Source organism: Nocardia flavorosea, assembly GCF_015477805.1.
Taxonomy (GTDB): Bacteria; Actinomycetota; Actinomycetes; order Mycobacteriales; family Mycobacteriaceae; genus Nocardia; species Nocardia flavorosea_A.
Window position 1 is genome coordinate 1 of the sequence record NZ_JADLQL010000007.1, and the last position, 56,766, is coordinate 56,766.

At 67.8% G+C, this 56,766-nt stretch carries 54 protein-coding genes, 1 pseudogene and 1 riboswitch (1 of these 56 only partly in view); of the genes and pseudogenes, 32 read left to right on the plus strand and 23 right to left on the minus strand.

Going from position 1 to position 56,766, the window contains the following annotated elements; translation table 11 throughout:
* Window positions 1-297: 297 nt before the first annotated feature.
* The 6 genes from IU448_RS25980 (at window position 298) to IU448_RS26005 (ending at window position 5,221) form a co-directional block, all read left to right on the plus strand.
* A complete protein-coding gene (locus IU448_RS25980) occupies window positions 298-1,101 on the plus strand; it encodes a DUF5666 domain-containing protein (protein ID WP_195058348.1) in 804 nt (267 codons plus the stop codon).
* Between the two features lie 65 nt (window positions 1,102-1,166).
* A complete protein-coding gene (locus tag IU448_RS25985; protein ID WP_195058349.1) occupies window positions 1,167-2,234 on the plus strand; it encodes a hypothetical protein in 1,068 nt (355 codons plus the stop codon).
* A 125-nt stretch (window positions 2,235-2,359) separates the two neighbouring features.
* Window positions 2,360-2,908 carry an orotate phosphoribosyltransferase gene (gene pyrE / locus IU448_RS25990; RefSeq protein WP_195058350.1) on the plus strand — a complete coding sequence of 183 codons (549 nt, stop codon included), beginning with the start codon at window positions 2,360-2,362 and terminating at the stop codon, window positions 2,906-2,908.
* Between the two features lie 81 nt (window positions 2,909-2,989).
* A complete protein-coding gene (locus tag IU448_RS25995) occupies window positions 2,990-4,048 on the plus strand; it encodes a beta-ketoacyl-ACP synthase 3 (RefSeq protein ID WP_195058629.1) in 1,059 nt (352 codons plus the stop codon).
* Window positions 4,049-4,050: 2 nt separating this feature from the next.
* Window positions 4,051-4,740 (plus strand): lysoplasmalogenase, encoded by a 690-nt coding sequence (locus tag IU448_RS26000; protein WP_195058630.1) that lies wholly within the window; start codon window positions 4,051-4,053, stop codon window positions 4,738-4,740.
* Window positions 4,741-4,906: 166 nt separating this feature from the next.
* The gene (locus tag IU448_RS26005) at window positions 4,907-5,221 is read left to right on the plus strand and encodes a DUF4190 domain-containing protein (RefSeq protein WP_195058351.1); all 315 of its coding nucleotides are present in this window, start codon (window positions 4,907-4,909) and stop codon (window positions 5,219-5,221) included.
* 42 nt (window positions 5,222-5,263) lie between these two features.
* Here IU448_RS26005 and IU448_RS26010 read toward each other — a convergent pair whose 3' ends face one another.
* Window positions 5,264-5,938, minus strand: coding sequence for a TrmH family RNA methyltransferase (locus IU448_RS26010; RefSeq protein ID WP_195058631.1), 675 nt, complete (start codon window positions 5,936-5,938; stop codon window positions 5,264-5,266).
* 497 nt (window positions 5,939-6,435) lie between these two features.
* Here IU448_RS26010 and IU448_RS26015 point away from each other — a divergent pair, with 497 nt between their 5' ends.
* Window positions 6,436-7,527 (plus strand): glycoside hydrolase family 76 protein, encoded by a 1,092-nt coding sequence (locus tag IU448_RS26015; RefSeq protein ID WP_195058632.1) that lies wholly within the window; start codon window positions 6,436-6,438, stop codon window positions 7,525-7,527.
* Window positions 7,528-7,623: 96 nt separating this feature from the next.
* Here the strand turns inward: IU448_RS26015 and IU448_RS26020 are convergent.
* Window positions 7,624-8,259: pseudogene (locus IU448_RS26020) on the minus strand (DedA family protein); the annotation flags it as partial.
* A 30-nt stretch (window positions 8,260-8,289) separates the two neighbouring features.
* The gene (locus IU448_RS26025; RefSeq protein WP_416383052.1) at window positions 8,290-9,024 is read right to left on the minus strand and encodes a DedA family protein; all 735 of its coding nucleotides are present in this window, start codon (window positions 9,022-9,024) and stop codon (window positions 8,290-8,292) included.
* Between the two features lie 208 nt (window positions 9,025-9,232).
* Here IU448_RS26025 and fbaA point away from each other — a divergent pair, with 208 nt between their 5' ends.
* Both fbaA and IU448_RS26035 read left to right on the plus strand, forming a co-directional pair.
* Window positions 9,233-10,267 (plus strand): class II fructose-bisphosphate aldolase, encoded by a 1,035-nt coding sequence (gene fbaA / locus IU448_RS26030; protein WP_195058352.1) that lies wholly within the window; start codon window positions 9,233-9,235, stop codon window positions 10,265-10,267.
* Window positions 10,268-10,291: 24 nt separating this feature from the next.
* A complete protein-coding gene (locus IU448_RS26035) occupies window positions 10,292-11,407 on the plus strand; it encodes a BTAD domain-containing putative transcriptional regulator (protein WP_195058353.1) in 1,116 nt (371 codons plus the stop codon).
* A 372-nt stretch (window positions 11,408-11,779) separates the two neighbouring features.
* Here IU448_RS26035 and IU448_RS26040 read toward each other — a convergent pair whose 3' ends face one another.
* Entirely contained in the window at window positions 11,780-13,069 is a 1,290-nt protein-coding gene (locus IU448_RS26040) for an adenylosuccinate synthase (RefSeq protein ID WP_195058354.1), read from the minus strand.
* Between the two features lie 238 nt (window positions 13,070-13,307).
* On the opposite strand from IU448_RS26040, the gene IU448_RS26045 reads away from it, so the two are divergent.
* Entirely contained in the window at window positions 13,308-13,931 is a 624-nt protein-coding gene (locus tag IU448_RS26045) for a hypothetical protein (protein WP_324188722.1), read from the plus strand.
* 109 nt (window positions 13,932-14,040) lie between these two features.
* Window positions 14,041-14,823, plus strand: coding sequence for a site-2 protease family protein (locus tag IU448_RS26050; RefSeq protein WP_195058634.1), 783 nt, complete (start codon window positions 14,041-14,043; stop codon window positions 14,821-14,823).
* A 384-nt stretch (window positions 14,824-15,207) separates the two neighbouring features.
* Here the strand turns inward: IU448_RS26050 and IU448_RS26055 are convergent, their stop codons facing one another.
* Both IU448_RS26055 and IU448_RS26060 read right to left on the minus strand, forming a co-directional pair.
* Complete coding sequence (locus IU448_RS26055; protein WP_195058356.1) at window positions 15,208-16,356, minus strand: FUSC family protein; 1,149 nt, start codon at window positions 16,354-16,356, stop codon at window positions 15,208-15,210.
* Between the two features lie 14 nt (window positions 16,357-16,370).
* Window positions 16,371-16,814, minus strand: coding sequence for a DUF3151 domain-containing protein (locus IU448_RS26060; protein WP_195058357.1), 444 nt, complete (start codon window positions 16,812-16,814; stop codon window positions 16,371-16,373).
* 87 nt (window positions 16,815-16,901) lie between these two features.
* Here IU448_RS26060 and IU448_RS26065 point away from each other — a divergent pair, with 87 nt between their 5' ends.
* Together IU448_RS26065 and IU448_RS26070 are read left to right on the plus strand one after the other, a co-directional pair.
* On the plus strand, window positions 16,902-19,616 hold the full coding sequence (locus IU448_RS26065) for a hypothetical protein (RefSeq protein WP_195058358.1): 2,715 nt from the start codon (window positions 16,902-16,904) through the stop codon (window positions 19,614-19,616).
* A 223-nt stretch (window positions 19,617-19,839) separates the two neighbouring features.
* Window positions 19,840-22,440, plus strand: a complete 2,601-nt coding sequence (locus IU448_RS26070) for a LuxR C-terminal-related transcriptional regulator (RefSeq protein ID WP_195058359.1) — start codon at window positions 19,840-19,842, stop codon at window positions 22,438-22,440.
* A 142-nt stretch (window positions 22,441-22,582) separates the two neighbouring features.
* Here IU448_RS26070 and IU448_RS26075 read toward each other — a convergent pair whose 3' ends face one another.
* On the minus strand, window positions 22,583-22,921 hold the full coding sequence (locus IU448_RS26075) for a hypothetical protein (protein ID WP_195058360.1): 339 nt from the start codon (window positions 22,919-22,921) through the stop codon (window positions 22,583-22,585).
* A gap of 315 nt (window positions 22,922-23,236) precedes the next feature.
* On the opposite strand from IU448_RS26075, the gene IU448_RS26080 reads away from it, so the two are divergent.
* Window positions 23,237-23,524, plus strand: a complete 288-nt coding sequence (locus IU448_RS26080; RefSeq protein WP_195058361.1) for a hypothetical protein — start codon at window positions 23,237-23,239, stop codon at window positions 23,522-23,524.
* A 188-nt stretch (window positions 23,525-23,712) separates the two neighbouring features.
* Here IU448_RS26080 and IU448_RS26085 read toward each other — a convergent pair whose 3' ends face one another.
* Window positions 23,713-23,937 (minus strand): hypothetical protein, encoded by a 225-nt coding sequence (locus IU448_RS26085; RefSeq protein WP_195058362.1) that lies wholly within the window; start codon window positions 23,935-23,937, stop codon window positions 23,713-23,715.
* Between the two features lie 60 nt (window positions 23,938-23,997).
* Between IU448_RS26085 and IU448_RS26090 the strand changes: the two genes are divergently transcribed.
* A complete protein-coding gene (locus IU448_RS26090) occupies window positions 23,998-25,503 on the plus strand; it encodes a PLP-dependent aminotransferase family protein (RefSeq protein ID WP_195058363.1) in 1,506 nt (501 codons plus the stop codon).
* Between the two features lie 250 nt (window positions 25,504-25,753).
* On the opposite strand, the gene IU448_RS26095 is transcribed toward IU448_RS26090, so the two are convergent.
* Complete coding sequence (locus IU448_RS26095) at window positions 25,754-26,953, minus strand: acetate kinase (protein ID WP_195058635.1); 1,200 nt, start codon at window positions 26,951-26,953, stop codon at window positions 25,754-25,756.
* 26 nt (window positions 26,954-26,979) lie between these two features.
* Window positions 26,980-29,052: a phosphate acetyltransferase gene (gene pta, locus IU448_RS26100; RefSeq protein ID WP_195058364.1), complete on the minus strand. Its 2,073-nt coding sequence runs from the start codon at window positions 29,050-29,052 to the stop codon at window positions 26,980-26,982.
* Between the two features lie 165 nt (window positions 29,053-29,217).
* On the opposite strand from pta, the gene IU448_RS26105 reads away from it, so the two are divergent.
* Complete coding sequence (locus tag IU448_RS26105) at window positions 29,218-30,045, plus strand: alpha/beta fold hydrolase (protein WP_195058365.1); 828 nt, start codon at window positions 29,218-29,220, stop codon at window positions 30,043-30,045.
* Between the two features lie 173 nt (window positions 30,046-30,218).
* On the plus strand, window positions 30,219-31,178 hold the full coding sequence (locus IU448_RS26110; protein WP_195058366.1) for an AraC family transcriptional regulator: 960 nt from the start codon (window positions 30,219-30,221) through the stop codon (window positions 31,176-31,178).
* A 138-nt stretch (window positions 31,179-31,316) separates the two neighbouring features.
* On the opposite strand, the gene fgd is transcribed toward IU448_RS26110, so the two are convergent.
* The gene (gene fgd, locus IU448_RS26115) at window positions 31,317-32,327 is read right to left on the minus strand and encodes a glucose-6-phosphate dehydrogenase (coenzyme-F420) (RefSeq protein ID WP_195058367.1); all 1,011 of its coding nucleotides are present in this window, start codon (window positions 32,325-32,327) and stop codon (window positions 31,317-31,319) included.
* Between the two features lie 204 nt (window positions 32,328-32,531).
* Between fgd and IU448_RS26120 the strand changes: the two genes are divergently transcribed.
* Window positions 32,532-33,308 carry an HAD-IIA family hydrolase gene (locus IU448_RS26120; protein ID WP_195058636.1) on the plus strand — a complete coding sequence of 259 codons (777 nt, stop codon included), beginning with the start codon at window positions 32,532-32,534 and terminating at the stop codon, window positions 33,306-33,308.
* Between the two features lie 279 nt (window positions 33,309-33,587).
* Here IU448_RS26120 and IU448_RS26125 read toward each other — a convergent pair whose 3' ends face one another.
* The 3 genes from IU448_RS26125 to IU448_RS26135 all read right to left on the minus strand — a co-directional run bounded on the left by IU448_RS26125 (window position 33,588) and on the right by IU448_RS26135 (window position 35,879).
* On the minus strand, window positions 33,588-34,802 hold the full coding sequence (locus IU448_RS26125; RefSeq protein WP_195058368.1) for an O-succinylhomoserine sulfhydrylase: 1,215 nt from the start codon (window positions 34,800-34,802) through the stop codon (window positions 33,588-33,590).
* Window positions 34,799-35,215 (minus strand): rhodanese-like domain-containing protein, encoded by a 417-nt coding sequence (locus IU448_RS26130; RefSeq protein WP_195058369.1) that lies wholly within the window; start codon window positions 35,213-35,215, stop codon window positions 34,799-34,801. The genes IU448_RS26125 and IU448_RS26130 overlap by 4 nt, the downstream gene beginning before the upstream one ends.
* A 16-nt stretch (window positions 35,216-35,231) precedes the next feature.
* Window positions 35,232-35,344, minus strand: a riboswitch (SAM riboswitch).
* Between the two features lie 64 nt (window positions 35,345-35,408).
* Window positions 35,409-35,879, minus strand: coding sequence for a hypothetical protein (locus tag IU448_RS26135; RefSeq protein WP_195058370.1), 471 nt, complete (start codon window positions 35,877-35,879; stop codon window positions 35,409-35,411).
* Window positions 35,880-36,103: 224 nt separating this feature from the next.
* Between IU448_RS26135 and IU448_RS26140 the strand changes: the two genes are divergently transcribed.
* Together IU448_RS26140 and IU448_RS26145 are read left to right on the plus strand one after the other, a co-directional pair.
* Window positions 36,104-37,492 carry an FAD-dependent oxidoreductase gene (locus IU448_RS26140; protein ID WP_195058371.1) on the plus strand — a complete coding sequence of 463 codons (1,389 nt, stop codon included), beginning with the start codon at window positions 36,104-36,106 and terminating at the stop codon, window positions 37,490-37,492.
* A 68-nt stretch (window positions 37,493-37,560) separates the two neighbouring features.
* Entirely contained in the window at window positions 37,561-38,445 is an 885-nt protein-coding gene (locus tag IU448_RS26145) for an amidohydrolase family protein (RefSeq protein WP_195058372.1), read from the plus strand.
* 7 nt (window positions 38,446-38,452) lie between these two features.
* Here the strand turns inward: IU448_RS26145 and IU448_RS26150 are convergent, their stop codons facing one another.
* Window positions 38,453-38,935: a DUF456 domain-containing protein gene (locus IU448_RS26150; RefSeq protein WP_195058373.1), complete on the minus strand. Its 483-nt coding sequence runs from the start codon at window positions 38,933-38,935 to the stop codon at window positions 38,453-38,455.
* Window positions 38,936-39,081: 146 nt separating this feature from the next.
* Between IU448_RS26150 and IU448_RS26155 the strand changes: the two genes are divergently transcribed.
* Window positions 39,082-39,888, plus strand: coding sequence for an MOSC domain-containing protein (locus IU448_RS26155; protein ID WP_195058374.1), 807 nt, complete (start codon window positions 39,082-39,084; stop codon window positions 39,886-39,888).
* 113 nt (window positions 39,889-40,001) lie between these two features.
* On the opposite strand, the gene IU448_RS26160 is transcribed toward IU448_RS26155, so the two are convergent.
* Entirely contained in the window at window positions 40,002-40,505 is a 504-nt protein-coding gene (locus IU448_RS26160) for a cupin domain-containing protein (RefSeq protein WP_195058375.1), read from the minus strand.
* A 101-nt stretch (window positions 40,506-40,606) separates the two neighbouring features.
* Window positions 40,607-41,152, minus strand: coding sequence for a PadR family transcriptional regulator (locus IU448_RS26165; RefSeq protein WP_195058376.1), 546 nt, complete (start codon window positions 41,150-41,152; stop codon window positions 40,607-40,609).
* Window positions 41,153-41,199: 47 nt separating this feature from the next.
* On the opposite strand from IU448_RS26165, the gene IU448_RS26170 reads away from it, so the two are divergent.
* From IU448_RS26170 to IU448_RS26185, 4 genes are all read left to right on the plus strand, one after another.
* Window positions 41,200-41,766: a peptide deformylase gene (locus IU448_RS26170; protein WP_195058377.1), complete on the plus strand. Its 567-nt coding sequence runs from the start codon at window positions 41,200-41,202 to the stop codon at window positions 41,764-41,766.
* 213 nt (window positions 41,767-41,979) lie between these two features.
* On the plus strand, window positions 41,980-42,909 hold the full coding sequence (locus IU448_RS26175) for an ABC transporter ATP-binding protein (RefSeq protein WP_195058378.1): 930 nt from the start codon (window positions 41,980-41,982) through the stop codon (window positions 42,907-42,909).
* Window positions 42,906-43,757, plus strand: coding sequence for an ABC transporter permease (locus IU448_RS26180; RefSeq protein ID WP_195058379.1), 852 nt, complete (start codon window positions 42,906-42,908; stop codon window positions 43,755-43,757). Before IU448_RS26175 ends, IU448_RS26180 begins: the two co-directional genes overlap by 4 nt.
* Entirely contained in the window at window positions 43,747-43,989 is a 243-nt protein-coding gene (locus IU448_RS26185; RefSeq protein ID WP_195058380.1) for a helix-turn-helix transcriptional regulator, read from the plus strand. The genes IU448_RS26180 and IU448_RS26185 overlap by 11 nt, the downstream gene beginning before the upstream one ends.
* Window positions 43,990-44,016: 27 nt before the next feature.
* Here IU448_RS26185 and IU448_RS26190 read toward each other — a convergent pair whose 3' ends face one another.
* On the minus strand, window positions 44,017-44,394 hold the full coding sequence (locus tag IU448_RS26190) for a MerR family transcriptional regulator (RefSeq protein ID WP_195058381.1): 378 nt from the start codon (window positions 44,392-44,394) through the stop codon (window positions 44,017-44,019).
* A 52-nt stretch (window positions 44,395-44,446) separates the two neighbouring features.
* On the opposite strand from IU448_RS26190, the gene IU448_RS26195 reads away from it, so the two are divergent.
* A complete protein-coding gene (locus IU448_RS26195; protein ID WP_195058382.1) occupies window positions 44,447-45,103 on the plus strand; it encodes an NAD(P)H-dependent oxidoreductase in 657 nt (218 codons plus the stop codon).
* Between the two features lie 29 nt (window positions 45,104-45,132).
* Here IU448_RS26195 and IU448_RS26200 read toward each other — a convergent pair whose 3' ends face one another.
* Complete coding sequence (locus IU448_RS26200; protein ID WP_195058383.1) at window positions 45,133-45,933, minus strand: alpha/beta fold hydrolase; 801 nt, start codon at window positions 45,931-45,933, stop codon at window positions 45,133-45,135.
* Between the two features lie 313 nt (window positions 45,934-46,246).
* Complete coding sequence (locus IU448_RS26205) at window positions 46,247-46,786, minus strand: methylated-DNA--[protein]-cysteine S-methyltransferase (protein WP_195058384.1); 540 nt, start codon at window positions 46,784-46,786, stop codon at window positions 46,247-46,249.
* A 148-nt stretch (window positions 46,787-46,934) separates the two neighbouring features.
* Between IU448_RS26205 and IU448_RS26210 the strand changes: the two genes are divergently transcribed.
* Window positions 46,935-48,032 carry a CaiB/BaiF CoA transferase family protein gene (locus tag IU448_RS26210; protein WP_195058385.1) on the plus strand — a complete coding sequence of 366 codons (1,098 nt, stop codon included), beginning with the start codon at window positions 46,935-46,937 and terminating at the stop codon, window positions 48,030-48,032.
* 90 nt (window positions 48,033-48,122) lie between these two features.
* On the opposite strand, the gene IU448_RS26215 is transcribed toward IU448_RS26210, so the two are convergent.
* The 3 genes from IU448_RS26215 to IU448_RS26225 form a co-directional block, all read right to left on the minus strand.
* A complete protein-coding gene (locus IU448_RS26215; RefSeq protein ID WP_195058386.1) occupies window positions 48,123-50,360 on the minus strand; it encodes a serine/threonine-protein kinase in 2,238 nt (745 codons plus the stop codon).
* A gap of 323 nt (window positions 50,361-50,683) precedes the next feature.
* Window positions 50,684-51,736, minus strand: a complete 1,053-nt coding sequence (locus IU448_RS26220) for a glutamate ABC transporter substrate-binding protein (RefSeq protein WP_195058387.1) — start codon at window positions 51,734-51,736, stop codon at window positions 50,684-50,686.
* On the minus strand, window positions 51,733-53,100 hold the full coding sequence (locus IU448_RS26225) for a hypothetical protein (RefSeq protein WP_195058388.1): 1,368 nt from the start codon (window positions 53,098-53,100) through the stop codon (window positions 51,733-51,735). Before IU448_RS26225 ends, IU448_RS26220 begins: the two co-directional genes overlap by 4 nt.
* 185 nt (window positions 53,101-53,285) lie before the next feature.
* Between IU448_RS26225 and IU448_RS26230 the strand changes: the two genes are divergently transcribed.
* From IU448_RS26230 to IU448_RS26250, 5 genes are all read left to right on the plus strand, one after another.
* A complete protein-coding gene (locus tag IU448_RS26230) occupies window positions 53,286-54,050 on the plus strand; it encodes an NUDIX hydrolase (protein WP_195058389.1) in 765 nt (254 codons plus the stop codon).
* Between the two features lie 27 nt (window positions 54,051-54,077).
* Window positions 54,078-54,371 (plus strand): hypothetical protein, encoded by a 294-nt coding sequence (locus IU448_RS26235; RefSeq protein ID WP_195058390.1) that lies wholly within the window; start codon window positions 54,078-54,080, stop codon window positions 54,369-54,371.
* A gap of 8 nt (window positions 54,372-54,379) precedes the next feature.
* Window positions 54,380-55,318 carry a RibD family protein gene (locus IU448_RS26240; RefSeq protein WP_195058391.1) on the plus strand — a complete coding sequence of 313 codons (939 nt, stop codon included), beginning with the start codon at window positions 54,380-54,382 and terminating at the stop codon, window positions 55,316-55,318.
* Entirely contained in the window at window positions 55,288-55,743 is a 456-nt protein-coding gene (locus IU448_RS26245) for a deaminase (protein WP_195058392.1), read from the plus strand. Before IU448_RS26240 ends, IU448_RS26245 begins: the two co-directional genes overlap by 31 nt.
* Window positions 55,744-56,120: 377 nt before the next feature.
* Window positions 56,121-56,766, plus strand: the 5' portion of a protein-coding gene (locus IU448_RS26250; RefSeq protein WP_195058393.1) for a CHAP domain-containing protein. The gene runs 464 nt beyond the window's last position; 646 of the gene's 1,110 nt are visible here — the first part of the coding sequence; its start codon is at window positions 56,121-56,123; the stop codon falls past the right edge of the window.

Genomic DNA, 56,766 nt, shown 5'->3' on the forward strand with positions numbered 1-56,766 from the left:
CGCGTGCTGTGCCGCGTGCTGTGCCGCGTGCTGTGCCGCGTGCTGTGCCGCGTGCTGTGCCGCGTGCTGTGCCGCGTGCTGTGCCGCGTGCTGTGCCGCGTGCTGTGCCGCGTGCTGTGCCGCGTGCAGTCTGCAAGGGCTGTATCGAGTGAGTCCGGCCGGGCTGTGATGAGGGCGGAACACCGGCCTGTGCACGAGTTCGCCGAGGTACACGGCGGCCCGCGGTGCGGGTGGAGTGTCGGCATGTTTACGCGCGGGGCCCGAACCGTCGGGGAGATACCGCTTAGTCTGGGTGATATGACCAACCCGAACGATCCCTGGGCACGGCGGCCGGACGACGATCCGACCCAGCGCCTGGGTCAGCCGGGAGAATCGGCGACCGAGAAGCTGCCCACGGCCGATGGGCCGGGCTTCGTGGAGCCGACCACGGCCTACCCGGGTACCGATCCCTACGGCGGCTGGGGGCCGGGGCCCAACCCGACCCGGGAGATGCCGACCTACGACAGTTACGCCTTCGGCAATCCGCAATGGGGGTCGGGCGGGCCGGCCCCGCAGGATCCGTACGGCCAGTCCGGCGGACCACTGCCCGGGCACCCGCAGGAACCGCCGCGGCCGCCGTCGAACAAAACCGGTATCTGGCTCGGGGTCGGCTTGGCCGCCATCGTGCTGATCGGTCTGGCCGGTGCGGGCGCCGGAATGCTGTTCGGTGGTGACGATTCACAGTCCTCCGCCGGTGATACGACGACCACCAGCCGGACGCTCGGCAGGCAGGCCCCGCCGCCGCCCGAGGAATCGTTCCCCGAGTTACCGCCTCTGCCGGGCGACCCGGGTATGCCCGATTCCGGTGATCCGAACGCGGGCGGCACCACCATGGGCACGATCAGTTCCAACAGCGGTGGCACACTGACGCTCAGCACTCTCACCGGTAGCGAGGTCACGGTGCATACGACCGAGGACACCCAGGTGATCTCGCTGGCGGGCGCCACGGTCGACGCGCTGCCCGCCGGGGATCTGGTGATCGTGCAGGGGCAGAAGAGCCCGGACGGGTCCATTCAGGCCGAGGTGATCATCAGCACCGCCCTCGACGGGGGCGGCCGATGAGAAAACCGCGGCGCGCAGTGTGGGTGCCCGGCATTACGCCGGGCGGGTGGATAGGCTAGGCGACGATGACGGCAATATGGTTCGGGCTGGCGGCAATCACCCTCGCGGGTGCGATCGTGCTGCTCTACTTCGACCGGCGCCAGCGGCAGCGGACCGGTCATGCGCGCCAGGTGTGGGCGAAAGCCCAGGGATACACCTATGTATCGGTGGAACCCGCGCTTGCTTCGACTTGGCGGCGCGGTGCGCTGGCCAAGCTCGGATACCTGACGGCGGTCGATGTGGTGACCGGTATCCGCAAGGGCGAGAAATTCGTGCTGCTGGATCTGGAGGATTCCGCGACGCTGGTCGCGGTACGCCGGCAGATCGGCTCGGATATCGACGTCGATATGCGGGTGAAGACGATGAATCCGCCCAAGGACGCCGATCTGGAACTGCTCGGCGCCATCGGTGACCGGGTGGTGTTCGCGACCAACCCGGAGATCGCCCGGCACGCGGTGGACCAGCGGATGGTCGCGTTCATCGAATCGCTGTCCGATACCGTGCAGATGCTGTGGAGCGAGGGCAACTGGACTCTCGGCATGCTCCCCGTCGGCACGGCCGCCAAGGACTGGGAAACCGGTATCGACGCCGTTCTGCGGTTGTCCGGTCTGCTGCACGTACTGCCGCCGGTGACCGAGAACCGCAATGAGGACCCCGAGCCCCGCCCGGCGCATCCCCGGGCCCGGATCCGTTCGGCGGAATACGACGACGACGCACCGGACGGCCCGGACGACGATTACGACGATTACGACGAGTACCCCGACGACGGCGACGGCGACTACGGTCACCCGGGGCCCGGCGTCCGTTATCGGCGTGATGTTCCGGAAGATGCCGCGGACTCCGGTGAGCGGAACACCGCCGGTGACGAGGAATCGCCCCGCCGGCCGAGTCTGGCCGTGGTGCCCGATGCCCGGCCCGCGAACCGCGCACCGCGTCCCGAACCGGCGGGTGCGCGGTCCGGCCGGACAGATGAACCGGATCGGCCCGCCCCGGACCGCCGCGATTCCGCCGCCGACGACGAGAACGCCCCCCGGTTGCCGGGTGGGCCCTTCCACCCCGGTTTCCGCCCCTACCAGGGGCCGGTGCCGCAGTAGCTCCGCGATGACTCGCGACCTGCGGTAACCGTCACGGCGGCGTCCCCGTATCCTGCTCGCAGGGCGCCGAGCATGCGCCGCGACCGAACTCGCCGCGACTCGCCTCCACGGGCGGAAGGACACCGATGATCGAGCAGGCAACGACCGACCGGGATGTCTTGGCCGGGCTGGTGCGCGATTTAGCCGTCGTGCACGGCAAGGTGACATTGTCCTCCGGAAAAGAGGCCGATTACTACGTCGATCTGCGACGGGCGACCCTGCACCATCGCGCCGGGCCGCTGATCGGGAAACTGCTGCGGGAACTGGTTGCCGATTGGGATTTCGACGCGGTCGGCGGGCTCACCATGGGCGCCGATCCGGTCGCGCTGGCCGTGATGCACGCCCCGGGCCGGCCCATCGACGCCTTCGTGGTGCGCAAGGCCGCGAAAACCCACGGAATGCAACGGCAGATCGAGGGACCGGACGTGGTGGGCAAACGGGTGCTGGTCGTGGAGGACACCACGACCACCGGTAATTCCCCGCTGACTGCCGTGCGTGCGTTGCGTGAGGTGGGCGCGACGGTGGTCGGAGTGGCCACTGTGGTCGACCGGGAAACCGGCGCGGATCGCGTGATCGCCGACGAAGGTCTGCCCTATCGCTCCATACTCGGTCTGAAGGATCTGGCACTGGGCTGAACCGACGGGCTGTTCGACGTCGCATCCGGCTCCGTTAGCCTGGGAATCCGTCAGAACTGTGAGTGAAGGGTCGTGAGCGTCGTGGTGAGCATTGCCGGCAAAAAGGGGCACGACAACGTCGCGATGCTCGGAATCGGTGCCTACCGGCCGCAGCGCGTGGTCAGCAACGATGAGGTGTGCCAGGTGCTGGACTCCTCGGACGAATGGATTTTCGAGCGCAGCGGTATCCGCAACCGGCGCTGGATCAGCGGTGACGAATCGCTGCGGTCGATCTCCGTGGCGGCCGGCGGGCGGGCGCTGCGCAACAGCGGCGTGGACCCCTCGCGGATCGGCGCGCTGATCCTGGCCACCTCCAGCTGGCCGATGCTGACCCCGCACGGTGCTCCGATCGTCGCCAGTGATCTGGGGATGAACGGTATTCCCGCCTTCGATCTCACCTCCGGCTGCGGTGGATTCGGCTACGGGCTCGGTGTGGCCGCGGATATGATCCGCGCCGGTTCCGCGGAATACGTACTGCTCATCGGCGCCGAAACGATGACCATCGGGATCGACCCCACCGACCGGGGCACGGCTTTCATCTTCGGTGACGGCGCGGGCGCGGTGGTGATCGGGCCGAGCGAGGAGAACGGGATCTCGCCGACGGTCTGGGGCAGCGACGGCGAGAACGCCGAGGCGATCAAACAGGACGTCAACTTCGTCGATTACATGCAGCGGGCGCAGGACCTGCAGGGCACCGATCCCGAAGTGGAGCCGGTCGGCCGGATGTCGCTGCGGATGGAGGGGCCCCGGGTTTTCCGCTGGGCGGCCGTCACGTTGCCGCGTGCGCTGTCCACCGCACTGGATATGGCCGGGGTATCCAAGGACGATATCGAGGTTTTCATCCCGCATCAGGCCAATGCCCGGATCAACGAGCTGATGAAGAAGAACCTGGGCCTGGCCGAGGACATCCCGATGGCGGGCGATATCGAGAACACCGGGAACACTTCCGCTGCCTCGATTCCGCTGGCTATGGAGGAGATGCTCGCCACCGGTAAGGCCAAGGGCGGTCAGCTGGCACTGCTGCTCGGTTTCGGTGCGGGGCTCAGCTATGCGGGCCAGGTCGTGACCCTGCCGCCGGCTCCCGCCGAGGCGAGCCTGTAGTGATGCGGCCTTTCCGCGCGGGCTATCTGGTCGCGACCGCCGTCACCGTGGCGGGTGCGCTGACCGGCCGGCAATCGTTGCAGTGGGCGGCGAAACCACTGATGATGCCGTTGCTGGCGGCCGATATCGCCACCAGCACAGCGGATATCGCACCACCGGAGCGGACCCTGCTGCTGGGTTCGCTCGGCGCTGCGACTGTCGGTGATGTGCTGCTCATCGAACCCGACGACGATCGCCGGCTGATCGCCGGTGCCTCGTCGTTCGCGGTCATGCAAACCGGATACGCGGCGCTGTGGTGGCGTCGCGGCGCACGGCCCCGAGCGAATACTGTCGTTCCACGCGTACTGGCCTGGGCCGGCGCCGCCGGGATGCTGCGAACCAAAGCCCCCGCACTCGCCGCACCGTTGAGCGCCTACGGCCTCACCCTGGGCAGCGCCGCGGTCCTGGCGTCCGATCCGGCGCTGGCGCCGGGCGCGAAAAACCTTGCCGGACTCACCGTTCCCGATACGGATCCGCGCAGCCGGCTCGGTCTGGGCGCACTGCTGTTCACGGTTTCCGACGGTCTCATCGTGGTCCGGCGGCTGTTCGCCCGCGGGCAGCGGTCACGCCGTATTCTCGAGGGAATCATTCTGGCGTCCTACGGTGGCGCCCAATTCCTGCTCACCGACCCGCGGGCGCATACGCGCCGCTGAGCCGTAGACGCGTGGTACGGCGGTTGGTGTTGGGCCGATGGTGGGTGGATGACCTTGGGCCGGAGGCGAATCGGTTATACCGAGCCGGGAAGCGACGGGCGGTACCGAGCCGTCGACTGCGAATTTCCGGTCGTGTGGGGTTGCCCGGTGCGGTTACTATCCACGCATGAGTTACCCCACCCCGCCGCCCGGGTACGGATATCCCGGATACGGTCCGCCGCCGCCGGATCATCCGCAGACGACCACCGTGCTCGTTCTCGGGATCGTCAGCCTGTTCTGTGCGATCTGCGGGCCGTTCGCGTGGGTGATGGGTAAGAAGGCGCTCAACGAGATCGACGCTTCCGGCGGCACCGTCGGTGGTCGTAGCAATGTGATGATCGGTTATGTGCTCGGCATCGTCACATCGGTCGTGCTGATCCTGTATCTGCTGGCCGTTGTCTTCTTCATCGTGGTGGCGGTCATCGGGGCGGCGTCGGCCTGATAGCCGTCCGCCCGGTCTGCAACGAGCCGGGGCTCGGTTGTCTCACCAGGCGGTGGTGAGGTCGGCGTGCTGCCGGATCCAGGTGTGCATGGCGATACCCGCCGCAACACCTGCATTGATGCTGCGGGTGGACCCGAATTGGGCGATGGAGACGGTGAGTACCGCGGCATCGCGGGCGCCGTCGCTCACCCCGGGGCCCTCTTGGCCGAACAGCAGCAGGCAGCGGCGCGGTAGGCGCACCGTTTCCAGCGGAACCGAGCCCGGCACGTTGTCCACCGCGACCACGCTCAGATCTTCGGCGGTGGTGAATTCCAGCAGTGCGTCGATATCGGGATGGTGCACGATGTGCTGGTAGCGGTCGGTGACCATGGCGCCGCGGCGGTTCCAGCGGCGGCGGCCGACGATATGTACCGCACCGGCCGCGAAGGCGTTGGCGGTGCGCACCACGGTGCCGATATTCGCGTCGTGCCCGAAATTCTCGATCGCGATATGGAAGGGGTGTCGGCGCCGGTCGATATCGGCGACGATCGCCTCCCGGGTCCAGTACCGGTACGCGTCGACCACATTGCGGCGATCGCCTTCCGCGAGCAGAACCGGATCGAGCCGGTCGTCCTCCGGCGGCGGCCCGGTGTGCTCGTCGTTCCACGGACCGACTCCGTGCGGGTGTTCGCCCCATTCCGTGGGTCCGGATTCGGTCTCGCTGGGTTCGGCTGCCATATCGTCGTCGTGCCCGGCGGCTTCGGGTGCCGGTGCGACCGCCGCGGTGGCCTCGGTCGGGCGATGGTCGGGGCCGGGGCCGGCCGATGGCGCTGCGTTCGTCACGGCACGATCGTAGTTCGGTGCACTGAGTCGGCCGCCGTTCGGCCTGGTCCGGTCGGAATTGCCTGTGCCGACGCGATTTACCGTGGGACGCTTTATCGGTGCGAGAAGCCGCGTTGTGGAAACCAGCGTGTGTCAACCCCTCTTTACATAGCAGAAATGCATTGCTCTGTGCTCTGTCCGGCGGTAATTCGCCTGGGAAACGACGTGAGGACGGGGGAATCGAACGGTTCCGCCTCGACTCGGTAACAATTGAGCGGCGGGAATTCCGTTTTTCCTGGCAATATGGGTGCATGACCTCGCCCAGCGACGATCTCGACGTTCCCCGGCGCGTGGCCGGGCAACAGCGCAGGCCGCAGGGCAACCCCGCGACACTCTGGGCCGACCGCGCCGATATGGCCGAGGCCGCCATCGTGTCGCGGCATATCCAGCCGGTGTGGCTGCTGCCCGGTACCGCACTCGGCGTGGTGGGCTGGCCCGCCACCCGGCGGGAACGTTTCTTTCTGACCTGGCATTACTGGTGGCAGGCCCACCTCATCGATTGCGCCGTCGACGCGGCCAATCGCGCACCGACGATCGAACGGCGTAAACGGATCAGGGCATTGGTCCGATCGCATCGATTGCGCAATATCACCGGCTGGACCAATCGCTACTTCGACGATATGGCCTGGTTGGCCATTGCCCTGGAACGGGCGGCGCGGATACAGGACAACGACGAGGCGCGCGGCGGCCTGGGGCCGCTCGAACAGAAACTGTTCGGTGCGTGGGACCCGGCAGTCGGCGGCGGTATTCCGTGGCGCGCCGGGGACGATTTCTACAATGCGCCGGCCAACGGCCCGGCCGGTATCGCGCTCTCGCGGCTGGGCCGCTACGAGCGGGCCGCCGAAATGGCCGACTGGATCGATACCACGCTGCGTGATCCGGAAACCGGTTTGATCTTCGACGGTATCCATCTCCCCTCCGGCACGCTCGAGAAAACCTTCTACACCTACTGCCAGGGAGTTGTGCTCGGACTGGAGACCGAACTCGCGGTGCACACCGGCGACCCGATCCATCTCGACCGGGTCCACCGCCTGCTCGACGCCGTGGAGCAGAACCTCACCAATCTCGATTGTGTGGTCCGCGGCGGTTCCGGCGGCGACGGCGGACTGTTCAACGGGATCCTCATCCGCTACCTCGCGCTCGTCGCGCTCATGCTCCCCGGCTCCGAACACGAGCAGCTGGCGGACCGCCGGATCGCGGCCCGGATCGTCAAGGAGTCGGCGGCCGCGGCCTGGGCCAACCGGCTCGACGTGGAGGGCGAGCCGCTGTTCGGGCACGATTGGACCCGCTCGGCCCAATTGCCCGGTGGTACCGCGGGCGCCGGTGGCCTCAATGCGAACGGCGCGGTGACCTCCTCCCGGGTCGCCGAACGCGACCTATCGGTGCAGCTCTCGGGTTGGATGCTCATGGAGGCTGCTCATATGGTCACCGCGGCGGGGCTGTAGCTCCCACCGTTGCGCGCCGGTGCCGTACGAGCGCGGCAGGGGCGCGCATTGTCCGCCGCCCAGCGCGGGCAGCGGCGTCGTGTCGGCGGTAGCGGAATCCACTTCGAAATCCTCGACGGGCTGAGCCATTTCGTGCCGGTACTGCCGGATTCCGATAACCGTGCCCACGATCAGGAAAACCACCAGCGATCCGGTCACGATGGGCATCAACCAAGAGAACTGCAGAATGAAATTACCGGCGTAATAGCCCATCAGCAGCAGGACCGGCGCCCAGATGATCGCGCCGATGGTGCTGGCGACGGTATAGCGGCGGTGATCCATTTCGGCGGCGCCCGCCACCATCGGGCACAACGTGCGCACCCACGGAATCCATCGGGCGATGAGCACCGCGAAGAAGCCGTGCCGTTGCAGCAGTTCCGCCACCCTGGTCAGATTCTGAGTGTTGATATAGCGCCCGTTCTTCCGGGCGACGAGTTGGTGCCCGGTTCTGCGCCCGACGACATAGCCGACCTGGTTGCCGGCGATCGCGGCGACCATCGCCCCCGCCGACAGCAGCCATACCTGGCTTTCCCCGCTCGAATGCGAGGCCATCACTATCCCGGCGGTGAGCAGCATGGAATCACCGGGCAGGAAGAGCCCGAGGATGAATGCGCATTCCAGGAAGACGAAGGTCAGGACCACGGTCCAGACCAGCGCCGGACCGGCGGAGATCAAAGGATCGAAACTGCCCATCGCGTAGGGCTCGGCCGAGGCGGACACCACTTACCGTACGGGGATCTCGTTCGTGCCGGCCGTCGCGTGGTTCGGCACAACCGGCAGGGGCATGGTGCTGGTGACCGGGTCCGGGTCCACGGCCGGCAGTTCGGCGGTGGAGACCAGGCCGGCGCCCGGCGTGATCTCGGCCTTGCGGTTGGTCAGCTTCTTGGCCACCGCGCTGATCCCCGGCAGGATCGAGACGAAAACGATGAGCAGGAAGATGCCCTCGACGTGGTCGCGGATGAAGGCCACATTTCCCAGGAAATACCCGAGTACGGTCACACCGCCGCCCCAGGCGACGGCGCCGACGATATCGAAGGCGACATAACGCCGGTAGCTCATCTTCGACACCCCGGCGAGTACCGGCATGAAGGTCCGGACGATCGGGACGAAGCGGGCCAGGATGATCGTTTTCGGTCCGTGCTTTTCGAAGAATTCGTGCGTTTCGGTCACGTAACTCTTCTTGAAGAAACGAGTGTCTTCTTTGTTGAACAGGGCCGGACCGATGGCCCGGCCGATCCAGTAACCACACTGGTCACCGGCGAAGGCGATGAAGGTTACCGCGGGAAGCAGGACCCAGATCGAAACCGGAGGATTTTCCTGCGCTGCCAGCAGACCACCGGTGAACAGCAGCGAATCGCCGGGCAGCAGCGGGAACAGCAGACCCGTCTCGATGAAGACGATCACCAAAATGGCCGGTAGCACCGCGTTCTTCAGCCAGGTTTCGGTCAACAGGTGCATCGGGTCGAGCAGTTCGGTCAGAGCCAGATTGCTCGTCACCGCGTCGGTAGCTGCCAGCGCAATCACCCGGCCCACAGTACCGGTTACCACCGGGCCCGCAGGGTGCAGCGGCGCAAACAATCCCCTTATACCGGATGGAATCCGTCTGGCTTAGGGTATGTGGAGAAACAGACAATCCCGTCTGCCGCACTACACGGAGGTCTTCACAGTGCCGATCGCGACTCCGGAGGTCTACGCCGAGATGCTCGGTCAGGCCAAGGCGAACTCTTTTGCCTTCCCGGCCATCAACTGCACATCGTCGGAGACGATCAACGCGGCGATCAAGGGTTTCGCCGAGGCGGGCAGTGACGGGATCATCCAGTTCTCCACCGGTGGCGCGGAATTCGGTTCCGGCCAGGGTGTGAAGGATATGGTCACCGGTGCTGTCGCGCTGGCCGAGTTCGCGCATGTGGTGGCCGAGAAGTACGGCGTCACCATCGCGCTGCACACCGACCACTGCCCCAAGGACAAGCTGGACGGTTTCGTCCGCCCACTGCTGGCCATCTCCCAGGAACGGGTGAACGCGGGGAAGAACCCGCTGTTCCAGTCGCATATGTGGGACGGTTCGGCGGTTCCGATCGACGAGAACCTGTCGATCGCCCAGGAGCTGCTGTCCGCCGCGACCGCCGCGAAGATCATCCTCGAGGTCGAGATCGGCGTCGTCGGCGGTGAGGAGGACGGCGTCGAGGCCGAGATCAACGAGAAGCTCTACACCTCGCCCGCGGATTTCGAGAAGACCATCGACGCGCTCGGCGCCGGTGAGAAGGGCAAGTACCTGCTCGCCGCCACCTTCGGCAACGTGCACGGGGTCTACAAGCCCGGCAATGTGGTGCTCAAGCCCGAGGTGCTGGCCGAGGGCCAGAAGGTCGCCGCCGCCAAGCTCGGCCTGGGCGCCGACGCACAGCCCTTCGATTTCGTCTTCCACGGTGGTTCCGGTTCGCTGAAATCGGAGATCGACGATTCGTTGCGCTACGGCGTGGTGAAGATGAACGTCGACACCGATACCCAGTACGCCTTCACCCGGCCCATCGCCGCCCATATGTTCAGCAACTACGACGGTGTGCTGAAGATCGACGGCGAGGTCGGCAACAAGAAGACCTACGATCCGCGCAGCTACCTGAAGAAGGCCGAGCTCTCGATGGCGGCCCGCGTGGTGCAGGCCTGCGAGGATCTGCGCTCCGCGGGACGTTCGATCAGTGCCTGATCACGCCGTCGCGCCCACTGCGAGATGACGCTCGATCTGCGTGTGCTGGGGCCCGTACGACTGTCGGTCGGCGGTGAGCCGGTCGCCGTCGGCGGGCCCAAACCGCGAGCGCTGCTGGCCGCGCTCGCGGTGAACCGGCGTCGCGCCGTGGCCTCGGCGACCCTGGCCGATATGGTCTGGAACGAGGCGCCGCCGGACGCCTACGCCGCCAGCCTGCAGGTATTCGTCTCCAATATCCGTAAGGCATTGCGGAATTCGGGGGTTGATCCGGCCGCGGTATTGCGCACGGAATCCGCCGGGTACCGGCTCGAGATCGCCGACGATGCCTGCGATCTCGGCCGGTTCGAGGCCGCCCGGGACGCGGGCAACCGCGCCGCGGGCGCCGGGGATCACGCGTCGGCGTCGCGGTTGTTCGGCACGGCGTTGCGGGAGTGGAACGGCCGCGCCCTCTCGGATCTGGCCGGTCTGGGTTTCGCGGACGGTTTCGCCACCGCGATGGAAGAAGAACGACTGCTGGCGGTTTCGGCGCGTTTCGATGCCGAGATCGCGTGCGGCCGGGCCGCCGCGGTGATCGGCGAACTGGTCGCGCTGACCAATGAGCATCCGCTGCGCGAACCGCTGTGGGGGCAGCTCATCACCGCGCTGTATCTGTCCGAACGGCATGCCGACGCGCTCGAGGCCTGCCGGCGGGTGCGTACGGTGCTGGCCGAGGAACTCGGGATCGACCCCGGTCCCGCCCTGGTCGAACTGGAGCGCCGGGTGCTGCGGCAGGAGCCGCTGAACACCGTGGAGTTCAAAACCGCCGAGCGGATGGCCGCCGCGATGACCGATACGGTCACCGAGGTACCGCGTTCGGTCCGCAGCGGACAGTTGCGGTTGCCGGACGGGCGGCTGGTGCTGGTCGCGCACGGTGGTTTCCGGATCGGCCGGATGACCGACAACGATCTGATCCTCGACGATCCCAAGGCCAGCCGCTATCACGCCCAGATCAAACTCGGCCGGGCCGGTCTGCTGATCGAGGATCTGGATTCGGCGAACGGGGTCTACGTCAACGAGCAGCCGATAGAATCCGCGCTGTTAGCCGACGGCGACGCGATCCGAATAGGAACAACTATCCTGGCTTTCCAAGCCGTACGCTGACTCACCACCCCAAACTGTTCACCTCCCCGGGGTGGGGCCCGCCCGGTTCTGGAGCGACAGAGCGGGGGAGCGAAGCGGAGGAGCGTCGGAGTGAAGAACCGGGCCCGAGAGGGCCCCACCCTCGAGCCGCGGAGCGGCTCCAAAATTACCGCCCGTCCCTTCACGGACCATTTATTCCGTCGGCAAGGTCGACAGAGACCTCGCCTCCACTCAGCAGCACAGGTGAACAGTCCCGACTCACCCACCGTGATCGCACCTCTTGGATGCTTCACCGCGAGCTCCGGCCCCCTGTTCTCGCACGAGTGCCGGTCGACCGTCGCCGCCGCGCGAGTGTCCACCCTGTCCCCGGCTCATCCGGGCGAGCTCCGGCTCCTACCCCAGTACGTCGTGGCGGACGATCGTTTCCTCACGCCCCGGCCCGACGCCGATGCAGGAGATCCGCGCGCCGGACAGTTCCTCGAGCCGGTGCACGTATGCCTGCGCGTTGGCGGGCAACTCCTCGAAGGTGCGGGCCCCGGAGATGTCCTCCCACCAGCCCGGCATCTCCTCGTAGATCGGTTTGGCGTGATGGAATCCGGTCTGGGTGGTCGGCATCTGCTCGACCCGTTCGCCGTCCACCTCGTAGGCCACGCAGATCGGGACCCGGTCCAGGCTGGACAGTACGTCGAGTTTGGTGAGGAAGTAGTCGGTGATGCCGTTGACCCGGGTCGCGTAGCGGGCGATCACCGCGTCGAACCAGCCGCAGCGGCGGGCCCGGCCGGTGGTCACGCCCACCTCGCCGCCGGCTTTCGCCAGGTAGGCGCCCGATTCGTCGAACAGTTCGGTCGGGAACGGGCCGGAGCCCACCCGGGTGGTGTAGCACTTGAGGATGCCCAGCACCGTGCCGATCTGGTTGGGGCCGATACCGGCGCCCACCGCGGCACCGCCGGCGGTCGGGTTGGAGGAGGTGACGTAGGGGTAGGTGCCGTGGTCGACGTCGAGCAGTGTGCCCTGCGAGCCTTCCAGCAGCACCGTCTCGCCGCGTTCGAGTGCCAGATTGAGTTCGAGCCGGGTATCGCTGATCCGGTGCGCGAATTTCTCCGCCTGTGTCAGCACCTCGTCGACCACCTGCTGCGGTTCGAGCGCGCGGCGGTTGTAGATCTTCACCAGCACCTGGTTCTTGAACTCGAGCGCCGCCTCCACCTTCTGGGTGAGGATCTTCTCGTCGAGTACATCGGCCACCCGCACCCCGACGCGCGCCACTTTGTCCTGGTAGCAGGGGCCGATACCGCGGCCGGTGGTGCCGATCTTGTTGTTGCCGAGGAACCGCTCGGTGACCTTATCGATGGCCACGTGGTACGGCATGATCAGGTGGGCATCGGCGGAGAGCAATAGGCCGGAGGTGTCGACATCGCGCTCCTCCAATCCCGCGAGCTCGTCCAGTAACACGCCTGGGTCGACCACGACACCGTTGCCGATGACGTTGCGGACCCCGGGGGTCAGGATTCCGGAGGGGATGAGGTGCAGTGCGAAGTTGTCCCCGTTGGGCAGCACCACGGTATGGCCGGCGTTGTTGCCGCCCTGGTACCGCACCACCCACTGCACCCGGCCACCGAGTAGATCGGTGGCTTTGCCCTTGCCCTCGTCGCCCCACTGGGCGCCGATGAGGACGATTGCCGGCATGGTCGTGTCTCCTACGGGTCGACGCGCAACACGCACCTCGTGCTGCGGCTACCTGCCGTAAACGGGGAGGAAGCCGGGAGCACAGTCTACTCGAGGCACCGGAAGCCGCCGGGAACGCCCGTTGCACCAGGCCCGTTGTGCGAGTCGGCGCGGCCTACCCTCTACACTCGTGAGTGACCGGTCCGAGGAGGGTGTTGGGCGTTTGAGTACCCATGTTCTCCGCTGTGCCGATGCTCCGGTGCCTATTGCGCTCGCTGCCCAGCCCACCAGCCAAACCGCGGCTGTTCCGGATACCGCGCTGATCGACGAGCTGTTGCCGGTGCTGGCAGCGGATAGTTTGCCGCGGCTGATTGTGCTCGGTGACGATGCCGCGCTGGCGGCGGTCCTCACCCATCTGATGCGGACCGAACGTCTGCACGTGGAGGTGGGCTATGTGCCGCCCGACCACACCTATGCGGCACGGGCCTATCAGCTCGGCACCGGGAGTGCTGCGGCGCGCCGCGCGCTGGAAGGTAAGGCCGAAGAAGTACCGCTGATCCGGGACGACACCGGCACGGTGCTGGTGGGCCGGGCCAAGATCACCGGCGTGAACGGAACGCCGCTGACCGGCGAGGCATACGTGGACGAGACTCGGCTGTTCTCCGGCGAGGTCCGGGCGATGTTCGTTACCCCGACCCTCGAGCTGCCCGGTGTCCGGGCCGGTGTGCCGCGCCGTTTCCGGCGCCGGCGCTGGACCGCCGGCCGCGCTGCCCAGCTCGGTACGCCCGGGGCCGTGATCGATCGTGACGGTGTGCAGAGCGACCGGACGGTGCCGCGGTCGAGCTTCTACCGGCACCACGAACCCTGGTTGCTGGTTCGATGAACAGTCACCGCCCGGATACCGGTGATGCGGTCGCAGTGCCGATCGGGATCGGCCGCGGGCGTTTCCCGCAGGCTCGACCGGCGGTGGTTCCGGTATCCGGTGCGAGGCGATCGTGAGCGGGGGCGTCACGGCGCTTCGCCGCGGTGCGGTACGGCCCAGCCCGGTTTTCCTGCTTGTCTTGCTGCTGGCGGTGGCCGGCGGTGCGCTCGCCTGGAATGCGGAACTGGATTCGGCCTGGGCGAAGGCCGGTGTTTTCGTCCTGGTCGTCTTCGGCTGGGTGGTGAGCTTGTGTTTGCATGAATTCGCCCATGCTTACCTCGCCTGGCGGGCCGGGGACCGCGAAGTGGAATTGCGCGGGTATCTGACGCTGAACCCGCTCAAATACAGCCATCCGCTGCTGTCGATCGTGCTGCCGATGGTGTTCATCGCGCTCGGCGGTATCGGGCTGCCCGGCGGAGCCGTGTACATCCACGCCCATCGGGTGCCGCCGCGGACCCAGCGGCTGATCAGCGCCGCGGGACCGGCGGTGAACGCGCTGTGCGCGGTGGTGCTGCTGCTGATCGTGCGGTTGTTCGGTAGCGCGCAGGAGAACGCGGCATTCTGGTTCGGGCTGAGTTTTCTGGCGTTCCTCCAGGTGACAGCGACGCTGTTGAATCTGCTGCCGATTCCCGGCCTGGACGGATATGGGATCGTTGAGCCATCGCTCAGCTATCAGACGCGTCGCGGTCTGGACCAGTTCAAACCGTTCGGAATGCTCATCCTGTTCGCGCTGCTGTTCACCCCGGCGATCAACCAGGTGTTCTTCGATGCGGTCTACGCCCTGTACGACTTCTCCGGGGTCTCGGAGCAATGGTCCCGGTACGGCGGATACCTGACCCGGTTCTGGGCGTAGCCCGGCCACCCGGATGACGGGCGCCGCAACCCGCGCGCCCGAAATACCCGGAATAAGCTGGGCCCGCCCGGCGCGGCTCCGGCCGGACGGGCCCGGATACCCCGCCCGGGCCGGCGTCCGGGTATCCAAACGTCCGGTGCGCGGCAGCGCCGTCCGTCGGCAACGCGGCGTACGGGTGGGGTCCCGTCCGAACCGGCACGACCCGGTTCGAACATGTTTCACATTAGTTGAGTGCGGTACGCGGCGGCACGGGTAGTCCACTACTCGGAAAGCCGGTGCTCCCGGGCGGCCGGGTACGCAGGCGTACGAGGTACCACCGATCGGACGGGGCCGGCGAATCCCGAGCGAACACCGATCTCCGGCGCGGACTCTGCCGCGCTACGGTCAATTCTGCGGCATGACATACGGGTTCGGAACGGTCGGCGGGAGCAGCGCTATCGCCGACACCCGCTGCACACCGCAGACCTGCATGAGATCCACCAGGGTGGAGCGGATCTGCGCGAACACCACATGCGCCGAAAGGCCCGCACCCGCCACCAGTTCCGGCCGGGCCTGTTTGGCCACCGACCGCAAGGCACGTGCCGCCTCGGCCCGGTCGGGCTGTTCGCCGCGGTCGGCCAGCACCATCCGACGAACCACGTCGACCGCCTGCGCCAGCCGCTCCACCTCGTCGATCAGCCCGGGATTGAGAATTTCGTCGTCCCGCACCAAGGTCAGCGACCGGCGCAGCAGGACTCGAGTGTTGCGGACCGCGTTGTCCAGCGGATCCGCCGCCGCACGTAATCGCTCCAGGCGGCCGCGTGAATTCCAGTACAGCGGCGAGATACGGCTCACCTCCCGGCCGCCCTCCAGCGATTTGCGCAACGAATCCAATTGCTGCTGGGTGGCGCGCACCGCCGTGAGCGCATCGCGGATCTTGCTCGGATCCTGCTCCAGCAGACCGTGCCCGCAATCGGTCAGCGATCTCCCCATCACGCCGAGGATCGCCGCTGCCTGCTCCCGTGCCCGGCGCACCGGATGAAGCGGTACCGCGGCCACCACCACCACGCCCACCAGCCCACCGATCAGGGCATCGACCATCCGGGACAGGCCCGCGCCCGATTCCGGCGGCATCAACGTCGCCACCAGCACGGCCGAACCGGACGCCTGGATACCGATGATGGGCCCACCGTCGAGGAAGATCGCCAGCCCCATGGCCGCCGCCACCACCAGCGCGATCTGCCACACCCCGGTACCCACCTGGGAGATGAACAGATCCCCGACCCCGATTCCGAGCGCCACCCCCACCACGAGTTCGAGCGAACGTCGCAGTCGCGCTCCGAAAGCGGTACCGATCGAAACGATGGCCGCCGTCGGCGCGAAGAAGGGCAGCGGATGGCCGACCACGTCCTTGGCCAGGAACCAGGCCAGGGCCGCTGCCAGCGAGCATTGCAGAATCGGAATGGCCGATGAACGCAGCCGGGTCCAGGAACGGCGCAGGCGATCGGTGCCCCGCTCCCGGGCCCGGGACAGCGGCGAGGTCGGGTCGCTCACGGGCGTGGAGACGTTCAGTCCAGACCGAGTTCCCCGGCTGCCCGCGGATCACAATCCTCGAGCAGATCCAGGCAGCGCGCGTACTCATCGGTTTCGCCGACGACCCGCGCCGCCTTCGCCAGGGCCGCCACGCTGCGCAGGAAGCCGCGATTGGGTTCGTGCTCCCACGGCACCGGGCCGAAACCCTTCCAGCCGTTGCGGCGCAGCAGATCCAGGCCACGGTGGTATCCGGTGCGCGCGAACGCGTACGCGGCGACGACATCGTGATTGATCGGTTCCGCGGCGTCCGCGGCACGCTCGAGCGCGGCCTCGGCCAGCGCCGCCCACGCGATCGAAGCGGCCGGATTCTGCGCCGCCACCTGCACCGGATCGGTGCCCGCGTCGAGCGCGTCTTCCGCCGCATGCAGTTCAGGAAGGAGTACAGGTTGCGGTCCGAGCAGATCACCGAACGAGGTCATGCGGTTCATTGTGCACGGCCGCCGGGGATGCTCGATAGGCTGGCCTTCTACGTCACATTTTCTATTTGCCAGCAACGAGGGGTACAGGTGCCGCACCCGACCGACGACGAGAATCCGACGCGCTCCGAACCCGCCCCCGGGGAGAGCAATGCCCCCACCGAGGCCCTGCCGCGGGCGTCGGCGAGCCCGGTGAGCGATTCGGACAACGCCGAAGCAGCGGGCGCGGCCGCGGAAAGCGATGCCGAGACGGAAACCATCCGCACCTCCTCCGCGGGAGAGACGGGGGCGGCCGCCGCGCAATCCGGTACCGGTGAGTCGAGCGGAGCCGGCGATGGTTCGCAAGCGCACCCGGAACGTGACGCACCGGCGAGGCCGGGTGCCGGAGAATCGGCGGAGACCGAGCAGGCGACCGTTTCCGCGGCCGGTACCCGGTCGGCCGGCAGTGGCGGGCCGCAGGCAGGGGCAAAGAAGGATCAGAGCGGCGGGTCGGACAACTCGGATGCTGCCGGCGCGCCGGAGTCGAAGACCGAGCAGGACGAGCGGTCCACGATAGAAGCCGTTGCCGGTGCGGAACCGGAGGTTGCCGATGCCGCCGCACCGGCGGCTTCCAGCGAGCCGGCGGGCGCTGCTGCGCAGGCCCGAGACGCGGCCGAAGCAGGAGAAACGCCGGAATCCGATGCAAAGGACCCCGACGGGCCTACGGTCCCCGGCGGGTCGGTCGACGGCCGGGAAGGTGCCGAGAAGTCGGGCTCGGATGCCTCTGCGGGGGGATCGGCACGAGCGGGCGATTCGACAGACGAAGGCGCCGACCGTGCCGCCGGTGAGCCCGACGCGGACGATCTCCGAGTTGCGGCCGGTGACACCCGCGGTGCGGCCGGTGTGTCCGGCGGGTCGGATATTGAGGATGCTGCCTCGTCCGGTGCCTCGGACGGGTCGGCTGGTGGATCGGGCGGCGCGGCCGATGGACCCGAAGCGTCCGACGCTGGGGTGGCCGACGATGCGGAATCCGATTCGGCGGCACCCACCGAAGTGTTGAAGAAACCGGCTGCGGCCGTGCGGGGCAGCGACACGACGGTGGCGAGCGGTGCGCGCAAGCCCGGCGGTTCGGCCGGCGGGTCCACTTCGGGGGCCTTCGATAGGGCGGCTGATTCCGGATCCGAGTCGGCGCCCACCGAAGCTCTGCAGAAGGTGGCTGTCGCGGGCGGTGCCGGTGGCGTCGCGGGGAAGTCTCCCGCCGGGCAGACCGCGGACGGAAGCCCGGTCGATGACGGTACCGCCGAGGGCGTATCGGACACTCCCCGCGCTGCGGGACAGCCCGATGGCGAATCGGCTTCGGAGCAGAAAACCGTGAACGGCTCCGGTGACGCGGAACCAGTCGCCGAGGACGATCCCGACAGCGGGGATCGTCCTGTGGATCGGTCCGGCAGTGAAGAAGGTGCCGGGCGGGCGGAAGCCGGCGCGTCGGCGACAAGCGCCGGGGTCCGGCCGGATGGCACGGAGAGTTCCGCGGCACCGGCCGCCGGGCACAGCGACGCCCGGTCTGCCGATGGGGACGGCTCCGGGCAGGCGAGTGCCGTTACGGAGCCCGGCAAGGCGGTCCATGCCCCGGAAGGGGCGGCCGGCGGGACGGACGCCGAGCCGGTTCCCGGGAACGCCCCCGGCGGATCGGAGACCGGCACCGCCGGGAAACCGGGCGATGCGGGCAGTGCCCCGGAACAAACAGGTGACCGCCAGGCGGCGTCCGGCACCGTCACAGCGACCGGTTCGGAAACCGGCACCGCAACCGCGGAGAGTGCCGACGACCGATCCGGGACGGCCGAGGCCGGTGATTCCGCGGCGGAGGCCGAATCCGGCGCGTCCGATCCGGGGCCCGTCGACGGCGAGGCGCGGACGGTCGTGATTCCGCGGCAGCCACGGCCGGACGAGGCGCGCACCGAATCCATTGCCGCGGGTAAACCCGACCCCGACGCCACCGCGCGGATCGATATGAACGAGGTGCGCAAGGCCGGCCGGCCAAGGCAGGCACCGGGTGGCCCGGCGGGGCCCGCCCGGACCGATCGCGTCGGGCCGGGAGTGCCGGCGTTGTCGAAGCCGCCGGCTACCCCGCGGCCGCAGCCGGGTCCGAAGCGACCCGGTCCGCAGGCGCCGGTCCGGCCCGATCAGCCTGCGGCCCAGCGTCCCGGTGGTCCGCCGGCGGGCCAGCGGCCGGGTGGGCACCCGCAGCCCGCGCCGCAGCGGCCGGGATCGGCGCCCTCGCCTGCCGACCTCAAACCGACTGTCGCCGAACAGCGGGTCGCGCAGGGGCCGCCACAGCGTGCTCAGCCGCAACGGGTGGAACCGGCGCCGGCCCCCGCAGCGGCACCGGGCACCGGCAACAAGAAATGGTTGATCGCGGGCGGGGTCGCGGTGGCGCTCGTGGTCGCGTTGATCGCGATCCTGGTCGGCGTCGGATCCGGTGACGATTCCCCGCAGGCCCGGATCAGTGCGGCCATCGGTGATTACACCGGTGCGCTGGAAAGCGGCGATCTGCCGGCATTGCGCAGTGCCACCTGCGGTGCGCTGCACGACTACTACCAGGGCTTGTCGGAGGATCAGTTCGCGGCGGTCCACCGGCAGGCGGTGAGCGAGGGCAGTATTCCCGAGGTAACCGGTGTCGACGCGGTGAAGATCACCGATCGTACGGCCCTGGCGCAGGTCACCGTGCAAACCGATGCCGATCCGGAGGAAACGGCCCGGACCTTCGACCTGCGAGAAACCGATTCCGGCTGGAAGGTGTGCGACCCGCCCGCGAGCGGTCAGTAGATCGGCTACGCGAGGACGGGAAGGAGCGTGTGCTGCCCGCCGCGAATCCCACGCTCCGCTGTGGAGTGGCAATCCGGGTATTCGTGGCGACTCGACGAAGACGGCGACGGCCTGGCCGGTGAAGTGGCCGAGCCGAACGGGTTCCGCGCCGGCCGGCGGAGTACCGGTGCTGCGGTGGGCAGTTCGCGACTACCCCGGTAATGCGGCCTATACAGTAGAGAATATGGCTCGGAACTGGCCGATGATCGAACGGGCGAACGAGTTCGAAGCGATTCGCGCGACGCTCACCGGCTCGGATCACGTCGGCGCTGTACTCATCGGGGAACCCGGTGTCGGGAAGACCACTTTGGCGCGACGGGCAGCCACGGCAGGTGGTGGGAACATTCGCTGGGTCGCGGGTACCGAATCGGCGCGCAGTATTCCGCTCGGAGTTTTCGCGCATATGGTCGGTGTGTACACCGCGCACGATCCGGTGACCTTCATGGCGGCGGCCCGGGAAGCGCTGCTCGCCGACGGACTCACGATCATCGGCGTCGACGACGCCCATCTGCTCGACCAGCTCTCCGCGACGCTGCTGCTGCAGTTGGCGATCGACAAGGCGGCGCGGATCGTCGCCACCGTCCGGGACGGTGTCCCGGTGCCCGATGCGGTGACCACACTCTGGAAAGACGGCCATCTGCTGCGGATCCATCTGCCGCCGTTCAGCCAGCAGCAAAGCGTGGACCTGGTGGAATCGATGCTGGGCGGGCAACTCGAAGGTTTCACCGCCAACCTCATGTGGGAATCCTCGGGCGGTAACGCGCTGTTCCTGCGGCATCTGGTGGAGGGTGCGCTGGAAGCGGGGTCGCTGCGGCAGGTGAACGGGGTGTGGCAGTTGCGGGGGCGGGCCGCAGTCACTTCCGAATTGGCCGCGTTGCTGGAGGACCGAGTCGAGCAGCTGCCCGAATCCGTGCTGCGGGTGCTGGAATTGCTCACTTTCTGTGAACCCGCCGATCTCGAGGTGATGGCCGAGCTCGCCGGTGAGGAAGCCGTGGAAGCGGCCGAGAACGGCGGCGTGATCCGAGTGGTGGAGGACGGCCGCGATCTGGTGGTCCGGTACAACCATCCACTGTTCGGCGAGGTGATCCGGCGCCGGCTGGGTATCGCGAGCTCGCGGCGACTACGCGGCAAGCTGTATTCTGCGCTCAAACAGCGCCGGATCAATTCCGCCGCCGATCGGATCCGGCTGGCCGAACTGGCCCTGGACAGCGATAAATCCGCCGATCTGGAACTGTTCGAATCCGCCGCCGAGGATGCCATCGGGCTGGCGAATCTACCGTTGGGCGAACGGTTCGCCCGGGCGGCGGTGGAACGCCGCGGCGGGGTGGAATCGGCGGATCTGCTGGCTCGCGCGCTGCTGTGGCAGGGGCACCGGATCGAGGCGGAGCGGACGCTGGCCAGTTTCGATCCCGGCGATCTCGACGAGGTCCAGTTGGCCCGCTGGGGTAGTACCCGGGTGTCGAATCTGCTGTGGGCGATGGGCGATGCCGACCGGGCCGACGAGGTGCTGACGCTGGTGCGGTCGCGTATCACCAATCCCAAGATCGGTTTGATCACGACCGGGCTCGCCGCCGCGTGCGCGGTCAGCGAGAACCGGCTCGGTGATGCGCTACGCGAATCCGAACAGGTGATGCGGGCCGCGCACGCGCCTCCGTGGGCGGTGTGGTGGGCGGCCTTCGGGGGTGGGCTGGCGGCGGCGTTGCTGGGCCGTGCGGCCGAGGCCCGGGAGTACGCGGAGCGGGGCCGGGCGGTGGAACCGCATATCGACGGCCTCAACCGGTTCATGTCGACGCATGCCGAGGTGCTGGCGCTCGTCCTCACCGGTGATCTGGCGGCCGCTGCCCACCGGGCGACCGAGTACTTCGGGTATTCCGCGCCCGGACAATACCTGGCTTGGGGTATGTCGAAGATCCTGCAGGGCACCGTCGATGTGGCGCGCGGCGGGTTCGTCTCCGGTATCGAGAATCTGGAACAGGCGCTGGCCGCGCTCACCGCCGAGGGGGCGGCAGCCTGGATGTTCCCGGCCCGGATCCGGCTGGCCGAGGCCTACGCGGCGCTCGGGCGGCCCGTCGAGGCCGCCGAATCGATTGCCGAGGCCGATGCGCGCGGCGGCCGGCACAGCGCGGTGTACGAACCGCAACTCGAGATCGCCCGGGCCTGCCTGGCGGCGGCCGAGGGGACGGTCAGCACCGCGGTCGAGCGCGCCATCCGTGCCGCGGACGCCGCCGCCCGCGCCGACCAGCACGCCGTGGCGGCGCTGGCCCTGCACACCGCGGCCCGATTCGGCGCCGGTTCGGTGGCGCCGCGGCTGGCCGATCTGGCGCATCGGGTGGACGGGCCGCTGGTCCGGGCGCAGGCGCGGCACGCGATCGCGCTGTCCCGGCGCGACGGCGCTGAACTGGACGCGGCGGCAGCCGATTTCGAAAGCCTGGGTGCCCGTTTGTCGGCCGCCGATGCCGCGGCCCAGGCCGCGAAGGCTCACGATCGGGCCGGGGACCGGCGACGGCTGCTGGAATCTGCGGCCCACGCCAACCGCCTGGCGGCTGCCTGCGGCGGTGCGTCGACCCCGGCGTTGCGCGATGCAGCGCAGCCGCTGCCGCTCACCGCTCGGGAACGTGAGATAGCGAATCTGGTAGCGGCAGGCCTGAGCAACCGGCAGATCGCCGACCGGCTCACCGTTTCGGTCCGCACGGTGGAGGGCCATCTGTATCGCGCCTGCACCAAACTGGATGTCACCGATCGGGAATCCCTGGCGGCCCTGCTGCGCGGCGACCCGGCCCGTTGAAGGTGGGACGAACCCGTCTCCTTCCTTCCGCCGTGTGTGCACAGCGCTCGACCTATTCGGGCAGTCGGCATACGGCTTCGGCGTTGTGGCCGTCGGGAGCGGGGTCAGTCCCCGGCCGCGTTCCCCGCCGGCACCGGTCGGTTCAGCTCTGGCCGCCGATCAGTCCGCCGATCGGCATCGGCGGCAGTGCGCGGACAAGGGTCATTGCCGTATCGCAGTACGCACTGCGGGCGGGTTCCCACGGGTTGGTGTTGCAGACGTAGTTGCCCATCTTGTCGTAATGCGAGGAATGTCCACGGTAGGACCATGTAAGGCCGTCCTCGGAAGGGCTGTACGGGCACTGGTCCGCCGCCATCCCCGCACAGGGGCCCTCGACTCCCCACGGCCCGACCGGATAAGCCATCGCCTGGGGCGCGCCGGCAACAGTGAGCGTCGCGGCTGCCGCCGCGCCCGCGAGCAGGTATTTGATCGTCGATTTCACGCAGTCTCCTCGATGCACAGGTTCGAAACCCTTGCCTGCACATCGTATTCGTCCCGACTTCGTTACTTGCCAGTTCTAAACAATGTTCCCGGTGCAACAGCTGCCGGTTCGACCCGGTTCGCTTCGAAGCGTGGTGAATCAGGGCAATCGCGTATCCGATATACGGGAACCGCCCGGCCCGCACCGGCAAGGTCACTGCGCAAGTAGTCCGCGGCGAGCTGGATATGTTGCCGGTCGAGTCGAGTATTTCCCGGTCCTCGAGGTATCGGTTACGCTGGCCGCTCGTCGAACACCCCGGGGGATGTGGAGGTGCGTATGGGCAGGAAATCCGCCGTCCGATTCGCCGCGACCGTATCGCTGTGCGCGGCGACGGCACTGCTCTACGGGTGTGCGCAGGACACCGGCGGTCACGCCACAGCCGCTGGGCCGGTGGCATCGCAGGTGGCGACGGAAACCCCGCAGGAGCGCAGTCTGCGCATTCGCGACGAGCTGGTGCGGCTGGGTTGCGATAGCAATTCCTGTATCCAGACGTATTTCGCCTGTGCGGACGGTTTGCTGTCCGGTGAGCCCTGCGAGTTCTACCGGCAGCACCCGTTGAAATAGTAGAACCAGTCCAGTTGGGGTACTGGACTGGTTCGTTCGATGTGGTCCTGCCGTACTGCCGAAGAAGCCCCGGATCGTGGCACCGCTGGTCGGCTGCCCGTCGGTCCCACTCGCCGAGTCGAGCGGTTGCGAGGTCACGAACCCGGCCGGGACTGCCGGGTTACCTGCCCCGCTCCGGGATTCCCCGATCAGGCGGCGCGCTTGCGCAACGACGGCGCTTCCCGGTGCGACTGTGCTGCATTCAGATCCCGGTACTCGCGTTCGGTGTCGTACCGCGTCACCGATCCGTCCATGACCGAACCGAGCGGCCGGTACCGTTCCAGTAATTCGGGCAGCCGCGATTCGGTGACCAGGTATTGGTGTGCGAAGAAGGCGAAGGTTCCCACTCCCACGAGTGCCATCAAGAGTGTCATGTTTCCACTATGGCCCGACTGGACTTGCCGATAAAGAGCCAATCGGTCGATACTGGACCTATGTCGACGAGAGTGCTCGGCGCCGCGGGTCTGGCCCGCGATCTGGGGCAGTGGCGCGGCCCGGACCCGACAGCCACCGAGGGCGGCACCCGGCGTCCCACGCGGCCGGCGTACCTCGCCTTGGCGGAGGGGATCCGGCTGCTCATCCACGACGGCCGGGCGCCGCTCGGGATCGCCCTGCCCAGCGAACGCGATCTGGCCGCCACCCTCGGTGTCAGCCGTACCACCGTGACCTCCACCTACGCGCTGCTGCGCGAACACGGCTACCTCATCACCCGGCAGGGCTCGCGGTCTACTGTCGCGCTGCCGCCGGCTATCGCACACGACGGTGGCCGCGCCGGTCGCGGGATCCTGGCCACCATGTCCACCGGCACCCAGCCGGCCGTCGACCTGACCTATGCCTCGATGACCGCGCCGCCCGAGATGGAGGAAGCCTATGCCGTAGCCCTGCAAGGTATTCCGTCGTACCTGAGCACCCACGGTATGGATCCGGTCGGTATTCTGCCGCTGCGCGAAGCGATCGCCCGCCGGTACACCGAACGCGGCTTGCCGACCGGCGCCGATCAGATCTTGGTGACCCTCGGCGCCCAGCACGGTCTGCGGCTGCTGCTGAACGTGCTCGCACCACCCGCGGCCCGAGTGCTCATCGACCATCCCACCTACCCGAACGCGATCGAGGCGATCCGGGATGTCGGTGCCCGCCCGGTGCCGGTGCCGTTGCGTATCGAGGATCCGGATGCGGCCTGGGATCTGGACGGTCTGCGCAGCGCTGCGCGGCAGACGGCGGCCAGCCTGGCCTATCTGGTGCCCGATCACAACAACCCCACCGGGTTCCTTATGGACGAGCCGGCCCGCGCCGAACTGGCCGCGATCGCCCGGGAAACCCGGATGACGCTGATCATCGACGAATCCATGGCGAACCTGTCGCTCGGCGATACGGCCCCGGTCGCGCCGGTCGCCGCGTTCGCGAAGGGCGCCGAGGTGATCACCATCGGTTCGGCGTCCAAATCGTTCTGGGGCGGTCTGCGGGTCGGCTGGATCCGGACCTCGGAATCGCTGATCACCCGGTTGCTGACCACCCGCGCGACCGTCGACCTGGGCACGCCGGTGGTGGATCAACTCGCCTCGGTCCATCTGCTCGAACATGCCGAACCGATTCTCACGCGGCGCCGCGAACTGCTACGCGACCAGCGCGCCGCATTGCTGACGGCGATGGCCGAGGAGCTGCCGGACTGGTACGTACTGCCCGGTGTGGGCGGAATGTCGGTCTGGGCGCAGCTGCCCGCCCCGGTTTCGACCGCGCTGGCCGCCACTGCACCCAATCACGGTGTGCTGCTGGCGGCGGGACCGCGGTTCGGGGTACAGGGCGCGTTCGAACGCTACCTGCGCCTGCCTTATACGAACCCCGAACCCGAACTCCGGCGGGCCGTGACGGCCATTGCGGCCGCCTACGACGGTTTGGGGCCGCGCGCCGGTGACCAGTTGCAGCCGCTCACCTGCTACTGACCAGCAAGCGTGACCGGGGTAAGGCACTGTGCGATACGACATCCTGGAGCTGTAGCCGTAACCCGGGCCAGAGCTGAAGCTGGAACCGGGGCTGGAACCGCGGCCGTGCGTCGGCGACCAATCGCAGCCGCTCACAGTAAGGGGCGGGCATGGCGGCGGCCCGAAACAGCGGCCGGTTCACGTCGGGCCGGATCTGTGCGATCTGAGGTGATTCGTGGGGCCGCCTGCCACTGTCTGGTCAGGGCGTGGTTCAGGAGTCCTGGGTGACCGCCACCGCGGCGCGGGCGATGGCGAGTTCCTCGTTCGTCGGGATCACCAGCACCTGCACCGGGCTTTCCGTCGGTGAGATCCGGCGGGGCTCGCGGGATTTCGCGGTGTTGAGCTCGGGATCGACGACGATCCCGAACCGGTGCAGCCCGGCGAGGGCGTCCGCGCGCACATCGGGGCTGTTCTCGCCGACGCCCGCCGTGAAAGTGATCGCGTCGACCCCACCCAGATCGATCAGGTAGGCGCCGAGGTAGTGCCGCAGGCGGTGTACGTAGACGTCGTAGGCCGCGCGGGCGGTGCTATCACCGGAATCGATGCGGCGGCGCAGTTCGCGGAAGTCGTTGACTCCGGCCATTCCGCGCAGCCCGGACCCTCGGTTCAGCAACCGGTCGATACCGTCGACGTCCAGCTGCGCCGTCCGCATGAGGTGCAGAATTATCCCGGGATCCAGATCGCCCGGACGGGTACCCATGACCAGACCCTCCAACGGGGTCAGGCCCATGCTGGTGTCCACCGGGCGGCCACCGCGCAGCGCCGATACCGAGGCGCCGTTGCCCAGGTGGAAAACGATCTGGTTCAGCGTCTCCGCTGGGCGGCCGAGGAATTCGGCGGCGCGGCCGGATACGTATTCGTGCGAGGTGCCGTGGAAACCGTAGCGGCGGATCCCGTGCGCTTCGGCGACCTGGCTGTCGATCGCATACGTTTTCGCGGCGGCCGGCAGACCGTGGAAGAACGCGGTATCGAACACCGCGACCTGCGGTGTATCGGGCAGTAGTTCGCGGACGGCCGTGATTCCGCGAATATTGGCCGGATTGTGCAGCGGCGCCAGCGTGCTCAGCTCGCGCACGGTCTTCAGCACCGCGTCGTCGATCAGAGTGGGCCGGTAGAAGACCTCGCCACCGTGCACGACGCGATGGCCGACGGCGGCGATTCCGGCGGTGGTGAGGTCGTGCCCGGTTTCGGCGAACTTCGCGAACGCCAGCCGTAGACCGGCCGTGTGATCCGGGATCTCCTGTTGTTCGGTCAGTGTCCGATCACCGGCGGTGTGCTCGATCGCGCCGCCGCCCTCACCGATCCGCTCGACCAGTCCGGACGCGATGATCGTGCCCGAACCCGGTTCCATCAGCTGGTATTTGATCGAGGACGAACCCGTGTTCACCACGAGTACGCGAATCGGTTCCATCACCGTCTCCTGTTCCCCGGTGCGCGTCACTGCTGCTGCGCCTGAATGGCGGTGATGGCCACCGTATTCACGATATCGGCGACCAGCGCACCCCGGGACAGGTCGTTCACCGGTTTGCGCAACCCTTGCAGCACCGGCCCGATCGCGACCGCGCCCGCGCTGCGCTGCACCGCCTTGTAGGTGTTGTTACCGGTGTTCAGGTCCGGGAAGATGAAAACCGTGGCCCGCCCGGCCACCTCGGAACCGGGGAGCTTCGCGTCGGCGACCGTGGGCTCGATCGCGGCGTCGTACTGAATGGGGCCCTCCACCAGCAGTTCCGGCGCCCGTTCCCGGACCAGCGCGGTGGCGACCCGCACCTTGTCCACATCCGCGCCGCTCCCGGATTCGCCGGTGGAATAGGACAGCATCGCCACCCGGGCGTCGATACCGAAACGGGTGGCGGTGGCCGCCGAGGAGATCGCGATATCTGCCAGCTGCTCGGAGGTCGGATCGGGGACGACGGCGCAGTCGCCGTAGGCGAGCACCCGGTCGGCCAGGCACATCAGGAATACACTCGACACGGTCGAAACGCCGGGGACGGTTTTGATTATCTCGAAGGAGGGCCGGATGGTGTGCGCGGTGGTGTGCGCGGCGCCGGACACCATTCCGTCGGCGAGCCCGCGATGCACCATCATCGTGCCGAAATAGGAGATATCGCTGACCGTTTCCCGGGCCCGCTCCAGCGTCATACCCTTGTGTTTACGCAGTTCGGTGTATTCGCGGGCGAAATCCTCGAGGTGTTCGGAAGCCCGCGGGTCGAGCACCTGCGCACCGGCGATATCCACCCCGAGTTCGGCGGCCCGCGCCCGGACGGCCGTCGCGTCCCCCAGGATGATCAGGTCGGCGACCTTACGTTGCAGGACGCGTCCGGCCGCGCGCAGCACCCGGTCGTCGTCGCCCTCGGGGAGCACGATGGTTTTCCGGTCGGCGCGGGCGCGTTCGATCAGCTGGTACTCGAACATCTGCGGAGTCACCACGCTGGTCAACGGAACCTCGAGCCGGCGCAGGAACTCCGCCGCGTCCACATGGGTTTCCATCAATGCCATCGCGGTATCGACCTTGCGCGGATTGTCGGCCGACATCCGGCCGCGGGTGCGATGCGCGACCCCGGCGGTGTCGTAGGTCCCCGAGGCAGTGGTCAGGATGGGTAATCGTGGTTTCAGCCCGGTGATCAGGCGGGCGATCGCGGGGTGGGGGAGCAGGCCCCCGTTCATGACGATCCCGGCCAGCGACGGGAAACTCTGCGCCTCGTGCGCGTTCACCACACTGAGCAGTACATCGGACCGGTCGCCCGGCGCGATCACCACCGCACCGTCGAACAGCCGTTCCAGAATGTGTTCGGCGGTCATTCCGCCCACCATCACACCCAGCGCCTCACGGTGCAGGAGTTCGGGGTCGCCGCTGTAGAGTTCGCCGTCCAGCGCATCCCGTAGCTCGGCCATGGTGGGGGCGATCAGCAGCGGCACCTCGGGCAGGCTCCAGCGCGGGACACCGAATCCCGCGAGCTGTTCCCGCACCGGCTCGAGATCGTCGGGCGCGCACCGGTTCGCGATGATCGCGAGCAGTTGCGCGTGCTCACTCGCCAATTCCGCCGCGCACAGCTCCGCCAACTGTTCGACCTCGTCCGGCGACCGCTGCGCCCCCCGCACCACCAGCAGCACCGGCGCCCCCAGATTCACCGCGATCCGCGCATTGAACCGCAGCTCGCTGGGGCTGGCGACATCCGTGTAGTCGCTGCCGACGATCACCACGGCATCACAGGCCGCCGCCACCTCGTGGTAGCGCATGACGATCTCGGAGATGGCGGCGTCCGGGTCGGCGTGCACCTGCTCGTAGCTCACCCCCACTGCCTGCTGATAGTCGATATCGACGGTGCTGTGCTCGAGCAGCAGTTCGAGGATGTAGTCGGGTTCGGTCACCGAGCGGGTGATGGGCCGGAACACCCCCACCCGCGCGGTGGTCGCGCACAACATCTGCAGCACCCCGAGCGCCACGGTCGATTTCCCGGTATCACCCTCCGGCGATGCGATGTACACACTGGACGCAGCAACCTCGGCCATGAGCTAGAGCGTAACGGTGTGCCCCAGTAAACCGGTGCCCGTGGCCTGGCACGGCCCGGTGACCGCTCGACAAGCGGTCACCGGCCAGATCGTGCGTGTTGCCGGTTGTCTTTTGCGCGAATACGGTCGAACGGCCACGGGTGCGGTCATGAGAATTATCAGCCTATGGAAACCGAAGATGTATTCGTCCCCACGCGACTGGGGCAATTGCACGTTGCCGTCACCGGCCGGGGCGATCCGATCCTCATGTGGCCCAGCCTCCTCATGGACGCCAGTCTCTGGGATGTTCAGATCGACTACTTCGCGCGAAGTCATACGGTTATCGCGATAGATCCTCCTGGCCACGGCAGGTCCAGCCCACTCGAACGCCAATTCACCTTCGGTGAATGCGCGCAGTGCGTCGCCGACATACTCGACTATTTCGAACTGCCGTGGACTTACTTCGTCGGAAATTCCTGGGGGGCGATGGTCGGCGCGACATTCAGCGCCGGCTTTCCCGAGCGCGTCCGCGCGGCTGTCTTCATGAACGGCACGGCATCGCCTGCCCCTCGGCGGCAGCGGCTGGAATATCGCGCCCTGCTCGTTCTGGTGCGTATGCTCGGCGGTATCAAACCACCGCTGACCTGGTCTGTCGTCCGCGCTTTTCTCGGACCGACATCGCGACGATCCCGCCCGGAAGTCGTTCGCCGGGTACTGCGCATCGCGCAGAGAAATGATCCCGATTCGCTGATCCGAGCCGTCCGGTCCGTGGTGCTCGAGCGTCCGGATCAGCGCACCGCGCTCGCATCGATCACCTGCCCCACCTTGGTGATCGCCGGCCGAGAAGACCGGACATTCCCACTGCCCGAGCTCGAGGCGATGGCCGAGGGCATTCCGGGGGCGAACCTGACCGTCATCGACGATGCCGCTCATTTGGTAGCGGCGGAGGTTCCGGACCGCGTCAACGTTGCGATCGACGCCTTCCTGGCTCGGCACAGTCACAGCGGCGGGTGAGCGGAGCATCGAGTTGCCGCGACGCCCGAGCTGGCGCGAGTCCGGCAGGGCACGCACTTTTTCCGATTCCGTGGTGGCCGCACTGGTAGGTTCGCTGCTGACTGTCCAAGCTCGTCTGCGCCGGATCCGGTTCGTGCTGCGGATACCGGGCACACAGCGGGTGGAGGTTGCTCATGGCGCCGGTCGAATCGTATTTCGTGGGCGAGGTCGATACGTCCGCGGTCCCGGCGGCTGCCTCGGCCGACTTCTGGGCTGAACACGTGTGCCGTAACCAGGGTAATTTACAGTTCCGGTTCGCCGACGCACCGACGTTCCGCGGCAGTATGTCGATGCAGGGCGATAGGGATTATCTGCTGATCGATGTGTGCTCCGACGACATCGTGTACAGGCGGACACGAAAAGACATCCGATACGACGACGACGCCGGCCTACGGTTGGCTGTCCCGACCGCGGGCGTGCTCGATCTCCGCCAGGACGACCGGGCCGTGCGGGTTTGTCCCGGACAGGCCGCAATCGTGACGAAAACACGCCCGGCGGATTTCCGCCAGCCGCGAGATACGCGAGCACGCGTACTGAGTATTCCGGCCGGTGCACTACCTCTCGACTCCGGTGCCGGCCCGGTGGTCGTCGACCTGGAACAGGGCTTGGGCCCGGTCGTCGCGGGGATGGTCGGTGGACTCGTCGAACAGCGCGCGGCGCTGGATGGGTACGGGTTCGCGGCCGCATGCCGCATGATCGTCGAACTACTCGGGTTGTGCCTGCGGCCCACGGGCAAGGCTTCCACTACCTTGGGGACGGTTGATCTCGCGGTCCGTGACTACGTCCGCGCGCATGCCACCGAGCCCGAGCTCACGCCCGCATCGATCGCCCACAGCCTGGGCTGGTCGCTGCGGCAGATACAACTGGCGCTGCACGGTACCGGCACAACGCCCAGCCGACTGATCCGCACCGAGCGGCTCGCTGTGTCGTACCGGCTACTGCGCCACAGCCCCGCGGACCGCACCATCGCTGATATCGCCTATACCAGCGGTTTCCGGTCGCTCAGCGCTTTCGGCGCCGCTTTCAAGGAACGGTACGGGTGTGCGCCGTACGCGGTACGCCGCGCCGGTTTCCGAGCAGGAGACAGCGGCTGACGAGCAGACACGCCGTCCCGGGCGGGTACAGGGCCGGTGACCGACAGCGTCGTCGTACCGGTGCAGTGCTCGGCCGGTGCCAGACGGCGCAGGTGCAGTCCGCTACCAGCGGTCGCGAGGAACCGGCCGAGTAGCCGTCTAGCCCAAGTCGCGCAGGCGCGGGGCCAGGTCGCGCTGGAACAGGTCCAGGAACCGCCGCTGGTCGTGTCCGGGGGCGTGGAAGACCAGGTGGTTCAGGCCAGCGTCCAGATACGGTTTGATCAGTTCGACCGCCTGGTCCGGGTCGCTGGCGACGATCCAGCGTTTGGCGATCTGCTCGATCGGCAGCGCGTCGGCCGCCTCCTCCATTTCGATCGGGTCGGTGATGCTGTGCTTCTGCTCCGCCGTCAGCGACAGCGGCGCCCAGAACCGGGTGTTCTCCAGGGCCAGGTCGGGGTCGGTGTCGTAGGAGATCTTGATTTCGATCATCCGGTCGATCGTGCTCACTTCCCGGTCCACCTTCGCCGCGCCTTCGGCCACCGCCGGCATCAGCTTCTCGGTGTAGAGATCCATGCCTTTACCGGAGGTGCAGATGAACCCGTCGCCGGCCCGGCCCGCGTACCGGGCCACCACCGGGCCGCCGGCCGCGATGTAGACCGGGATCCCGCCTTCGGGCACGTCGTAGATGGAAGCGCCGACCGTCCGGTAGTAGGTCCCGTCGAAATCGGTGCGCGCGCCCGTCCACAGCGCCCGCATCAGGTCCACCGATTCCCGCAGCCGGGCGAAGCGCTCCTTGAATTCCGGCCATTGCCCGGCGTACCCGGTGGCGATCTCGTTCAGCGCCTCGCCGGTGCCCACGCCCAGCATCACCCGGCCGGGATACAGGCAGCCCATCGTCGCGAACGCCTGCGCGATCACCGCCGGGTTGTACCGGAAGGTCGGGGTGAGCACCGAGGTGCCGAGCATGATCCGCTCGGTGCGCTCGCCCGCGGCCGCCATCCAGGCCAGGGAGAACGGGGCGTGCCCGCCCTTGTGCCGCCACGGCTGGAAATGGTCGCTCACCGTCGCGCTGTCGAGGCCGTGTTCTTCGGCCAGCACCGCCAGTTCCACCAGTTCCCGCGGTCCGAATTGTTCCGCCGACGCCTTGTATCCGAGCTTCAGCTCACCCATATGCGCCACTCCTGTCGCGTTGTGTCCGCCACCGTTTCCGGCCCGGTTTCGACCATAGCCAGCGCCGCGCACCGCTGCGCCAGTGGTCCGGCTCACCGGCCCCGTGCCGCGGGTTCCGGGCGCGGCATACCCACCGCTGCCGCCGCGAAGCGCAGAATCGACGGGGTGAGCACAGACGAACCGATTCTGTCCTATCTCACCGATATGGACGGGGTACTGGTGCGCGAGGAGCACCTGGTGCCCGGCGCCGACGAATTTCTCGCCGAGCTGCGCGCCGAGCAGATCCCGTTCCTGGTGCTGACCAACAATTCGATCCGCACCCCGCGCGATCTGCAGGCACGGCTACGGCAGAACGGGCTCGATATCCCGGAGCAGTCGATCTGGACCTCCGCGCTGGCCACCGCGAGTTTCCTGGACGAGCAGCGGCCCGGCGGCACCGCCTACGTGGTGGGCGAATCGGGCCTCACCACCGCACTGCACGAGATCGGCTACGTGCTCACCGACGTCGACCCGGACTATGTGGTGCTCGGTGAGACCCGCACGTACTCGTTCGAGGCGATCACCACCGCCATCCGGCTGGTCGAACGTGGCGCCCGCTTCATCGCCACCAACCCCGACGCCACCGGGCCTTCCCGCGACGGCGTTCTGCCCGCCACGGGATCGGTGGCGGCGCTCATCACCCGCGCCACCGGCCGCGACCCGTACTACATCGGCAAACCGAACCCGCTGATGATGCGGTCCGCGCTACGCCGGATCGACGCTCATTCGCAGAGCAGCGTGATGATCGGCGACCGCATGGACACCGACGTCATCTCCGGAATGGAAGCCGGTATGCGCACCATCCTGGTCACCACCGGCATCTCCACCCGGCATTCGGTCGAGAACTACCCCTACCGCCCCACCATGGTCTTGGACTCGGTGGCCGACTTGGTCGGGCGAGTGAGAACACCCTTCACCGAACCCACCGTGAACCAGAGCTGACCCAGCACTTCCAGCGCACCGGACACCGCCCGGGTCAGGGTCCAGCCGAGCCGACCCGCCACACCCGTTGGCGCGTTCACTGAGTTCGAACAGGCCCCGCGCCGAATCATCACGCAACCAGCGCCGCCGCCGAGTCTTACGAGGCCCTGAAAGGTTTCGGCCCGTCCCTGCTGTCAGTGCTCGATGCGATGCGGCGCAGCCGCGAGCATCGAGTGCTGACAGCAGGGACCTAGGGGGCCGAAACCCGCGGCGCCGCAGGCGCCGCAAAATAAACACAGCTCAGCGCAGCGCGTGGTCCAGGTCGCCGAGGAGGTCCTCGATATCCTCGAGCCCCACCGAGAGCCGCACGACCCCGTCCGACAGTCCGATACCCGCCCGGCCTTCCGGGCCCATCGCCCGATGGGTGGTGGTCGCCGGATGGGTGATCAGCGATTTCGCGTCGCCGAGATTGTTGGAGATATCGATGATCCGCAACCCGTTCAGCACCTCGAAGGCCCGCTTCTTCGCCGCGTCCGCGGCGGCCTTCAGTTCGAAGGTCACCACGGTGCCGCCGCCGCTCATCTGAGCGGTGGCCAGCTCGTACTGCGGGTGGGTTTCCAGGAACGGGTAGCGCACCCAGCTCACGGACGGATGTTCGTCGAGGTATCGCGCGATCCGCAGGGCCGATTCGGTCGACTGCCGGACTCGCAGCGGCATGGTTTCCAGACCTTTGAGCAGCGTCCAGGCGTTGAACGGGCTCAGCGCGGGGCCGGTATGCCGCATCAGGGTTTTGACCGGGCCTTCGATGTACTCCTGGGAGCCGAGGATCGCGCCGCCCAGTACCCGGCCCTGACCGTCGATGTGTTTGGTGCCGGAATACACGATCACATCGGCGCCCAGTTCGAACCCGCGCTGCAGCAGCGGGGTGGCGAAAACGTTGTCCAGTACCACTTTCGCGCCCGCGGCGTGCGCGAGTTCGCAGACTTTGCGCACGTCGACCAAGGTCTGCATCGGGTTCGCGGGGGTTTCGAAGAACACCGCGGCGGTGGGTTCGGACAGGGCCGCCTCCCACTGGTCGAGGTCCTCACCGTCGACGAAAACCGTTTCCACACCCCAGCGCGGCAGGATCTCGTTGCACACCACGAAACACGATCCGAACAGGCTGCGCGCGGCCACCAGCCGGTCGCCGGCGCGCAGCAGGGCGCCGAGCGCGACGAAGACCGCCGCCATACCGCTGGCGGTGGCGAAACATGCTTCGGCGCCGTCGAGCAGCCGCATCCGTTCCTGGAAGGTGGACACGGTCGGGTTTCCGTAGCGGGAGTACACGTAATGCGGGTTTTCACCGGTGAACGCGGCTTCGGCGGCCTCGGCGCTGGCGTAGACGAACCCCGAATTCAGGTACAGCGCCTCGGAGGTCTCTTCGAAACCGGACCTGTTCAGACCTCCGCGGACGCCGAGGGTGGCCGGACCGACGCCGTCGGGCAGGACGCGTTCGAACGCGCCGCCGCTGATCACGACTGCCGCCAGGGTAGTCCGAGGGCTCGCCAGCCGGCGCCCCCGCGATGCCCGAATTCGTCCAGCGGGCCTTCGAAGCCGTCGGAGATGTTGTAGGAGGGCGCGATACCGGCCGCGGTCGCGATATCGGCGGCATGTGCCGAGCGCTGGCCCGACCGACACAGGAACAGCACCGGGGCATCGGTGGGGCGATCGCCCAGCGCCGTACGCAGCTGGTCCAGGAACCCGGTGTTGCGGGCGCCGGTGGAATCGACCCATTCGATCAGCAGCGTCGGTTTGGCGACGGAGCTGGTGTCGGGAACTCCGACGAATTTCCATTCGGCTTCGGTGCGCACGTCCACCAGGACGGCGTCCGGGTTCTCGGCCAGCAGTTCCCAGGCCTGCTGTGGACCGATATCGCCTGCGTAACTCAACGTGGTACCTCCTGCGAATCCGCACTTGCCGCATCCGTTCGATGCGCGCCAGGTCGTCACCCGGAGCACCCCACCGCGGAGGAGGGTTGCCGACCAGCGAGCCGGGGCTTGGCGCTGGTGCTCATGACCCAGTGCAAAAGATTGCCCGGATCCTGCCCGGCCTGTCAAACCCCGGTTGACGTCCGGCGCGACCTCATTCGACCGGCTGGTTGCACACCTTCCAGTCGCCGTCGGTCCGGAACAACCACCAGGTGGAGGTCGCTTCCTCGTCCTCGACTCGGCTGGTCACTTCGATGGTCGCGGTCTCGCCGTTGATCTGCACCGGCCCGAATTTCGTGATCTCGATATCTTTTCCGGTCTCGCCGGGTTGCAGCCGCCCGGCCAAGGGTGAACGCGCCGGAACGAAACCGGGGCATACCGCTTCGCGTGGCGGTTCCGGGCCGTAGCGGTTGCTCACATCGGCGAACTCGCGGACCGCTCCCGCGATCCGGTCGGAATCTGTGACATTTTTCTCAGCGGGTGCCAGCAGGCCGGTGAGCAGGATGCCGCCCAGGATCACGGCCGCGATCGCCGCGGCCACGACGAACGGCGTGATCGTGCGCCGTGGCGGGGTGGTATCCGGGTCGGTGGCCGCCGGTTCGTCAGCGGGTCCGGAATCGCTCATACCGATGATCATCCCTGGTCCCGGCAGCGGTGTGTGCCCACACCCCGATAGAATCGGGAATGACCGCGGGTGGACAGCACAGCAGTCGCCGCGGGGACGTGGGAAGACGTAGTGCCGGCCGACCGGCACGGCGCGATGACGGCGCATACAAACCACGCGTCAACTTAGCCTAAGCTAAGTGCAACGCCAGTGATTCTTTCGACCGATAAGGGTGCGCGAAACAGATGACCGAGCAGAAGGAAGCGAACCGCCCGCTTCGGATCGCGATCGTGGGGGCTGGTCCGGCGGGTATCTACGCCGCTGACGCGTTGATGAAATCGGACGCCGACGTCTCGATCGACCTGTTCGAGCGGATGCCTGCCCCGTTCGGCCTGATCCGCTATGGTGTCGCGCCCGATCACCCCCGGATCAAGGGCATCATCACGGCGCTGCACAAGGTGCTGGACAAGGAGCAGGTGCGCCTGCTCGGCAATATCGACTACGGCACCGATATCACGCTGTCGGATCTGCGGCGTTTCTACGATGCGGTGATCTTCTCCACCGGCGCCAACGCCGACCGGGCATTGCCTATCCCGGGTATCGACCTGGACGGCTCCTACGGTGCCGCCGATTTCGTGTCCTGGTACGACGGGCATCCCGATGTGCCGCGTAGCTGGCCGCTGGACGCGGAGAAGGTCGCGGTGCTGGGCGTCGGCAATGTGGCGCTGGATGTGGCGCGGGTGCTGGCCAAGACCGGCGACGAACTGCTGCCGACCGAGATCCCGCCGAACGTCTACGCCGGCCTGAAGGAGAACAAGGCCGTCGAGGTGCACGTCTTCGGGCGCCGCGGTCCCGCGCAGGCCAAGTTCACGCCGCTGGAACTGCGCGAACTGGATCATTCGCCGACGATCGAGGTGATCGTCGATCCGGAGGACATCGACTACGACGAGGGTTCGGAGGCCGCGCGCCGGCATTCAAAGCAGGTCGATATGGTCGCCAACACCCTCGAGCAGTGGGCGATCCGGGATCAGGGCGACCGCCCGCACAAACTGTTCCTGCACTTCTTCGAATCTCCTTCGGAGATCATCGGTGAGGACGGCAAGGTCGTCGGCCTGCGGACCGAACGCACCCAGCTCGACGGCACCGGCAACGTCAAGGGCACCGGAGACTTCCGCGACTGGGATGTCCAGGCGGTCTACCGGGCCGTCGGCTACCTGTCGCAGAATATCTCGGAACTGCCCTTCGACGATCAGGCCGGGGTCATCCCGAACGAGGCCGGCCGTGTGCTCGTCGACGAGGACGCCGACGGCTCCGCGCGGTACATGCCGGGCACCTATGTGACCGGTTGGATCAAACGCGGCCCGGTCGGGCTCATCGGCCACACCAAGGGCGACGCCAACGAGACGGTGGCCTGCCTGCTGGACGACAGCAAGAACTTCGGTGTCGCCGAGAACCCGCAGCCCGAGGCAGTGACCGAGTTCCTGGAAGGCCGCGGTATTCCGTTCACCACCTGGGCGGGCTGGTACCGCTTGGACGCGCACGAGCGTTCGCTGGGCGAGCCCGAGGGCCGGGAACGGGTCAAGGTCGTCGAACGCGAAGATATGCTGCGCGCCAGCGAGCCCCACAAGGTGTAACTTTCCGGCCCGCTCCAGGAGGTTTCCCGGAGCGGGCATCACCCCGACGTATCAGGCATTCTGTATCCGTGTTCGATGCCCATGTGCACATCATCGATCCGCGTTTTCCGCTGATCGAGAACGAGGGCTACCTACCGGAGCCGTACACCATCGCCGATTACCGGCGCCGGATGTCGCGGTTCGAGGTCGCCGGCGGCGCGGTGGTCAGCGCCTCCTTCCAGGCCGACGACCAGAGCTACCTGCGGGCCGCGCTGGCCGAACTCGGGCCGGGCTGGGTCGGGGTCACCCGGCTCGACCTGGACGCCTCCGATGCGGAAATCCTCGATCTGCACGAGGCCGGGGTGCGGGCGGTGCGGTTCAACCTCAAACGCGCCGCCACCGATATCGCCGGAATGACCCGCCAGGCGCTGCGGGCACACGAACTCGTGGGCTGGCATGTGGAAATCTACGTCGACGGCCAGATGCTGGCCTCGCTGCAGCCGGTGATCCTGAAACTGCCCAAGGTGTCCGTCGATCACCTCGGGATGTCCGAGGAAGGGCTGTCGTACCTGCTCGACCTGGTCGATCGGGGTGCCCGGGTGAAGGCGACCGGTTTCGGGCGGGTCGATATGGACGTCGCGACGGCGCTGCGCCGCATCCACGCAGTGAACCCCGAAGCGCTCATGTTCGGCAGCGATCTGCCCGGCACCCGCGCCGGCCGCCCGTTCCGGGAAGCCGATGTGGAGTTGATCGCCGATGTGGTCGGCACCGATATGCATGCCGTTCTCGAGGACAACGCCCGCGCGTTCTACGGTCTGCCGCCGATCGATCGCACCCTCGAGGATCCGACGCCGACACTTCCGCTGTTCGCCCCCTCGCTCCGGGAGGCCGCCCGCCGTCCCGCCTCCGACGGCACCACCCGGCCCCTGCCCATTCTCGATCCGAAGTCGGGTCGCCCGCCCGGCCGAAGCTGAGAACTTCTCAGGCGGCAATCGCCCCGATCACCCAGACGCCACTCGCGAGCAGTGCGCCCAAAAGTTCCACCAGGATCGACAGACCCACCCCCTTGATCGCATGTTTGCTCGACGCCCACGCCTGCCGGTTGTCGGGCATCCGGGCCATTTCCGACAGATACACCCCCACCACGAAACCCACGAACAGGCCGACCACCGGGATCACGAAGAAACCGACGATTCCGGCGAGCCCACCCAGCAGCAGAGTCCGGTTCGGAATCCCGGCCTCCTTCAGATTCCGGCCGGGCCAGGTGTACTTCACCACCCCCGAGATCACCAGCAGCAACGTGCTGATGGCCAGCACCACCCAGGCCATGGTGCCGCCGGTGAGGAAAGCCCACACCGCGACCGCCGCGAAGATCAGGATCACCCCGGGCAGAATCGGCACCACGATGCCGACCAGGCCGACCAGAATCGCCAGGCCGACGACGATTTCACCCCATACGCTCACATCACCAACGTAACCCGAGTCCGGGTGCCGGGTCGGCGGAAACCCGGACGCCGAGAGCGGGACCGTCGCGGGGGGGTCGATACAATCACCGCCGCGCGAGGATCGAGCCCGGCGACGGGTAACCGAGTTGAGGAGGTCGACAACTGGTGCAGGTGACGACTCTGCGCAGATATCCGGTGAAATCCATGCTCGGTGAGGATGTCTCGGAGCTGGTGGTCGACGAATCCGGTGCCTTCGGCGACCGGGCGCTGGCTGTGATCGATACGGCCACCGGCCGGGTCGCCACCGCCAAACAGCCACGGTCGTGGCGGCAACTGCTGCAATGCTCCGCTGCCGGAGACCCGGGCCGGGTGCACATCACCTTGCCGGACGGACGCACTGTCGAGGCCGGTGCGGGCGATACCGCCCGACTGCTCAGCGGCCTACTGGAGCGCGATGTCCGCCTTGCCGATCAGCGGGTCGACGGAATCGAAATGGAGCGAGCCGACCCCGACGAGGTACTGGCCCGAGGAATTGATGCGGCCTCGAACTATGTGACCGGGCCCGTGGCCAGTGCCACTCCGGGAACGTCCTTCGTCGACTACGCTCCGCTGCACTTGATCACCACCGCCACCCTCGACCGGCTCGATATCGAGGCCGTGCGATACCGGCCGAACCTGATTGTCACCACCCCCGCGGAGTTTCCGCCCTACGGCGAGAACGACTGGGTCGGAAAGGAATTGTCCATCGGCGAGGTGCGGTTGTCGGCGATCACCACCACCCCCCGCTGCGCGGTGCCGACCTTGGAGCACGGTGACCTTCCCCGCGCACCCGAGGCAGTCCGCCGCCCGATGGCCGAGAACCGGGTCGCTGTCGCCATCCCGGGCCGCGGTGCTCTGCCCTGTGCCGGGGTATATCTGACCGTGCTGCAAGGCGGCACCATCGGCACCGGAGACCGGCTGGTGATCCACTAGATCGTTCGCGCCGTGGTGGAATTCGTACTGCCGCCGGTGTTCTTCCGGCCGACCGGGTGAGCGGCCGACCGGACCGATATCCGCGCGCCGGGCCATCCGGCGTCGTCCCTCGATCAGCCCTTTGCGATTTCGTCGCGCCAGACCGGGCTGTCGACATAGTGGTTGTCGTACTGCTGCGAGCTGTCCCGGATCTCCTGGACGGTCGCCTCGCCGCGATACACCCGTTCCAGCAGTCGGTAGTAGTCGAACCGGTGCAGGCCCGGTGTGAAGACCACGAGCAGTTCGGCTTCCGAATCGGGTGCCGGGGCGAAGGCGTGCGGCACGGTCGGGGGCACGGTGAGGAAATCGCCGCGTTCGAGCCGGACGATCTCGTCGCCGAGCAGGAAGCGCATGGACCCGTCGAGTACCAGGAACATTTCGGTGGCCGCGGTGTGGAAATGCGAGGGGGCGCCGGGCGATCCCTTCGAGAAGGTCGCCTTGTTGGCGGTGAGTGCACCGCCGGTATCGCCGGCGTCGGCCAGCAGGGTGATGAGGCTCAGCGCACCGTCCTGGAGCGTCGCCGCGTCGCCGGAACGAACGAGGACCGGAGCCGCGGACTGCTGAGTGGTCGTTGCCATGGTGATCTCCCTGTGCTTGTGCGACTCGGCGCCGCGTTCTTGTGTGTCGACAGGTCGACGAGACAGGGCCGGACAGTGTGACATCCGTCGGCGCCCAGGGCTCAGCGTGGTGCGGTGAGTTTGTCTATATCGGCGAGTACGCGCTCGTGCCAGTCGATTTCGCCCTGAATGCGGATGCGGGCGTGTTCGACGATCAAATCGTCGGCCATGTTCTGGTCCGGCCAGCGGCGGTCGATTTGGTGTTCGATACGGGAGCCGCGGGCGCGCAGGGCCGCGATCCGGTCTTCGAGGTAGCCGCGCAGCAGTTCGCGATCGAGGTCGGTGCTGACGGCGAGGGCCAGATCTACCGGGTCCGGGCGGAGGTCGACTTCGGTGAAGGCTTCGTCGCGGAGTGCGCGTAGCTCGCGGTGGCCTTCGTCGGTGATCTCGTAGACGGTGCGCGCGGGGAGGGCGCCTTGCTGTTCGGTGCGCAGGGGCCGGATCAGGCCCTCGTCGGCCATGCGATGCAGGGCGCCGTACAGCGAACCCGGTTTGACCTGGGACCACAGGTCGGCGCGGTCGAGGCGGGCGTCGCGCCGGATCTGATGACCGTGCATGGGCCCGCGCCGGGAGAGTGCGGCGAGGACGAACAACCGGGTTTCGTTCACCAAGTCAGTCTGACACGACTACTCGTATTTGAGTACTCTGCATCGACATGACAGTCCGACCGATTCTGATCGCCGGTGACCCGCGCCTGGTCACCCCGGCAACCCCGGTGACCGTGTTCGACGACGAACTGGCCGCCTTCGTCGAGGACCTCTTCGAAACCAACACCGCCGCCAATGGCGCGGGCCTGGCCGCGAACCAGGTCGGCGACCCGCGCGCGGTTTTCGTCTACGACCTCGTGGATGCCGACGGCCGGCATCGCGGGCATGTGGTGAATCCGGTCCTGAAAACCTCCGAGATCCCGGAAACCATGCCGGATCCGGACGACCTGGAAGGCTGCCTCTCGGTGCCGGGTGAGTGGTTTCCGACCGGGCGTGCGCACAGTGCCGAGGTCACCGGTGTCGATATGAACGGTGCACCTGTATCCGTCGAAGGTACGGGCTACCTGGCGCGCTGCTTACAGCACGAAACCGACCATCTCGCCGGTCGCCTCTACCTGGACCGGCTGCTCGGCCGTAACCGCCGCGAGGCCCGCCGCATGGTCAAACAGCGGCAGTGGACCGAACCGGGGCGCAGCTGGCTTCCGGGCGTCGATCCCGGCATGGACGAAAACTGAATCCGCGGGGTCGAGTCGAATTCGCCGAAGCCGGCCGGGCAATCCGCGCGGCCGGTGGGCGAGGCGGCGGGTTGTGCGCAAGCGCGATGTGGTTCGCATGAGTTGAAACAGCCTGAGGCTGCCTTGTCCGTCTTCGGGGAGATATAGAGTATTACCGCGCCGGTATGTAGTAGCTATGCTACATTCTGTAGGGGTTGGGCGTTGGGAGGCGTTATGATTCCGGGTGACGAGGTGGTACTCGATGTTGCCGCGCTACGAATGCGCTACGACACCACGGAGGTACTGCGCGATGTGACATTCCAGGCGCGGCGCGGGGAAGTTCTGGTGATGCTCGGGCCGAACGGGGCGGGGAAGACCACCACCATCGAGGTTCTGGAGGGATTCCGCGCGCGATCGGCGGGGGAGGTACGCGTCCTGGGGGTCGATCCGGCGCACGGCGACGAAGCCTGGCGGGCGCGGATCGGTGTGGTTTTGCAGTCCTGGCGCGACCACGCCAAATGGCGGGTGCGCGAACTGCTCGGTCATCTCGGTGCCTTCTATCGGCCCTACTCCGACGAGCGGGCCCGCAAGCCCTGGGATACGGCGGAACTCATCGAACTGGTGGGGCTCACCGAGCAGGCGGGCGCCAAGATCTCCGCCCTGTCCGGTGGGCAGCGGCGACGGCTGGATGTGGCGATCGGGATCGTCGGCCGGCCGGAATTGCTGTTCATGGACGAGCCCACCGCCGGTTTCGACCCCGCGGCCCGGCGGGATTTCCACGATCTCGTGCACCGGCTCGCCGACCTCGAGGACACCACGGTGCTGCTCACCACCCACGACCTGGACGAGGCGGAGAAGCTCGCCGACCGGATCCTGATCCTGGCCGGTGGGCGGATCATCGCCGACGGTTCGGCCGATGAACTTTCCCGCAGTATCGCCGGGGAGGCCGAGGTGCGCTGGACCGTGGGCGATCAGCGGTTCGTGCACACCACCACGGAGTCGACGAAATACGTGCACGAACTGTTCGAACAGCACGGCGACCGGATCGGCGATCTCGAGATTCGGCGTGCGTCGCTGGAGGACACCTACATGACATTGGTCCGCCGGCATGAATCCGGAGAGCCCGGGGCAGCGATACATACTCTCGCGGAGGTCACCCGATGAATCCCACCGCCACCGCCGTTCGCGGCGGTTTCGCCCGCGCCTGGATCGAACTACGGCAGATGTACCTCAACGCACCCGAACTCATCGCGCAGTTCCTCACTCCCGCTCTGGCCCTGTGTGCGCTCTACCTATTGCGCAACCGGGAGTACACCGACAGCGGACTGTCGATCGCCGAACTCGCGCTTCCCGGGCTGCTCGGCAGCATCATCGCCTTCAACGGCCTGTTCGCGATCACCAATGTGCTGGTGCTCGACCGCGAGGACGGCACTCTCTTGCGGGCCAAGACCATTCCGAACGGCATGGTCGGATACTTCGTCGGCAAGATCACGACGGCGGCGGGATCGGTTCTCGTGCAGGTGCTCGTGGTACTGATAGCCGGCCTGCTGATCATCGGCGGATCTTCACTGGACGGCCCCGGCGCGTGGTTCACGTTCGGCTGGGTGATCCTGCTCGGCCTGCTCGCCACCCTGCCGGCCGGCGCGATCCTCGGTGGAATTCTCGAGGGCCCACGCGCAACCTTCCTGCTGACCATGCCGCTGATGGGACTCATCGCGATCTCCGGGATCTTCTACCCGATCACGGCGCTGCCCGGATGGTTACAGGCCGTGGCGCAGGTCTTCCCGATGTACTGGGCGGGCCTCGGTATGCGGTCGGCACTGCTACCGCCGGATACGGTAACCATCGAGATCGGCGAGTCCTGGCGGCATCTCGAAACCGCCGCCGTACTGGGGGCATGGGCCGTCGTGGGCCTGCTCATCGCGCCGGTAGTGTTGCGACGCATGGCGCGTCACGAATCAGGGTCGAGTATGGCCGCCCGGCGGGAGAAGGCGATGCAGCGTGCCTTCTGAGGTCATCTACAACCGCATCGCGATGTTGCGCGCCGAGCGCGGTATCTCGCGGCGGCAGCTGGCCGAGGCGCTGGGCGTCCACTATCAGACCGTCGGCTACCTCGAACGCGGCGAATACAGTCCCAGCCTGCACCTGGCGCTGCGGATCGCGGCGTATTTCGAGGTGGCGGTGGAGGTCGTGTTCTCCGTCGAACCGTTCCCACGTCTCGGCTCGGGCAGCGAAACCGCCTGACCCAGGCCGGTCGCGTTGGTTACCGAATCACTCCGGCTGTTGACTCGCCTGCGCCTCGATGCTCGAACGGAGTCCCAGAATTTCGGTCTTCTGGGCCCGGAGCCGGGCGATCCCGGCGTCCAACTGCGCTGTCCGTTCGTCGAGTTGCGCCAAGGCGGCCGCCCGGTCGGCATCGGAGGCGCCGGCGGGGTCGATACATGCGACCTGCAGTATCGCGGAGGCTTCCGACAGTGACAGGCCGGACGCGAGTAGACAGCGTATGTGGTCCACCGTCTGGATATCCTCGGCGCGGTAGTTCCGGTACCCGTTGGAATCGCGTCGGGGCGCGAGGATCCCGGCGCCTTCGTAGTGCCGGAGCATTCGCGGGGTCGCCCCGGTGGCCCGGCTCAGATCGCGTATCCGCATCCGGCTGCTCTCCTTGACATTGACATTGGTGTCAAACCTTAGTTTGGCCCGTATGACAAACGAAGACAGCCGGCCGAAGGTGATGCTCGTCGTCGCCCATCCAGACCACGACTCGGCTACCTGGGCGGTCGCGCGGGCCATCGAGCAGGGCATCCGGGCCGGTGGAAATACCAGCGCCATGATCCACGACCTGGCGGCGTCCGGGTTCGACCCGGTCTACGGAAAGGCGGACTTGGCGCACCACCGCGGGCTTTCGGGACTGCCCGCCGACGTCCGGCGTGAACAGGAACTGCTCGAATCGGCCGACGTGACCCTCGTGCTCTTCCCGGTCTACTGGTGGTCCATGCCCGCACTCGCAAAAGGCTGGTTCGACCGGGTATTCGGGGCCTACGACGATGTTGCGCACGATAGCCCGAGCGCGGTACAGCAACTACATCTCGTCGCATTGGCCGGTCTCGGCGAAGGCACATTCGACCGGCACGGATACAAGTCGGCGTTGACCAACCAGACGATGCACGGCATCGCCGACTACTCCCGCATCGGCGAAGCGACTATCGAATTCCTCTACGACACCGAATCCAAGGAGCCGGCGGTCCACGAGCAACTGATCGCCCGGGGATACAGGATCGGGGCCGAGATGGCTCTGCGCGCGCAGACGACCCGCAACCGGGTGGCAGTTCGAGCGATCGCCACCGGCAGCCTGATGTGAACCGAGCACACTCACATTTGCTCGCGGTGTCAGTAGAGGAAGTCTGCGAGAATGCCGGCAACCTCGGCGGGGGCCGTGGAGGGCGCGAAATGCATCTGCCCCGGAAGCGTTTCGAGGCGGGCGTTGGGCAGCACCGCGGCGAGTCGTTCGACGGTTTCCGGCATCGGTTGCCAGGTGTCCGAACCGCGCATGAGCAGCGTCGGGGTCGTCACCGACGACCAGCGGTCCAGGTAGCTGGTATCACCGGCCATCGATTCCAGATCCCGGCTCCAGCCATAGGAGTCGTCGGGCGTGTCTTCGGCCGCCGTCGCCGCGGGCTGCTCGAGCAGTTCGGCAGGCACCCGGGCCACTTTCTCGGCCAATAACCGCTGGGCTTCGTTGTGATCCCCGTTCGCGGTGAGCTGTTCGAACCGCGACAGCACGGGCGCGAGCTCCGCCCCCGCCGCGTACAGCGGGGGCTCCCACAGCGTCAGCGAGCGGACCGCCAGCCCGGACGCCGCGGCATGCAGGGCCACTGTCGCACCGTACGACATACCCACGAGATGGGCCGGCCGGCCGATCATGCCGATGATCGCGGCCAGATCGCGCACTTCGTCCGCGAAATGCTTCGGGCTGTGCCCCGGTCCGCTCGGGGCATAACCGCGCCGGGCCGGCAACCACAGATCGAACCGGTCCGGCAGCTGCTCGGCCACCGGTTGCCAGGAATGCAACCCGCCGCCGGAACCGTGGATCATGATCACCGGTGACCCGTGCCCAGCCCGGTGATAGCGGATCACGGTTCCGTCGAATGATTCGAAGCTCGCGGGCGGCAGATCGGTGAACAACGGCATGCGCATACTCTCGCAAAAGTCGTACCCACCCCTCCAGCGAATTGGTGTCGCGATTCCGATGCCGGGTTATGCCGGCAGACGCTACCCGGCTACGGCATCAGCACCAGCCCGTAGCAATGCACTGTCCGCCGCATGCATGTGACGATGATCGATCGAGGCGATCCGCTGTATGCCGGGCCGCCCGGCAATGGTGAGGACCGACGCATCGGCGGCACCGGGAGACAAACCGGCTACTGATGTGCCCATGCGGCGACTCGCCGCCGGTCCGCAGTGGTGAGTCCACGACAATCGGCTCGAGTCCGCCGTCGGAAAATCAGAACAGGGTCGGTTCGCCGAAGCCCGAGGTGCGTTCGATGGCGAGTAGACGCTGTTTGGTCGCAGTACCGCCGGGTGCCGAGAAACCGTGCAGGGCGTGGTCGGCGGCCAGGACCCGGTGGCAGGGAATGATCAAGGGGATCGGGTTGCGGCCGAGTGCTCGGCCGACGGCCTGGGCGGCGCCGGGCGTGCCGATGCGGTCGGCGACCTCGCCGTAGCTCAGAGTGCGGCCCGGGTCGATGGCGCGGGTGACGGTGTAGACCGCGCGGTGGAATTGCGGGAGGCCGGTGAGATCGAGCGGGATCCAGCGCAGATCGTCGAGGTCGCCGTCGAGGTGGGCGCGGATCCGGGTGAGCACCGCGGCGCGCGGTCCGGCTTCGGGAGCCGGGATCCGGCGGGCGTTGTCCGGGAGCGGGGTGGACTGCGGATCGGGGCCGGGCAGCAGGAACCGGACGACCGTGTCACCGTGCCACGCGACGGCGCAGCGGCCGATCGCAGTATCGAAATCCGTCGCATCGAATGGGGCGCTGCCGGGCATGTACACAGTCTGCCCGGACCCACCGACAGCTGCGGAAACGGATCGATCGCGGGCGAGACCGTGACGCAGCGCGGTTGTTGTCCTACTGTCAATATGTCCGCGGGCGGCCGCGGGCGGACACTGGATCGACGACGAACCGAGGTAAGGCGTGAGCACACCATCCACCGCCAAGCAGGGCCCGCTCGCGGGCATTCGCGTGATCGAACTGGCCGGGATCGGTCCGGGGCCGCATGCCGCATTGCTGCTCGCCGACCTCGGTGCCGATGTGGTGCGGATCCAGCGGGCCGGTCAGCTCCCGGGCGGCGCCGACCGCCCGACACTGCGTGGCCGCACCGTCGTGGAGGCGAACCTGAAGGACCCGGCCGATATCGAGAAGGTGCTCGGCCTGGTGGAGAAGGCGGATGTGCTGCTCGAAGGCTTCCGCCCGGGCGTCACCGAACGGATGGGGCTGGGCCCTGATGCCGCCCTGGAGCGCAACCCCCGCCTGGTCTACGGCCGGATGACGGGCTGGGGACAGTTCGGCCCGCTGGCCGACCGCGCCGGGCACGACATCAACTACATCAGCCTCACCGGTGTCCTGCACGCCATCGGCCGGAAAGGCGAACGTCCGGTACCGCCGCTGAACATGGTCGGCGATTTCGGTGGTGGTTCGATGTTCCTGGTGTTCGGTGTTCTCGCCGCCTTGGTGGAGCGTCAGAACTCCGGTAAGGGACAGGTCATCGATGCCGCCATGATCGACGGCACGCTGGCGCTGTCGCAGATGATCTGGGCCTTCCGCGGGATGGGCGCGTGGAGTTCGGAACGCGGCACCAACCTGCTCGACACCGGTATGTCGTTCTACGACACCTACGAGACTTCCGACGGCAAGTACATGGCGGTCGGTGCGATCGAACCGCAGTTCTACGCGCAGCTGCTGGCCGGACTGGAAATCGACCCCGAGGGCCTGCCGTTCCAGATGGACCCCGCCGGCCAGGACGAGCTGAAGAAACTCTTCACCGAGAAATTCCGCGGCAAGACCCGCGACGAATGGTCGGAGATCTTCGCCGGCACCGACGCCTGCGTCACCCCGGTCCTCACCTTCGAGGAAGCCACCGAGAATGAGCACATCGCCGCCCGCGGCTCGCTGCTCGAACTGGAGAACGTCACCCAGCACGCACCCGCGCCGCGCTTCTCCCGCACCCCCAGCGGTGTCCCGACCCCGCCGCCCACCGAGTCCACGCCGATCGATGCCGTCTGGACGGACTGAACAACAGGCGGGCCGGTTCGAGCTGCAACCCGAACCGGCCCGCTCTCTGCTGTCTCTCTGTGGTGAGCGTGCCGACTGCGCGGACGGCGTTCAGAACCAGGTGGTGGGCCGGAGGTAGTTGGCCAGGTCCACCAGGGCGTAGCGGTGGCGGCGGCCGGGTGCCTGCCGGGCCAAGGTGCGCAGGCCCTTTTCGGTGGCGTCACGGAGAGCGTTCTCGGTGAACGCGATATCCATCAGCGGCGGGTTCGGGGCCTGCGGGGTATTGCCGGCCTGCAACCAGGCCAGGGCGCTGCCCAGGACGATGACCCGTAATTGCAGTGCGCGGCGTTCGTCGGGCGGGAGTGTCTCCACTCGCCGGGCGGCGCGGCGAACGGTGTGTTCCGCAAGATCGGCCACGGGGGCGCTGGTGAGCAACAGCAGTACCGCGGTCATCCGGGCGGTGGTGAAATAGCGGGAGGAACCGGGCACTTCGTCCAGCGCGGTAACCGCCTCGGCGCAGCGGCCGGTGGCCGACAGGAGACGGGCCAGACCGAACGCCGCGCTCACCAAACCGTGATCGGTGCGCCATGCGGTGGCATAGAAATTCTCGGCGTAGGCGCGCCAAGCCTTGGTCTCGCCCGGATCCCAGTGCTGGAGTACGAGCTCGGCGGTCGCGGCGAGCGCCAGTTTCGGTGCCAGTTCGCCCGGCAGCATCCGCAATACGGCATCGAAGGCGGCATACGCCTTCTCGTAGTCGTTTTCGCGCAACCCGGCGAGCCCGGTGTACCAGTCGATACGCCAATCGCGGCGGCCGGTGCGCCCGATCGCGTCGAGCAGTTCGCCCGCATCGCCGATCCGGCCCGAATCGAGCAGGATACGGGCTTCGGCCAGCCGCAGCTCCAATTCCAGGTTCTCCGGGGCGGCCGCCGGGTCGCGCGCCAGCTCTTCCCGCGTTTCGTCCAGCGCGGCCAAGGCCTGATCGGGTTCGGCCTGCAGGATATCCACCAGCCGGCGGGCGGCCGGATCGTTCGGCGACGGCAGCGGAACCGGCAGCGCGGCGGCGATATCCGTGGCGGCGAGGGCGGTGTCGTGGTCGGCGCCGTCGGCGTACGCGTCGGTCAGGCCGATCAGCTGCTCGGTGCCGAAAGCGGTGCGCTGTTCACCGAAAACCAGCGACCGATGCGGATGCTCGGTTCCGGTGTCGAAGGCGAGAATTTCGCGCAGCACCCCGGCCAGCTGGCCGGCCATCGCACCGGCTGTCGGGAATCTGCGGTCCGGTTCGGGATCGGTCGCGCACAGCAGCAGCCGGTGGAGTGATTCGTACCGGGCCAGGACCGGTTCGTCCGCCGGAGCCGGTAAACCGTCGCGGTAGGCGCCGTGCTCGGTAGCGATGTTCAGGGTCAGTACGGCCAGCGTCCGCCCGACCGTATAGATATCGGAGGCGACGGTCGGCCCGGTGCGGGCGATCTCGGGAGCTTGGAAACCCCTGGTGCCGTACAGGTTTCCGTACGCATCGATCGGCGCCACCGCACCCAGGTCCAGTAATTTGACCTGGTCCTCGGTGACCATGATGTTGTCGGGCTTCAGATCGTTGTAAGTGAGCCCGGTGGCATGCAGGTAGTCGAGGGCGGGCAGCACCTCGAGTACATAGGCGATCGCCTGCGCCACCGGAAGCCGTTCGGGGCGGCGGTGATCGTCGAGCATACTGCGCAGTGACCGGCCACCCACGTACTCCATGACGATGAACCCGATCCGCTCACCCTGCGGGGGTTGATGTTCGACGAAGTTGTGGATCTTCACGATGCCCGGATGGGCGACCTCGGCGAGGAACTCCCGCTCGGCCACCGCTACGGCCTGCGCTTCGATGTCCTCGGCGTGCAGCAGACCTTTGAGCACCACCCAGCGGTCGCTGACATTGCGGTCGATCGCCAGATAGATCCAGCCCAGCCCGCCGTGCGCGAGGCAGCCCTGGATTTCGTACTGTCCGGCGACCATATCGCCGGGCCGCAGGCTCGGCCGGAAATCGAAGTGCGCACCGCAGTTCGCGCAAGTCCCGCGCGTGGTGGCCGGCCCGCTCGCGCTCGCCCGGCCCACCGGTTTCCCGCACCGCCAGCAGAACCGCTTCCCTTCCGCGACCACCGGGTCGGCCAGGACCGCCGCGGCCGGGTCGGCGGGTTCTACCGGCGGAACCTCGACCAGACCCGCCACCAGTGTGCGCACGGTGGGCCGGGAACGCACGGTCCGGGTACTGCGCCCGGTACGCACCTGGCCGCCACTTCCCCGGCCGGATCCGAGGCTCGTTCCGGCCCGCAACTCGCTCGACCCCACGGCCGCGGTACCGGTACCCATATCTGTGGTTCCGGGGACCGCCGCGGTGTCGGGCGCCGCGGCCGTGCCGGGCGTACCGGGGGTGGCTGCGGTCCCAGCGGCTCCCGCGGTGCCTGGCGACTCGTCTCGCCCATGGCCGGAAAGTTCTCCGGCACCGGATGCTGCGCTGGTACCGGACACTGCGCCGGGCTCACGGCCGCGGGGATCGCCGGGACCAGGGGCAACGATGTGCCCGGGGACGACGGTGGAACCAGGAAGCCCGGTGCCGACGGCGCGGGTGTCCGGCGGCTCCGGGTCGGCCCCGGAGCCGGGGCGGTTGCCGGACTCGTCCGTCGCCACCGGAATCAGTCCCGATAGGTCGCGGGCGGGGGCGGCGGAGTGGGGCCGAGGGCCGAGAGCCACTGGCTGTACAGGCGGCTCCAGGTGCCGTCGGCGCGGATCCGGTCGAGGGTGCCGTTGACGAATCGCACCAGATCCTCGTCACCCTTCGGGATTCCGATCCCGTACGGTTCCACGCTGATACTCGGGCCCACAAGTTCGGTATGCGGGTCCTGCGCCGCGAGGCCGGCCAGGATCGAATCATCGGTGCTCACCGCGTCCACCTGCCGTTGCTGCAGCACCACCAGGCAGTCGGCCCAAGTGGGCACGGTGAGAATGGAGGCTTCGGGCTGGATCCGCCGGATATGTTCGAGCGAGGTGGTGCTGCGGATCGTGCAGACCCGTTTACCCGCCAGATCTTTCAGGCTCTCGATACCGGAATCCTGTACCGCCAGTACGCGCTGGTGCGCCTGCAGGTAGACCGTGGAGAACGCCACTCGCTGCAACCGCGCGCAGGTGATGGTCATCGTTTTCACCACCATATCGACGCGGCGGTCGATGAGCGCGTCCTCCCGCTCTTCCGAACCGAGGCTGCGGTATTCGATCCGGTCGGGGTCGCCGAACAGGTCCCGGGCGACCTCGCGAGCGATATCGGCGTCGAATCCGACGATGACACCGCTGTCGGGGTCGCGGAAGCTGAACAGGTTGCTGCCGGTGTCCAAGCCGACCACGAGGCGGCCGCGGGCCCGGATGCGGTTCAGGGCGGGCCCGGTTGCGGCGGGGCCGGCGGGGCGCAGGCTCGCGGTGGGATCACCGCAGTCGGGATCGTCGGGCACCCGGACCGGGGAGTCGGCGGGGATCGCCGTCGCCTGGGCCGGTAGCGGCGGTTCGGCGTAGTCGCCGTGCGGTGTCTCGCTGTGCGGGCCGGGGCCGGTGGCGCAGCCGGCCAGCAGCAGCGCGGTGCAGACGATCGCACCCCGCAACGGCCAGGATCGGAGGCCGGGCCGTGGCCGGGCGGGACCGGTTCGGCGCGGCCGCGACCACACGGCCGGGTGGAGCGGGTTGGGGGCAGGTCTCATCGATACTCCCGCAGTCTCGGCCAGATTCCGAAGGCGATATACGCCGCGGCCGCGATTCCGAGAATCACCGCACCGGGCGCCAGGTAGTCGAGTACCCGGGCGCTGTGGAAAATATTGCTGCGTAGCGTGTCCCGAGTTTCGGCGATACCGGAGGCCAAGGCTTTGTCCAGCGCTTCCACATGGACAGTGGCATTCTCGGCGCCGGGCGCGGTGGCGATCGTAGCGGCCCGGGCGAATTCGCCGCGATTGAGTGTTTCGTTCATCCGCTGATGCGCCGCCAGCCAGTGCAGGAGGGCGGCGCGGGCCTCGGTGGTCGCGCGGTCGGTGTGCCCGGCGAGTAGTTCGTTGAGCCGGGTTATGTTGGCATCGAAGGTGTGGTCGTAATCGCCGGTGGTATCGCGCCGCACCAGTTTCAGGGTTTCCGCGGAGCGCGCCTGCTGCGCCAGGATCCGGCTCTCGGTGAGCCGCGCGGCCGGTACCGTGCCGTCGGATCGGCCACTCGACATCGCCGACGCCGATACAGACCCCGCGATCACCGTCCACAGCAGCAGGATCAGCACCCCGCCGGATGCCAGCAGCAATCCCGGGTTGAACGTCCGGTGCCAGCGCCGCGCCATCATCCGCTGCGCCCAGACCAGCGCTGTCAGCGCCGCCAATAGCGACACGATGGCGAGCAGCGGTGGCCGGACGTGCCGGTCCTGCGCCTCGTCCACGGCGTCCGCGCGCCGGACATAGAGTTGCTCTGCCATCGGCAGCAATTCGCTCTGCATCTGGTGTGACGCCTCGCTGAGGTACGCGGCCCCGACCGGGTGACCTTCGCGGTTGTTCGCCCGCGCCGTCTCCACCAGACCCGAATAGACCGGCAATCCGGAACCGATACCGATCCGCTGCCGGTCGTCCTCGGCCCCGTCACCGGACAGGGTCACCAGTTCGGCGCCCGCTTCGCCCAGTGCCTGGCTGTAGCGGTCGCGCACCTGCTGTGGTTCCAGGCCCCCGGAGATGAAGGCGGTGGCCGCCGCGGCGTCGGCGACCGAGAGTGAGGTGTAGAGCCGGTGTGCGGCATTGGCATCGGGTTCGGTACCGGCGAGCAGGATGTCGAGATCGCGCTGACGGTCGTGCACCGTGGCCGCGGTGGTCGCCCCGGCCCCCAGGCACAGGACGACCAGCAGCAGTCCGACCCCGATCAGCCGCCCCGGTGAAGATTTCGCGAACTGGCGCAGCCGTGCGGGATTCAGCCATTTCCAGGCTGTTCGGACCCGCGGCCGGACAAGGCCGGACCACCGGGTCGTGCGCGCCGGTTCCGGCCGATCCGGTTCGGGCCGGCCCGGTTCGGAGACCACCCGATCCACCGCCGACCGCGTCATGTCCACCCTCCAACTCTGGGCGCCGTGTGCGCTGTATAGCTCCGCGGCATGTCGGCGATCCCGCTCACACCGCTGTCCTGAGCGTATTCGGTATTGTGCCCGCTCGCGCTTCGACGGCCACACCGACCATCCCCGTGGCCGGGTACGGCAGGATGGAAGGGGACGGTCGACGAGGACGGTGCGATATGCGCGGTGATGGAGACGGGTGGGCGGTGAGCCCTGGCGGGGTACGGCACTGGGGGAAATTCGGTGCGGCCGGGTTGCTGCTGCGCGCCCCGCTCGGGGCCGGCGGGGTGGCGGTATTGCTGCAGCACCGGGCGCCGTGGAGTCACCAGGGCGGGACGTGGGCGTTGCCCGGCGGGGCCCGGGACAGCGACGAATCCGCGGTGCACGCCGCGGTGCGCGAGGCCGACGAGGAGGCCGGGATCAAAGCCGCCGATATCCAGGTGCGGGCCGAACGGGTCACCGCCGTCGCACCCAGCGGCTGGACCTACACCACGGTGATCGCCGACGCCGGTAAGCCGTTGCCCGTCGAGCCCAATATGGAAAGCGTCGAACTGGCCTGGGTGCCGGAGGACGAGGTAGATCAACGGCCGCTGCACGCCGCGTTCGCCGCTGCCTGGCCGGATCTGCGGGTGACCCTGGCGCGGATGGATACAAGTGAATGCCCGCAGGCGGACGCCGCCGAACTTTCCGCGACGCTGCCGCGCACGATCGACCTGGGCGCGGAATTCATCTGGTTGCACGCCGATCCCGAAGGCCCCGGGGAGCGCGCGGTCCTGCTGAACCCGCCGTACCCGGCCGAGGAGCCCGATGCGGGCGAGTCGGCGGCGGCAGCGGCAGCGGTCGCGGCGGCCGGCGACCCCACCGCGGAACCGGGAGCGGCGGTCCCGGCGGAGGCCCGCGTGCTGGGTATTCCGCGGAGCCACGTACTCGGCCCGGAGTCCTGATGGTCGCCGCAGGTTCGGAACGGCCCGGTGGCGCCGCGGGGGCGGACCGACCGGCTCGCGTTACGAGTGCGGGCCGATCGGGAGGTGCTGTGGGTTCGCAGCGATCGGGTGGCGTTGCGGGTTCGGACCTACCGGGTGGTGCTGTGGGTTCGGACGGGCCGGGTGATGCTGCTGGTGGGGATCGGCGCGGTGGTGCTGGCGGCTCGGAGCGGCGGGGTGGTGCGGCTGGTGGGGATCGGCGCGGTGGTGCCGGCGGCTCGGAGCGGCGGGGTGGCGCAGCCGGTACGGACCGGCCGAGTGCTGTTGGTGCGGAAAGGTTGAGTGGCGGCGTGGGCGCGGACCGGCCGCCGGCCACGTCCCGTGCCGGCCGGCCCTTCGTGCTGCTCTCGGTGGCGGTGAGTATCGACGGTTATATCGACGACACTGCCGACGAGCGCTTGCTGCTGTCGAACGAGGCCGATTTCGATCGGGTGGACGAGTTGCGGGCCTGGGCGGACGCCGTTCTGGTGGGAGCCGAAACGGTGCGGCGCGATAATCCGCGGTTGCTGGTGAAGGACGAGGGCCGTCGCCGGGCCCGGGTTGCCGCCGGGAAACCCGAGTACCCCCGGAAAGTGACGGTGACCGCCGCCGGGGACCTCGATCCGGCCGCCCGCTTCTGGCATCACGGTACGGCCGAACATCCACCGCTGGTCTACACCACCGAATCCGGTGCCCGCCGACTGACGGAACGCCTGCTCCCGCCCGCGGAGGATCGCCTGGCCGCGTCGGCGGAGCACCGTTCGGTCGCGTCTACGGGGGATCGTTCGGTCGCGTCAGCGGGGGATTGCCTGGCCGCGGCTGCGCAGGATCGGTCGGTCGCATCTGCGGGGGAACACTCGACCGCGCCTGCGGAGGAACGGCCGGTCGTCCCCTCGGGGGAACGGCCTGTCTTGCCCGCGGAGATCGTTGTGCTGGGTGCCGAGCTCGAATTCGGGGCTTTGCTGGACGATCTCGCCGCCCGCGGGATCGAGCGGTTGATGGTCGAGGGGGGCGGCCGTATCCACACTGCGTTCCTGGCCGCCGGCCTGGCCGACGAACTCCATCTCGCCGTCGGCCCCACCCTGGTCGGCGATCCGCAGGCGCCGCGGTTCCTGTACCCGGCCGCGTTCCCGGGCGGCTCCACCCACCGCATGTCGTTGCTCGGGGTATCGCAGCTCGGGGATGTGGCAGTGTTGCGTTATCGACCCCAGGAGGCCCGATGCCCGAACCCGACCACCATCACTGGATGAACCGGGCCATCGAGCTGGCGCGGCGCAGCCCGCCGGTTCCGGGCGCGTTCTCGGTGGGCGCGGTGATCGTCACTGCCGACGGAGCCGAGCTCGCCACCGGCTACTCGCGGGAAGCCGGCCCGAAGAACCATGCCGAGGAAGCCGCCCTGGCCAAACTCGACCCGGCGGATCCGCGGCTCCGCCACGCCACCTTGTACAGCACCTTGGAACCGTGTTCGGAGCGGGCCACCAAGAGCAGGCTGCCGTGTACCGACCGGGTGCTCGCGGCCGGTATCCCGGCCGTGGTGATCGCCTGGCGCGAACCGGCCACCTTCGTCGCGAACTGTGTGGGTGTGGAGAAACTGCGACAGCACGGGGTGCAGGTACTGGAGCTCCCGGAGCTGGCCGAGGCCGCGATGTCGATGAACCGGCACCTCGAGTTGTGAACCGCATCGGGTAGCGCGCCTCACACCGGGCGCGGAAATAGCTCGCCGGGTGCCCGGGTTGAATACCGGTGTCGACGTTCGGACAGCCCCGGGCCGCACCCCATTCGTCGCTACGAGTGACCACTCGCCGAGAGGCGCTTGTTGGACGTCGACCTCGAACAACGCTGCTGGGACCACCACCCGGCGGCGTTTTTCATTTTCCTACGTGTATGCGGCACCAGTATCGCCAATGCCGGGAATGTCCGATAATCGAAGCGATCTGTGGTGGTGCACCGCCGACGGGTACACGGCGGCTGGGCGAGTATTCGTGAGGTGCTGATGAGGTTCGAGCGCAGGCCGGTCGAACGCACCGGCTGCGGGCCGAGGCGGCTGTTCGGATGACAACACGTGCGGACCTGGAAATCGACCTGGACCCGCCCAAAGGGGCGCGGCCCATGGCGATAGCCGTTATCGAAGCCGTCGAGGAAGGGATTCAGGCGCAGGTTCTCACCCTGGCGACGGGAAAATCGGAATATGACGTGGATCTGGTGGGGTGGTTGACAAATCAGGGTTTGCTGAGCGCGGAAGGGCTCGACGCCGACGCGGGGGAGTCCGTCATGGTCGATCGGCATACCGACACCCGAGAGAAGATCGAGGTCAAGACCGCGAACCTGCAGGACCAGCACAATGCGGTGAACGACTCCGCCGTCGAGGCGTTCAAGACCACGAACGGCACCTTCCAGGAGATCAAGAAGAAGGTGCGAACGCTACAAGAAAACCTGTCGCAGTATCCGGGGCCGGGCGAGGGCGAGCAGTTCATGCCGATCGATTCGGAATACGCGGCGATCGGTGCTGCACTGAACACGCTTTCCGAAGTCATCGACCTGGTCGATACGGCGCAGCGGGATATGGAGGGCTATGCGGGGGAGGTCGAACGCAACAACCCCGGTAACAGCGGCAACCCCACCCAGATCTGGGGCACGACTTCGCCGCAGAGCAATATGACCTTCACCGTAACCGGTGACGCCACCCGAAAAAGCATCC

What these genes read in the sequence shown, in the direction of transcription:
- IU448_RS25980 (WP_195058348.1), top strand. Translation starts at nt 298, where the DNA reads ATGACCAACCCGAACGATCCCTGGGCACGGCGGCCGGACGACGATCCG.
- IU448_RS25985 (WP_195058349.1), top strand. Translation starts at nt 1,167, where the DNA reads ATGACGGCAATATGGTTCGGGCTGGCGGCAATCACCCTCGCGGGTGCG.
- pyrE (WP_195058350.1), top strand. Translation starts at nt 2,360, where the DNA reads ATGATCGAGCAGGCAACGACCGACCGGGATGTCTTGGCCGGGCTGGTG.
- IU448_RS26000 (WP_195058630.1), top strand. Translation starts at nt 4,051, where the DNA reads ATGCGGCCTTTCCGCGCGGGCTATCTGGTCGCGACCGCCGTCACCGTG.
- IU448_RS26005 (WP_195058351.1), top strand. Translation starts at nt 4,907, where the DNA reads ATGAGTTACCCCACCCCGCCGCCCGGGTACGGATATCCCGGATACGGT.
- IU448_RS26010 (WP_195058631.1), bottom strand. Translation starts at nt 5,938, where the DNA reads ATGGCAGCCGAACCCAGCGAGACCGAATCCGGACCCACGGAATGGGGC.
- IU448_RS26015 (WP_195058632.1), top strand. Translation starts at nt 6,436, where the DNA reads ATGGCCGAGGCCGCCATCGTGTCGCGGCATATCCAGCCGGTGTGGCTG.
- IU448_RS26025 (WP_416383052.1), bottom strand. Translation starts at nt 9,024, where the DNA reads ATGCACCTGTTGACCGAAACCTGGCTGAAGAACGCGGTGCTACCGGCC.
- IU448_RS26035 (WP_195058353.1), top strand. Translation starts at nt 10,292, where the DNA reads ATGACGCTCGATCTGCGTGTGCTGGGGCCCGTACGACTGTCGGTCGGC.
- IU448_RS26040 (WP_195058354.1), bottom strand. Translation starts at nt 13,069, where the DNA reads ATGCCGGCAATCGTCCTCATCGGCGCCCAGTGGGGCGACGAGGGCAAG.
- IU448_RS26060 (WP_195058357.1), bottom strand. Translation starts at nt 16,814, where the DNA reads ATGACCTCGTTCGGTGATCTGCTCGGACCGCAACCTGTACTCCTTCCT.
- IU448_RS26070 (WP_195058359.1), top strand. Translation starts at nt 19,840, where the DNA reads ATGGCTCGGAACTGGCCGATGATCGAACGGGCGAACGAGTTCGAAGCG.
- IU448_RS26080 (WP_195058361.1), top strand. Translation starts at nt 23,237, where the DNA reads ATGGGCAGGAAATCCGCCGTCCGATTCGCCGCGACCGTATCGCTGTGC.
- IU448_RS26085 (WP_195058362.1), bottom strand. Translation starts at nt 23,937, where the DNA reads ATGACACTCTTGATGGCACTCGTGGGAGTGGGAACCTTCGCCTTCTTC.
- IU448_RS26090 (WP_195058363.1), top strand. Translation starts at nt 23,998, where the DNA reads ATGTCGACGAGAGTGCTCGGCGCCGCGGGTCTGGCCCGCGATCTGGGG.
- IU448_RS26095 (WP_195058635.1), bottom strand. Translation starts at nt 26,953, where the DNA reads ATGGAACCGATTCGCGTACTCGTGGTGAACACGGGTTCGTCCTCGATC.
- pta (WP_195058364.1), bottom strand. Translation starts at nt 29,052, where the DNA reads ATGGCCGAGGTTGCTGCGTCCAGTGTGTACATCGCATCGCCGGAGGGT.
- IU448_RS26105 (WP_195058365.1), top strand. Translation starts at nt 29,218, where the DNA reads ATGGAAACCGAAGATGTATTCGTCCCCACGCGACTGGGGCAATTGCAC.
- IU448_RS26110 (WP_195058366.1), top strand. Translation starts at nt 30,219, where the DNA reads ATGGCGCCGGTCGAATCGTATTTCGTGGGCGAGGTCGATACGTCCGCG.
- fgd (WP_195058367.1), bottom strand. Translation starts at nt 32,327, where the DNA reads ATGGGTGAGCTGAAGCTCGGATACAAGGCGTCGGCGGAACAATTCGGA.
- IU448_RS26120 (WP_195058636.1), top strand. Translation starts at nt 32,532, where the DNA reads ATGGACGGGGTACTGGTGCGCGAGGAGCACCTGGTGCCCGGCGCCGAC.
- IU448_RS26135 (WP_195058370.1), bottom strand. Translation starts at nt 35,879, where the DNA reads ATGAGCGATTCCGGACCCGCTGACGAACCGGCGGCCACCGACCCGGAT.
- IU448_RS26140 (WP_195058371.1), top strand. Translation starts at nt 36,104, where the DNA reads ATGACCGAGCAGAAGGAAGCGAACCGCCCGCTTCGGATCGCGATCGTG.
- IU448_RS26160 (WP_195058375.1), bottom strand. Translation starts at nt 40,505, where the DNA reads ATGGCAACGACCACTCAGCAGTCCGCGGCTCCGGTCCTCGTTCGTTCC.
- IU448_RS26170 (WP_195058377.1), top strand. Translation starts at nt 41,200, where the DNA reads ATGACAGTCCGACCGATTCTGATCGCCGGTGACCCGCGCCTGGTCACC.
- IU448_RS26175 (WP_195058378.1), top strand. Translation starts at nt 41,980, where the DNA reads ATGATTCCGGGTGACGAGGTGGTACTCGATGTTGCCGCGCTACGAATG.
- IU448_RS26180 (WP_195058379.1), top strand. Translation starts at nt 42,906, where the DNA reads ATGAATCCCACCGCCACCGCCGTTCGCGGCGGTTTCGCCCGCGCCTGG.
- IU448_RS26190 (WP_195058381.1), bottom strand. Translation starts at nt 44,394, where the DNA reads ATGCGGATACGCGATCTGAGCCGGGCCACCGGGGCGACCCCGCGAATG.
- IU448_RS26195 (WP_195058382.1), top strand. Translation starts at nt 44,447, where the DNA reads ATGACAAACGAAGACAGCCGGCCGAAGGTGATGCTCGTCGTCGCCCAT.
- IU448_RS26200 (WP_195058383.1), bottom strand. Translation starts at nt 45,933, where the DNA reads ATGCCGTTGTTCACCGATCTGCCGCCCGCGAGCTTCGAATCATTCGAC.
- IU448_RS26205 (WP_195058384.1), bottom strand. Translation starts at nt 46,786, where the DNA reads ATGCCCGGCAGCGCCCCATTCGATGCGACGGATTTCGATACTGCGATC.
- IU448_RS26215 (WP_195058386.1), bottom strand. Translation starts at nt 50,360, where the DNA reads ATGGGTACCGGTACCGCGGCCGTGGGGTCGAGCGAGTTGCGGGCCGGA.
- IU448_RS26220 (WP_195058387.1), bottom strand. Translation starts at nt 51,736, where the DNA reads ATGAGACCTGCCCCCAACCCGCTCCACCCGGCCGTGTGGTCGCGGCCG.
- IU448_RS26225 (WP_195058388.1), bottom strand. Translation starts at nt 53,100, where the DNA reads ATGACGCGGTCGGCGGTGGATCGGGTGGTCTCCGAACCGGGCCGGCCC.
- IU448_RS26230 (WP_195058389.1), top strand. Translation starts at nt 53,286, where the DNA reads ATGCGCGGTGATGGAGACGGGTGGGCGGTGAGCCCTGGCGGGGTACGG.
- IU448_RS26245 (WP_195058392.1), top strand. Translation starts at nt 55,288, where the DNA reads ATGCCCGAACCCGACCACCATCACTGGATGAACCGGGCCATCGAGCTG.